This is a genomic window from Vibrio sp. T3Y01 (genome assembly GCF_013114525.1).
Taxonomy (GTDB): domain Bacteria; phylum Pseudomonadota; class Gammaproteobacteria; order Enterobacterales; family Vibrionaceae; genus Vibrio; species Vibrio chagasii_B.
Genome location: NZ_VTXJ01000001.1, coordinates 461,372 through 519,042, shown reverse-complemented (window position 1 = coordinate 519,042; position 57,671 = coordinate 461,372). Strand labels below are relative to the sequence as shown.

Annotated in this window: 43 protein-coding genes, 2 tRNA genes and 3 pseudogenes (2 of these 48 running past the window's edge); 14 read left to right on the top strand and 34 right to left on the bottom strand. The window is 44.6% G+C overall.

Features of this window, described 5'->3' with window-relative positions; all coding sequences use genetic code 11:
• Window positions 1-332 carry the 5' portion of a sensor domain-containing diguanylate cyclase gene (locus F0232_RS02195; protein ID WP_171750660.1) on the bottom strand. The gene continues 1,132 nt to the left of window position 1, outside the view, so the window shows 332 of its 1,464 coding nt (coding positions 1-332); the start codon lies at window positions 330-332; its stop codon lies beyond the left edge, outside the window.
• Between the two features lie 304 nt (window positions 333-636).
• Window positions 637-3,804: a glycosyl hydrolase family 18 protein gene (locus tag F0232_RS02190; RefSeq protein WP_171750659.1), complete on the bottom strand. Its 3,168-nt coding sequence runs from the start codon at window positions 3,802-3,804 to the stop codon at window positions 637-639.
• A gap of 476 nt (window positions 3,805-4,280) precedes the next feature.
• On the opposite strand from F0232_RS02190, the gene F0232_RS02185 reads away from it, so the two are divergent.
• On the top strand, window positions 4,281-5,867 hold the full coding sequence (locus tag F0232_RS02185; RefSeq protein ID WP_137408318.1) for a BCCT family transporter: 1,587 nt from the start codon (window positions 4,281-4,283) through the stop codon (window positions 5,865-5,867).
• Between the two features lie 128 nt (window positions 5,868-5,995).
• On the opposite strand, the gene F0232_RS02180 is transcribed toward F0232_RS02185, so the two are convergent.
• Together F0232_RS02180 and F0232_RS02175 are read right to left on the bottom strand one after the other, a co-directional pair.
• Window positions 5,996-6,358, bottom strand: coding sequence for a RidA family protein (locus tag F0232_RS02180; RefSeq protein WP_004737330.1), 363 nt, complete (start codon window positions 6,356-6,358; stop codon window positions 5,996-5,998).
• Window positions 6,359-6,468: 110 nt separating this feature from the next.
• On the bottom strand, window positions 6,469-7,221 hold the full coding sequence (locus F0232_RS02175) for a PhzF family phenazine biosynthesis protein (protein WP_367613618.1): 753 nt from the start codon (window positions 7,219-7,221) through the stop codon (window positions 6,469-6,471).
• Between the two features lie 204 nt (window positions 7,222-7,425).
• Here F0232_RS02175 and F0232_RS02170 point away from each other — a divergent pair, with 204 nt between their 5' ends.
• Entirely contained in the window at window positions 7,426-7,872 is a 447-nt protein-coding gene (locus F0232_RS02170; protein ID WP_061030823.1) for a DUF417 family protein, read from the top strand.
• A gap of 168 nt (window positions 7,873-8,040) precedes the next feature.
• Here F0232_RS02170 and F0232_RS02165 read toward each other — a convergent pair whose 3' ends face one another.
• The 11 genes and pseudogenes from F0232_RS02165 to F0232_RS02120 all read right to left on the bottom strand — a co-directional run bounded on the left by F0232_RS02165 (window position 8,041) and on the right by F0232_RS02120 (window position 15,280).
• The gene (locus F0232_RS02165) at window positions 8,041-8,793 is read right to left on the bottom strand and encodes an alpha/beta hydrolase (RefSeq protein WP_105058280.1); all 753 of its coding nucleotides are present in this window, start codon (window positions 8,791-8,793) and stop codon (window positions 8,041-8,043) included.
• Between the two features lie 79 nt (window positions 8,794-8,872).
• Window positions 8,873-9,349, bottom strand: coding sequence for a GNAT family N-acetyltransferase (locus F0232_RS02160; protein WP_105058845.1), 477 nt, complete (start codon window positions 9,347-9,349; stop codon window positions 8,873-8,875).
• Between the two features lie 103 nt (window positions 9,350-9,452).
• Entirely contained in the window at window positions 9,453-9,971 is a 519-nt protein-coding gene (locus F0232_RS02155; RefSeq protein WP_105058281.1) for a GNAT family N-acetyltransferase, read from the bottom strand.
• A 90-nt stretch (window positions 9,972-10,061) separates the two neighbouring features.
• Window positions 10,062-10,229, bottom strand: coding sequence for a hypothetical protein (locus F0232_RS02150; RefSeq protein WP_171750658.1), 168 nt, complete (start codon window positions 10,227-10,229; stop codon window positions 10,062-10,064).
• Window positions 10,230-10,323: 94 nt separating this feature from the next.
• Window positions 10,324-10,680, bottom strand: a complete 357-nt coding sequence (locus F0232_RS02145) for a hypothetical protein (RefSeq protein ID WP_105058282.1) — start codon at window positions 10,678-10,680, stop codon at window positions 10,324-10,326.
• 58 nt (window positions 10,681-10,738) lie between these two features.
• Window positions 10,739-11,392, bottom strand: coding sequence for a DJ-1/PfpI family protein (locus tag F0232_RS02140; RefSeq protein ID WP_105058283.1), 654 nt, complete (start codon window positions 11,390-11,392; stop codon window positions 10,739-10,741).
• A 124-nt stretch (window positions 11,393-11,516) separates the two neighbouring features.
• Entirely contained in the window at window positions 11,517-11,972 is a 456-nt protein-coding gene (locus F0232_RS02135; protein ID WP_105058284.1) for a GNAT family N-acetyltransferase, read from the bottom strand.
• A gap of 19 nt (window positions 11,973-11,991) precedes the next feature.
• A complete protein-coding gene (locus F0232_RS02130; protein WP_105058285.1) occupies window positions 11,992-12,342 on the bottom strand; it encodes a hypothetical protein in 351 nt (116 codons plus the stop codon).
• A 139-nt stretch (window positions 12,343-12,481) separates the two neighbouring features.
• A pseudogene (locus F0232_RS25235) lies at window positions 12,482-12,604 on the bottom strand (AraC family transcriptional regulator); the annotation flags it as partial.
• A gap of 62 nt (window positions 12,605-12,666) precedes the next feature.
• Window positions 12,667-13,914, bottom strand: a complete 1,248-nt coding sequence (locus F0232_RS02125) for a RidA family protein (RefSeq protein WP_105058286.1) — start codon at window positions 13,912-13,914, stop codon at window positions 12,667-12,669.
• A 481-nt stretch (window positions 13,915-14,395) separates the two neighbouring features.
• The gene (locus tag F0232_RS02120; RefSeq protein WP_105058287.1) at window positions 14,396-15,280 is read right to left on the bottom strand and encodes an AraC family transcriptional regulator; all 885 of its coding nucleotides are present in this window, start codon (window positions 15,278-15,280) and stop codon (window positions 14,396-14,398) included.
• 193 nt (window positions 15,281-15,473) lie between these two features.
• Between F0232_RS02120 and F0232_RS02115 the strand changes: the two genes are divergently transcribed.
• The 6 genes from F0232_RS02115 (at window position 15,474) to F0232_RS02090 (ending at window position 21,444) form a co-directional block, all read left to right on the top strand.
• Window positions 15,474-16,622, top strand: coding sequence for an iron-containing alcohol dehydrogenase (locus tag F0232_RS02115; protein ID WP_105058288.1), 1,149 nt, complete (start codon window positions 15,474-15,476; stop codon window positions 16,620-16,622).
• Between the two features lie 234 nt (window positions 16,623-16,856).
• Window positions 16,857-17,603, top strand: coding sequence for an amino acid ABC transporter ATP-binding protein (locus F0232_RS02110; protein ID WP_032553986.1), 747 nt, complete (start codon window positions 16,857-16,859; stop codon window positions 17,601-17,603).
• Window positions 17,603-18,400: an amino acid ABC transporter permease gene (locus F0232_RS02105; protein ID WP_105058289.1), complete on the top strand. Its 798-nt coding sequence runs from the start codon at window positions 17,603-17,605 to the stop codon at window positions 18,398-18,400. The genes F0232_RS02110 and F0232_RS02105 overlap by 1 nt, the downstream gene beginning before the upstream one ends.
• Before the next feature lie 12 nt (window positions 18,401-18,412).
• A complete protein-coding gene (locus F0232_RS02100; protein ID WP_061030815.1) occupies window positions 18,413-19,222 on the top strand; it encodes a transporter substrate-binding domain-containing protein in 810 nt (269 codons plus the stop codon).
• A gap of 138 nt (window positions 19,223-19,360) precedes the next feature.
• Window positions 19,361-20,284 (top strand): amino acid ABC transporter permease, encoded by a 924-nt coding sequence (locus tag F0232_RS02095; protein WP_061030814.1) that lies wholly within the window; start codon window positions 19,361-19,363, stop codon window positions 20,282-20,284.
• A gap of 215 nt (window positions 20,285-20,499) precedes the next feature.
• Window positions 20,500-21,444 (top strand): ADP-ribosylglycohydrolase family protein, encoded by a 945-nt coding sequence (locus F0232_RS02090; protein ID WP_105058290.1) that lies wholly within the window; start codon window positions 20,500-20,502, stop codon window positions 21,442-21,444.
• 199 nt (window positions 21,445-21,643) lie between these two features.
• Here F0232_RS02090 and F0232_RS02085 read toward each other — a convergent pair whose 3' ends face one another.
• A complete protein-coding gene (locus tag F0232_RS02085; RefSeq protein ID WP_105058291.1) occupies window positions 21,644-23,650 on the bottom strand; it encodes a TonB-dependent siderophore receptor in 2,007 nt (668 codons plus the stop codon).
• Window positions 23,651-23,670: 20 nt separating this feature from the next.
• Here F0232_RS02085 and F0232_RS02080 point away from each other — a divergent pair, with 20 nt between their 5' ends.
• Complete coding sequence (locus F0232_RS02080; protein WP_105058292.1) at window positions 23,671-24,879, top strand: AraC family transcriptional regulator; 1,209 nt, start codon at window positions 23,671-23,673, stop codon at window positions 24,877-24,879.
• A gap of 17 nt (window positions 24,880-24,896) precedes the next feature.
• On the opposite strand, the gene F0232_RS02075 is transcribed toward F0232_RS02080, so the two are convergent.
• Window positions 24,897-25,787, bottom strand: a complete 891-nt coding sequence (locus tag F0232_RS02075) for a LysR family transcriptional regulator (RefSeq protein WP_105058293.1) — start codon at window positions 25,785-25,787, stop codon at window positions 24,897-24,899.
• Between the two features lie 101 nt (window positions 25,788-25,888).
• On the opposite strand from F0232_RS02075, the gene F0232_RS02070 reads away from it, so the two are divergent.
• Entirely contained in the window at window positions 25,889-26,500 is a 612-nt protein-coding gene (locus F0232_RS02070) for a LysE family translocator (protein ID WP_105058294.1), read from the top strand.
• A 52-nt stretch (window positions 26,501-26,552) separates the two neighbouring features.
• On the opposite strand, the pseudogene F0232_RS25230 reads toward F0232_RS02070, so the two are convergent.
• The 7 genes and pseudogenes from F0232_RS25230 to F0232_RS02040 form a co-directional block, all read right to left on the bottom strand.
• Window positions 26,553-26,681, bottom strand: a pseudogene (locus tag F0232_RS25230) (Tat pathway signal protein); the annotation flags it as partial.
• Window positions 26,677-27,707 (bottom strand): annotated as a pseudogene (locus tag F0232_RS02065) (DUF1800 domain-containing protein). The pseudogenes F0232_RS25230 and F0232_RS02065, both read right to left, overlap by 5 nt.
• 140 nt (window positions 27,708-27,847) lie before the next feature.
• Entirely contained in the window at window positions 27,848-28,279 is a 432-nt protein-coding gene (locus F0232_RS02060) for a GNAT family N-acetyltransferase (protein WP_105058295.1), read from the bottom strand.
• A 42-nt stretch (window positions 28,280-28,321) separates the two neighbouring features.
• Window positions 28,322-28,816 (bottom strand): GNAT family N-acetyltransferase, encoded by a 495-nt coding sequence (locus tag F0232_RS02055; protein WP_105058296.1) that lies wholly within the window; start codon window positions 28,814-28,816, stop codon window positions 28,322-28,324.
• Window positions 28,817-28,861: 45 nt separating this feature from the next.
• On the bottom strand, window positions 28,862-29,284 hold the full coding sequence (locus F0232_RS02050; protein WP_105058297.1) for an N-acetyltransferase: 423 nt from the start codon (window positions 29,282-29,284) through the stop codon (window positions 28,862-28,864).
• A gap of 93 nt (window positions 29,285-29,377) precedes the next feature.
• On the bottom strand, window positions 29,378-29,716 hold the full coding sequence (locus F0232_RS02045) for a zinc ribbon domain-containing protein YjdM (protein WP_008216181.1): 339 nt from the start codon (window positions 29,714-29,716) through the stop codon (window positions 29,378-29,380).
• A 178-nt stretch (window positions 29,717-29,894) separates the two neighbouring features.
• Window positions 29,895-31,058 carry a threonine/serine exporter family protein gene (locus F0232_RS02040; RefSeq protein WP_105058298.1) on the bottom strand — a complete coding sequence of 388 codons (1,164 nt, stop codon included), beginning with the start codon at window positions 31,056-31,058 and terminating at the stop codon, window positions 29,895-29,897.
• 523 nt (window positions 31,059-31,581) lie between these two features.
• Between F0232_RS02040 and F0232_RS02035 the strand changes: the two genes are divergently transcribed.
• The 3 genes from F0232_RS02035 to F0232_RS02025 all read left to right on the top strand — a co-directional run bounded on the left by F0232_RS02035 (window position 31,582) and on the right by F0232_RS02025 (window position 32,246).
• Window positions 31,582-31,656: transfer RNA gene (locus F0232_RS02035), tRNA-Gly, on the top strand.
• A 39-nt stretch (window positions 31,657-31,695) separates the two neighbouring features.
• A tRNA-Gly gene (locus F0232_RS02030) sits at window positions 31,696-31,770 on the top strand.
• 218 nt (window positions 31,771-31,988) lie between these two features.
• Window positions 31,989-32,246: a hypothetical protein gene (locus F0232_RS02025; protein ID WP_102422966.1), complete on the top strand. Its 258-nt coding sequence runs from the start codon at window positions 31,989-31,991 to the stop codon at window positions 32,244-32,246.
• A 110-nt stretch (window positions 32,247-32,356) separates the two neighbouring features.
• Here the strand turns inward: F0232_RS02025 and F0232_RS02020 are convergent, their stop codons facing one another.
• From F0232_RS02020 to F0232_RS02000, 5 genes are all read right to left on the bottom strand, one after another.
• On the bottom strand, window positions 32,357-32,944 hold the full coding sequence (locus F0232_RS02020; RefSeq protein ID WP_105058299.1) for a cupredoxin family protein: 588 nt from the start codon (window positions 32,942-32,944) through the stop codon (window positions 32,357-32,359).
• 108 nt (window positions 32,945-33,052) lie between these two features.
• The gene (locus F0232_RS02015; protein WP_171750657.1) at window positions 33,053-36,193 is read right to left on the bottom strand and encodes an efflux RND transporter permease subunit; all 3,141 of its coding nucleotides are present in this window, start codon (window positions 36,191-36,193) and stop codon (window positions 33,053-33,055) included.
• Entirely contained in the window at window positions 36,190-37,929 is a 1,740-nt protein-coding gene (locus tag F0232_RS02010) for an efflux RND transporter periplasmic adaptor subunit (protein ID WP_105058301.1), read from the bottom strand. Before F0232_RS02010 ends, F0232_RS02015 begins: the two co-directional genes overlap by 4 nt.
• A 10-nt stretch (window positions 37,930-37,939) precedes the next feature.
• Window positions 37,940-39,367, bottom strand: a complete 1,428-nt coding sequence (locus F0232_RS02005) for a TolC family protein (RefSeq protein ID WP_105058846.1) — start codon at window positions 39,365-39,367, stop codon at window positions 37,940-37,942.
• Between the two features lie 99 nt (window positions 39,368-39,466).
• Window positions 39,467-39,931: a hypothetical protein gene (locus F0232_RS02000; protein WP_105058302.1), complete on the bottom strand. Its 465-nt coding sequence runs from the start codon at window positions 39,929-39,931 to the stop codon at window positions 39,467-39,469.
• Between the two features lie 253 nt (window positions 39,932-40,184).
• On the opposite strand from F0232_RS02000, the gene F0232_RS01995 reads away from it, so the two are divergent.
• A complete protein-coding gene (locus tag F0232_RS01995; RefSeq protein ID WP_105058303.1) occupies window positions 40,185-50,732 on the top strand; it encodes a VCBS domain-containing protein in 10,548 nt (3,515 codons plus the stop codon).
• Window positions 50,733-50,847: 115 nt separating this feature from the next.
• Here the strand turns inward: F0232_RS01995 and F0232_RS01990 are convergent, their stop codons facing one another.
• The 5 genes from F0232_RS01990 to F0232_RS01970 form a co-directional block, all read right to left on the bottom strand.
• Window positions 50,848-52,161 carry an HlyD family type I secretion periplasmic adaptor subunit gene (locus F0232_RS01990; RefSeq protein WP_105058304.1) on the bottom strand — a complete coding sequence of 438 codons (1,314 nt, stop codon included), beginning with the start codon at window positions 52,159-52,161 and terminating at the stop codon, window positions 50,848-50,850.
• Window positions 52,154-54,304 (bottom strand): ABC transporter transmembrane domain-containing protein, encoded by a 2,151-nt coding sequence (locus F0232_RS01985; protein ID WP_105058305.1) that lies wholly within the window; start codon window positions 54,302-54,304, stop codon window positions 52,154-52,156. The genes F0232_RS01990 and F0232_RS01985 overlap by 8 nt, the downstream gene beginning before the upstream one ends.
• Window positions 54,301-55,938 carry an ABC transporter transmembrane domain-containing protein gene (locus tag F0232_RS01980; RefSeq protein WP_105058306.1) on the bottom strand — a complete coding sequence of 546 codons (1,638 nt, stop codon included), beginning with the start codon at window positions 55,936-55,938 and terminating at the stop codon, window positions 54,301-54,303. Before F0232_RS01980 ends, F0232_RS01985 begins: the two co-directional genes overlap by 4 nt.
• A 139-nt stretch (window positions 55,939-56,077) precedes the next feature.
• Entirely contained in the window at window positions 56,078-56,713 is a 636-nt protein-coding gene (locus tag F0232_RS01975; protein ID WP_105058307.1) for a CatB-related O-acetyltransferase, read from the bottom strand.
• 420 nt (window positions 56,714-57,133) lie between these two features.
• On the bottom strand, window positions 57,134-57,671 hold the 3' portion of the coding sequence (locus F0232_RS01970) for an NADH:flavin oxidoreductase (protein WP_105058308.1). The gene runs 575 nt beyond the window's last position; only the last 538 of its 1,113 coding nucleotides appear in the window; the start codon falls outside the window, past its right edge; it ends in the stop codon at window positions 57,134-57,136.

Genomic DNA, 57,671 nt, shown 5'->3' with positions numbered 1-57,671 from the left:
ACACCTTGCGGAGACGTCAAATAGATATAGCCTGACTGACCAATGTGCAACTCACTGGCTATCTCGCTTATCTGTTCAATTTCTTGATCTTCGGCCGCATGCCACACGTGAGACGCAACAGTGTCCGTAATACCTTTTAAATAGGTTTTTATCGCTTCGTTTACTGTGGTGTCGACGATGTCATAGCTCGCATTCACAATAGTACGAAAGAAGAACTGATTGGAATCCAATAGTGATTTTTGGGTTCGATTAAATTGAACTGCAGAAAGGAGCAGAGAAACAACGGCTAGCACAATTGAGAAGCTAAGAATGTATTTACGTCTGACTTTCAAGATTACCCCATCATCTCTAATTTTAGGTAACACTCATATTTTTCTAATAAGCAGACTGTTTTATATCATGATTGATGTTTTTACTGAACGAATGTCTATATTTTAGAGCCTTTCAATGTGCAATCTGTGACTTATAACAAAAACGCCGAACTGTTTTCAGTTCGGCGTTTGCATTGTCATCTAAAGTCACACTAAACGACTGATAAATATAATCAAAATCATTTACATCTACCATTCATCATCATTATGAAAATGTACTTTTAATGACTCCTATTATTGATATCAGCTATTAACTAATACGAGGTTACGAACACACTTTGGTCCAGCTACCATCACTTCCTGGTTCAGAACTTGTCCACCAGTTAGCTTGGTAAATGCTACCGTTGTGAACCACTTGGTCACCCGTGTTTGCATGGCTTGGGTTACCTGCCCAGTCTTTCTGAGGCAGATCTGGGTACACAGTTAAGCCTGCAGTATCACAAGTACCAGGGTTTGTACCACCGTCGCCAGGGTTACCGCCACCAGAACTGATATCACCTAAAGGTAAATCTGGTTGCTCAAAGCTGAATGCATAATCGACACCACCTACGTTAACGGCATAGTTTGCAGGGCCTGAAATTGGCAAGTAATACACCATATCCAGCTCATATACACCACCAGCAGGGAGTTCTTTCCATGCAGGTAATGTGAAGGCCACACGGTGCATAGTACCGTCTAATCCGCCGATGTTATCCGCACGAGTATGACCCGAAGCAATCACAGTCAAACCACCACCAGATTGATCTTTCGCGTTGTCTGGTGCAGATACTGGAATGTCGAACTGGAACTCAGTACCGCCAGGCAGTGCTTGCCCCGTATTATTGGTAAACGTGATCTTAGGATTAATTGGGTAGTTTTGGTCACCGACTTTGAAGCCACCAACCGATACTGCAATGTCTAGTGCTTCGGTAGGAATTGCACCAGTCGCGACTTTGTTTCCATATGGCGTTGCCGACTTAAACTTATCGTAGATAGCTTTAGTCATTGTGTTACCCATGTGGAACTCACCGTTACCGCTGTTACACGCTTGCTCTGTGGTATCAACCGTTGTTCGGTTGCCACTTGCATCAAGTACATAACAGTTGTAGTCGCCAGCCAGTTCCCAGAACATGATGCCGCCGATTTCTTTGTCGATAACGTAGTCCGCTTTCACGTTGATAGACTCTTTATCTTCCGTAGAAAGGAACACGCCTTTTTCAGCATTCCATAGCCAAGGTGCAACCGCCACGCTGTCGTAGTTACGCGTGTAAGTGCCTCTTAGAACATCCGTTGGATCGTTTACAGGATCTAGCTTGTAGGCGTCCGCATAAGAACCCCAAATACCTTTCTCTAGGTTCTTCGCATGCCACATTGGGTTCGAACCTGCGCCCATTTCGTTTCCTTTAGGGTCGGTATCATGCCACATGTTATCGATACCAATCGCACCGTGACCACAGTTGTTCTTCTCACCTTCACCAGTACCAGCGGCACATTCAGATTGGTTAGGCAATGCAGCTCGGCCCCAAAGACCATTTTCACCACCTGTTACGCCCTGCCAACCACGCGTGTAATATGGAACACCGATGTTAATACGACCTGCTGGCATTGAACCGCGGAAGTAATGGTAAGCCCAATCCGTGTTCAGGTAACCGATACCACCATAAGCCGCTGTGTCGTATACATTCCACTGCGCTAGTTCTGAATCTTTACCTGTATCAAACAAGGCTGCGTTATGGCCAACGTGGTCGTTCCAAGCGCCGTGAAGGTCGTAAGACATGATGTTCACGTAATCAAGATATTGAGTGACATCGAATGTTTCCATACCGCGTAACAGGTAACCAGAAGAAGGTGCCGCGATAGTTAACATGTAGTGATTGCCATCTTCAGCAGACGCCACATCAAGCTTCTCACGCAATACTTTCATCAGCACTTGGTAGGAAGCCCATAGGTACTCACGACGCGGTTCCATGAAGTCTTTGTCGTATGGGTTACCCGCACCAGCCATAGACGTTGGGTACTCATAATCAATATCTAGGCCATCGAATTGATATTTACGTAACATTTCAACCGCTGAAGTCGCGAATGTTTCAATGCCTTGGTGGTTGATAGATCCATCAGCATTGGTCGTCATAGTATAGAAGCCACCATCAGCAACTCGGCTTCCGTCGGTCGCGAAGTGACCGCCCGTTTCAGCCCAACCACCAATTGAGATTAGCGTTTTAACACCATGTTTTTTCTTGGCTGTTGCGAGCGCACCGAAGTGACCTTTAAAGCCTAATGCAGGATCAACCTCTACTCCCGGCCACTCTTTACCGACAGCAGCATTATTCGGATCGTTTACGTCACCAACATTCACTTTACCATCTGAACCGATGCTCACGAACGCATAGTTAATGTGTGTGAGTTGCTCCCAAGGAATATCATTTACTAAGTAAGCCGCTTGAGGGTCGTCCCCTGCACGCCAGCTCGTGAAGTAACCAATCACACGACGAGGGTGATCCGCGCCCATTTTCTCACGGCCTTCATCATCGTAAATCGTACAGTAAGGAACATCGACACCTTGCGTTTGATACAAGCCATCAGGACGACATGTACTCACCGTTGGAGCACCATTCACCGTCAAAGAAGCGAAGGCTGAATCCGTTGTTGCGCCTTGATCGTCGGTCGCTTTGGCGTAGACAGACAAAGTACCTGCTTGAGTGGTTGTGTAGTCTAGCGTGTATGGGCTTGTAGCCGCTGTACCAACTAAAGAACCTGCTACATAAAAATCAACTTTATCAACCGTACCATCACTGTCTGCAGCCGTTGCTGTGAGTGTTACCACGCCACCTACATCAACAGAAGCCGCTGAAAGTGAAACTGATACAGTTGGCGCTTCATTACCGGGTTGTAGTGAATCAACAGAAATGGATACTGCACTTGCGACACTTGCCGCGCCTTCATTATCTGTTGCAACAACAGAAACCTGATGGTTACCCGATGTTGCAACCCAAGCCGCTTCAAATGGTGCCGCAGTAGCTACAGCAACTGAAGTTCCATCGACAAAGAACTCTACTGAAGCAACACTGCCATCAGTATCGAGTACTGTTGCACTTAAGACGACATTATCGCCCTCAACGATTACATCTGACGCGTTAGGTGCTGTTAACGAAGCGGTTGGGGCTTCATTTGGCGTGCCACCGCCTCCACCACCACTACACACATCAATCTTTTTCCATTGTGCATAGTCACCCTCGAATTGGCTTGGGTTGTTATTTTGATTCCAGTAATTCGCTGAGTACGCGCTGCCGTCATGTGAAACCTGATCACCACCGGTGTACACCGTGGCGGAATCCCACGCTTCTAACGTTGAACAATCAACAGCCGCGTAGCTGTTGAACGCCATTAAGCATGACGCGGTGAGAGTACTGAGTGTAAAAACCTTCTTGGCCACTCTTCCTTGGTTTAGGTGCATGTTAGCTGTCCCTTAAGTTATTGTTTCAAGATGCTTAATTTAAGTGTCATATATCTCATCACTTAAATTTCTTCGCAAAACAACTGTAGGTAACAGTGCCAATTTAACACCTAAAATATTCGATATTTATAAAATGACTCGCAATAATTTGTTTATAGCATGCAATGAGTCGACACTTATTTTGCACGAACAACTAATATTAAATTTATTTCGGTACGCTAAAAAATATCGCCTAATTCGCATCCTTAATTACAAAACTCTATTCATATCTACTTTATTTATTCGTTCTGAAATTTCGTTTTAAAACTAACCAAAAGGGAGTGATTTCGCCGTAGAACTGATTTCTTTTCTAAATTTGCCCACTTTTTCTTAACAATTGTGATAGTATCGCGGCTTTTTTTGACGAACCTCACATTTCCAATGCAAGTGTGGGAGAAATACATAGGCTCGAAAGAGCCAAATATAGCGAAGAAATAATGTCCAACTTGACGCAAGTCGCCAACGAAAACATCAACGCAGAATCTACTTCTATTAACTTCACTAAAGCCCAATCTTTGGGTGAAAAACTGGAGCTTGGAAATCCAGTATTTTGGCTAAGTGGGAGCTTTTTAACTCTCTTTGTCATTCTTGCCTTCACCAACACCTCGGTGTTGTCAGAACTTGTAAACATCGGCTTTAGTTACTCAACTAAATGGTTCGGTGCTTTTTGGCAGGTTCTCTTACTACTCAACTTCATCATCGGCTTAGTGCTTGCACTAGGACGCACAGGTCACGTTCGTTTGGGTAAACTTGCCCTTCCAGAAATGACTACCTTCAAATGGATGTCGATTGTCCTATGTACGCTGCTCGCAGGCGGTGGTGTATTTTGGGCAGCAGCAGAACCTATTGCTCACTTCGTTTCTGCTCCGCCTCTATACGGCAACGCTGATCCTCAAGCAATGGCATTCAACGCCCTATCTCAGTCTTTCATGCACTGGGGCTTTCTTGCTTGGGCAATCTTAGGTGGCTTATCCTCTATCGTACTGATGCACCTACACTACGACAAAGGGCTCCCTCTTAAACCTCGTACTCTGCTTTACCCGCTACTGGGCGACAAAGCGATCAATAGCTGGATTGGTAACGTAGTCGACGCTTGTAGTATTGTTGCTGTTGCAGCAGGCACTATCGGCCCAATTGGTTTCTTAGGTCTTCAAATCAGTTATGCGTTGAGTGAACTGTTTGGCATCTCAGATAGCTTTGCCACGCAGAGCATCGTTATTCTATTCGCCATCGCCATGTACACCCTATCTGCATTGAGCGGCGTGAACAAAGGCATTCAACTGGTTAGCCGTTACAACATCATCTTGTCTGTATGCCTGATCGGCTACATCCTTCTTGTGGGTCCAACAAGCTTCATCGTTGATGGCTACTTGCAAGGCATGGGTGAAATGATCGATAACTTCATCCCAATGGCGCTTTACCGACAAGATACAGCGTGGCTAGGTGGTTGGACGGTATTCTTCTGGGGTTGGTTCTTAGGTTATGGCCCAATGATGGCAATCTTTATTGCTCGCATCTCACGTGGCCGAACAATTCGCCAAATGATCGTGTCTATCAGTATCGTTGCTCCGCTAGTAACCTGTTTCTGGTTCAGCATCGTTGGTGGTAGCGGTTTAGCGTTTGAGTTAGAAAACCCTGGCGTAATTTCTAGTGCGTTCGAAGGCTTCAACCTTCCTGCGGTATTACTTGCTATTACTGCGCAACTGCCGTTCCCAACTCTGATTGCAATTCTGTTCCTCATCCTGACCACCACGTTCATCGTAACAACGGGTGACTCAATGACCTACACCATCAGTGTAGTTATGACAGGCACCACAGAGCCAAACGCAGCAGTTCGCACCTTCTGGGGCATCATCATGGGTGCTGTAGCCATTGCGCTTATCTCAATGGGCTCTGGCGGTATTTCTGCGTTGCAGTCGTTCATAGTGATTACTGCCGTTCCTGTGTCATTCATCTTACTACCATGTTTATGGCATGCTCCTAAGATCGCGACACAGATGGCAAAAGAGCAAGGCATCGCTTAATACCAAAGCCAACTAACCTCGGTTTAGTGTTTCGAACAAAAAAGCCACTCAAGTGAATCACCTGAGTGGCTTTGTTTTATCTGCTCGGTACTTGTATCGGCGAAGCTTATTTCTACCGATAGTTCGGCTTATTGAAACTTTTCCCCAGCGGCAACCATGAATGACATTTCAACCAACAGTTCAGGATTTGCCAGTTCAGCTTTCACACATGCGCGGCTAGGCGCACACCCTTCAGGAAACCATGCTTCCCACACTTCATTGAGTGCATCAAAGTTAGCAAAATCCGTTAGGTAAATAGTGACCGACAATACGCGAGATTTATCGCTATCTACCAGGCTCATCATCTCTTCAGCTTGCTCAAAGATTTGTTGAACCTGACTCTTAATGCCCGCAGATGTGTCTGACTCAGCAACTTCAACAAAGCTTGCAATACCATTAAAAACAGTCACATCAGACCAACGCTTGGTCGGGTTAATTCTATGAATCTTCACTTGCTATTCTCTTCTTATTGTTAGGATCTACATCAGGGTAATCTAATCCAAATCCCTAATATTGAAAACAAAAACTAGATCGTGCTATCGGTCTTAGGTTCAACACACTTTCACTGACGGCATTCAACTCTCGCGGAGACGACAATCGAAGAGTTGACTCCCTTCTCGACTTCAAAATAACCACCAGCACTCGAAAGCTGACGAACTGAGAGTTTGTCTTTTCCTAACTTATCGAACCAATATGGAGCCAGTGAACATTGCGCAGATCCGGTTGCTAAATCCTCTGAAATGCCGATCTTCGGTGCAAAATAACGAAGTACATAACCGTCATCCGAGCTTTGGGCGGTCACCATCACAGCATGCAGCTCATTGATTTTTTTATACTGTTCAAAGTCAGGAGTAAAATTCCTTACTGCTTCCTCTGAATCCAACACTAACACTAAATCTCTTGTCGAGAATACATCGACAACGGGCTGATTCAAATCCGACAGATCAATTGGAGCATCGCTCCACTCAACATAAGATTTACCATTCCAGCTTGGCAGTTCCAATCGAGATAAGCCGTCTTTTCTAGAAATCACGACCTGTCCATAATCACTGTTTAAAGTAACCTCTTCAAACTTATACCGCTCGATCAAATCAGTACCAGCACCCAAACTACCATGACCACACAGGTTTATCTCACCATCTAATCCAAACCAACGGATGTCGAACTGACTTCCCGATTTCTTCACAAAAGCAGTAATAGGCTGGGCTAGTTGATGTGTTATTTCTAGTAGCTCTGAATCTGCTAACCATTGCTCTAATTCAACAACCCCACAAGGGTTCCCTTTCGCCGACTCTCCACTAAATACATCATATATAAGTGCTTTGATAACTTATCTCCTTGTACCGTCGTATTAAGCTCTTAATAAAAACTATCATTTCATTTTCTTCAAATAAACCATTGATACATATAACATTAAAGTGCCAAGTGTAATGATTCATAAACAGAAGTAATACTCTCACAGTGAAATTAATTTTGCACTAGTGCGGTCATGTGTAGAACTTATTAATGGAGTACTTTTATGCATGTTCAAACCTATGATTTAAAACAAAGCAACTTCGGATACAACCTTGGCGTGATAGGTGTCGCGTTGGTGTTAGCTTGGATTGGAATTTATAAGTTTACGCCTACCGAGGCGATGTTGATTGAGCCTTTAATTGCAAACCACCCAGCAATGAACTGGCTTTACAATTTATTCTCAGTCCAAGCCGTGTCTAATATGGTTGGTGGTGCTGAAATCATTGTCGCGATCGGACTGATGATTGGATTTAAGAAACCGCAAGTCGCATTTTATTCTGGCATTGCTGCGACGGCTATCTTTGTTGTGACACTTAGCTTCCTGATTACAACGCCAAATGCTTGGAAAGTATCGGATGGCATCTTAGTCACTAACTTCTTCCTAGTGAAAGATGTCCTGTTTTTGGCTATCGCGATTAGCGTAATCGAACGTAACAAACCTCAGAAGTAACCGTAAATCTATAAGTGGCCGTAACTAGAAGTAACCTTAAACCTTGAAATAAAAAGACTCGAAGCTGGCTAGAAGGACGCTGCCAGCTTCTTATATATAAGTCGATAATCGATTAAGTCGGTCGTCTATTCCGAATACAGATATCAAGCCCTAATGAATTAGATGTTTCTACTCAATTTTTACTCTCAACTCTTCGCACTCTAATCCATCCAAAAAGCCAACAATAATGTCATTCGTACTTTGCTTCGCGAGATTAGAGCCATAATCACTTAAATCCATATGCTTAGAGTCTGGAATCTCAACAACACAACTACCATATTGCTTTTGCTCTGATTCAGTCGGTAGTACACCCTCTTTGGTAGGATATTCAGTTGCTCGAATGGAAAGCACTCGGATATTTTCACTTTTGGGTAAAGTGACTCGTTTGTGGTCGAGCGTAATTAACTGAGAAACATAACTTTTATTTTCGTTACTCAACCATGTAGAAATGTCGCCTCCGTTCGAATGCCCGACTAAGGTTAACTTGTCAAAATCATAAGCAGGGAAACGACTCGCTAGCTCATGTTGGAGGACATTGAGAGTCTTTGCCCCTCGCGTCCAATTCTCAATTCTTGTCTCATACAAGTCACCAGTCTTCGATAAAGGAGGATCACTTGGTAGTTCGTGATCGACATAAATGGTCATGTAATCCCTATCGTTGAGCATTTCTCCAACAAAACTATATTTGGTGAATGGAACTCGATTACCAGCACTAATAAAAGCCACGTCACACTGCTCTGTCGTTGTGCAACTTTCAGAGTCCTGAGGTAAAACAATCTCTACAGGTATATGGCGATCTCTTTCCGAGTCAACAATAACCATCGATTCCGCCGACGTAGGCAAAGACAGAACACCTAAGATAGCGCCCATTAAATATTTCACATAACACCTTGTAATACTTATAAAGTTAATAGGTTAGAATCAAGATATATGTCCCAAACCTCTACCTCATCATTAGGTTTTACTCTTCAATACCATCATGATTGAAACATTGTCTTGTTACCAAGCCCCACTTTTCGTCTTGGTACTGGTCTTCCACATATTTACCTGAGGTGTAGTCATTAACGACTTCTCTCCAGAACTTAACAGCATGATCTGCGCCCAATACTTGCTTAATCTCCCAACTGCCTTTTAGGTGTTCAAACAGTTCAGAGATAAACTGCTTCCCGACTTTATTTTTTCGAAAATAAGGCACCACATAGAAATCACAAATCTCAAACTCGTTTGGCGCTTTGGTTTCAATGGCGGTTAATGCAGCAGGAACTCCATCAATGTAGAGTAAATAACCCGTTACGGCATCACCAAGCGTCGGGTAAATCTCAAACAAGCCATACTCGTCTGGTTTGTCTCCGATAATCTTTGAAAACTCAGCCGCGTAGCCCTGATATAAATTCGCGTATACCTGCTGATTACCACTATAGACTGTCACAATGTTCATAAACTGACCTCTGTATTGTTTCGCACCACAATGGTGTGAGCTCATCTTTCCGAGCCTATTATCTCATTGATTATAGGAAAAATAATAGATATCAAATACCCACTTACACGGATATTGCCTGGCGGTAATAGTTGGCATTCTGTTGTTGTCCTTTGAATACTGCGTAATTTTGGACACGCTCAACTAGCTCGAAACCCGTATTTGTTAGTACTTTATTTGAACCGACATTACCTACTAATGCATAAGCATCAATATATTTTAGGGTTGAGTGCTTAGACAAGTAGGTTAGCAGCTTTCTGACCGCATTAGAGGCGACACCTTTAGAACCAAAAGCTCGACCAACCCGATAGCCGAGCTCCCCGCTTTCACCATTTTTGCTGATATCGCGAACGTTGATTCTTCCACAAATAACGCCGTTAGCGTCCTTAATTAGCATCGGGATCAACTCACCATTTTGGTATTCCTTGAGGAGGCGCGTAACTTGGTCGGCAACCCCTGAATCAGAATAGAAACTGTCATCCCTAGCAGGAACAAATTGATTAAACCACTCTCTATTTTCGAGTTCAAATTCGAAAAGAGGACCAACATCACTTGGTTGAAGTAAGTGTATAGATATATCCATAAATAACTCTACAAGGCTCCCTTAAAGTACTGTTTTTCAGATTTCGAACTCTCTGTGTTTCTATCTAGGTTGATGGGAGTTAACCATCGCTCAGAGTATTGGCGTGACCAAAAGCAATCCCATTACCGCCATAGATAACAAAGCACCACTGAAAAAACTCGGTGCATGAAATGGTCGAACTTTTGATTTAACGACCTCTCTCTCAATCGCTTCTTGGTAAGTTTTAACGGAGAGTTCCTTAACGTAATTACTTTGCATAATAAGCTCCTTCTGAATAAGTAAGAGAAGCTTAAGACTTGAAGTTAGGTTGAGGTAACGCGAAAAATCATGTTAATTCACACCGTTAAACGAGTTACTCCAAAATCACCCTAAAAATGTCGTTGTTCACGCCACCCACATCTACTAACTCTCCAGTTTTCATATGAATTGACGTGTTTAATTGTCGAGTCGAACGTGGCTCTTTCGTTTCTCGAATCACAAGCATATCGACCAAGTAGCCAGAGTCTTGCTTTCGTACTAAGCCCGAAAAAGTCACACTTTCAGCCCTATCGGCGAGTACTGAATTAAATGTTTTATCTTCTAATACGCCTGCGGAGATGGACGTCTCGCCATAAAACAACGTGATACTTGTTGGGTCAGGTTGTATAGCTTCATTGGACGCGCAGCCCATTAGAGCTAGGCACAACATTAAAATAATTCGAAATTGCATAAACTTGTTTTTCGTTCTCTCGTTAAACGCTTTTTTGTAAAAATACCATGACGATGATTCAAACCACTGCGCCTTTCAGCTCAGCTTCTAGTGATTTATTGTGTAAGTTGTCAGCCTCTGCGGACTGGATGGTTCCAGAGATAAGGTCTTCGAAGAGATCTAACTGCCCTGCGGGGATGAGTTGATTTTGTATCGCCCTACGTTTGTTTGAATCAAATAACCGCTCTGCCACCCAGCCGATTAAGTAGACCAGAGAAAGACACCCACCAGCTGTAGCAATATTGCCTTCGATGACTAAAGGCAGATCTTGAACGTTGCCACCCATTGCTTCTAATGTTGGTTTTGCATGCGGGTTTGTTGTAAGCCTCTTACCTTTAAGTAAACCGAGTTCGTGCAACACAAAAGATCCCGCACAAATCGACCCGATTAACTGCTCGCTCGGATCCAGCTGTAATGAGTTCATGAACTCCGGCTCTTTCAATGCAGCCGGAATACCGCGATAACCACTTGTGATCAGCACTACATCTTGCTGCGCAACCTCACTCAAATGGCCATCGGTTTTCACCGTCATCCCCAAATGTGAGCGATGCTCAGGCTTGGTTCCAAGAACCTTAACCTCCCAAGAGTCTGTCGTTCTTCCTAATAAGTCATACATCAAGAAGAAGTCTACATCGGTGAAGTCATCAAATAATACGATTCCGACTTTGTACATAATACATGCCCTTGTTGATTACTCTCGATAGATGAGAAGCGTTAATAGTGAAGCGATTCATAGAAAGGTGATATTAACCACCACATACTTGAGGTCAAACTCGAACCACAATTATTTATGGCCCCTAGGTAACAGCGACGAAATTAGACCATTTTCTTTTGACTTCGGGAGTCAACGCTAGAGTAAACTCATAACCTAAGTGATTCTCACGTGTTATTTCAAACCCTAATCGCTTATGAAACTGCACCGACAGTTCATTTAAGCGTAAAACATTGCTTACTAATACCCTTGAATCACGATCTTTCAGTATGTTTACAATGCCACGAAATAGAGCAAGAAAAGCGGCTTTACTTCTGTAGTCTGGGTGCACCACAAACATAGGGACAAACCACTTGCCATCGCCTAAATCACTTAACGTGGTGTAGCCAATTAGCTTATTATGTCGCCGATATTCGACAAGCAGTCCTTGTTCCATCGATTGGGTGCGCGATGCTAAATACACATCTCTATCGATTGGAAAGCCCGCTTCTTTTGAAATTGACTCCAATGTCATCACGTCCAGTTCTAAATATTCTTGCATTACTGCCTCTTACCTGTACTTAAAAGAATTGCAGAACAAAACACGCAATAAACGCCGGTAAGCCAGCAATGAATAACACTAAGCCCGTATGATAATTCATTCGGTAGTGTTCTTGTTGGTCTTTAGCAAAATCGTGCCCGTCGACCATTTTGTAGACTTTGTCTGTAATAGGATCATCTAAGCGCGTTGTTTTACTATGAACGCCTCCCTCCCACAGAAGTTTTGCCAAAATCCAAATGACAATAACGACAAAAAATAAAAAGTCGACCAGTTGAGTAGAAGCAAAGAAAGGAAAAAACTGCGACAGCACATAAACGACCATTGCAGCCATCAAATTGATAAGCACCACTTTCTTTAACAAATCGAGCAAATGAACCTCCTCCAGAATCTTAGTACCCAGTAACAGGTATTTATAAAATTTAGATTTCTCGGTCAATCAAAAATTATGCGCAAGATTGCACTATATGAAGTGCCGCATGTTTAACAACCTTTATTGCTGATAGGAAGCATTACACCGCTCGTGGTGATGTATTGAGGTGACGCTTACATTCGCGCCCAACTTGTGATGAATTAGAGTCATTGATTCGGTATACACTGTCGCTTAATCGCAGGCCTTCAAACTGAATCAGCTCTAATTCCAAGTTAGGAACTAGAGCCGAAATTTCAACACTGTTATCGATGTATGTAACGATGTTTAAGCAACAATGTCTTGTGGAGGTGTACCTTCGCAGTTAGAAACGACGGCATCAATTTGAATTAAAGCATTCATAGGAATCTTAGAAACCCCAACCACCGTTCTTGCCGGTAAGTCAGCCTTAAAGAATGTCGTATAGACCTCGTTCACCGCGTCAATATCTGAAATATCTTTAAGTTGAATATTGATTTTCACCGTATCGTCTATGCAATGTTCAACACTTTCAATGATCGCCTTAATATTCTTAAGACACTGTTCAGCTTGCTCTTTAATACCACCAGCAACCACTTCATTGGTTTTCGGATCTACAGGAAGTTGACCTGAAATATGATTGTAGTGAGAGAAAGCAACGGTGTGTGAATAAGGCATAAATGGTGCGTCAGCAGTGTTATTTGCTTCAATAACCAGTAAGCAAGTATCCTCTGGTAGTTGTGGCGGTGTGCCATCGCCATGTGAAACCGAGGTATCAATTTGTACTAAAGCGCCCATTGGTAATTCAGATGCCTGTACAACCGTTCGCGCCGGAACATAACTTGGGAAGAACTTGGCACAAGCTTCGTTTACCTTTTCTGCATCTTCGATATCATTTAGGTAAATCGTGGTTTTCACCACATCATTCATAACATGGCCAATGCTTTCTAGAATCATTTTAATGTTTGCTAAACATTGAGTTGTTTGCTCTGTGATTCCACCTGAAACCAACTCACCAGTATTCACATCAATCGGTAATTGAGCCGAAAGATTATTGTAGTGAGAAAAAGCCGCAGTCTGAGTCGATAAAACACTCTGAGGGGCTTTATCCGTGTTTCTTGATACCTTAACTAACGCACATGGTGCCTGTGGTGTTGTACCTTCACCATTTGAGATAAGAGCGTCCATTTGAACTAGCGCATCGCTCATTGGTAGAGCGGCAACACCAACCACAGTGCGTGTCGGAAGGCTATTACTAAAGAAGCCCTTATAAACTTCATCGATAGCTTCCATATCGGAAATGTTCTTAACGAAGATATTAATTTTCACCACATCATCCATTACATGGTCGATGCTTTCAACAATCGCTTTAATATTATTCAAACATTGCGTTGCTTGATCTTTAATATCACCGATGACTATTTCACCTGTTTTAGGGTCAATAGGTAATTGAGCAGAAAAGTTATTATAATGAGAAAAAGCAACTGTTTGTGTAGATACATTGTTTAGCGGAGCATTTTCAGTATTTCTTGAAATTTTAATGATATCGCTACTCATCGGTGTGATCCTTTTAATAGAATAAGAATACGTATTTATATTGACAATCGTATTGGAATGAATAATTAAAGTAGCGCCATGTTAGGTGAATAACTTTGGGTTGAACGTGACATGCATCAGACTATCACTCAACTAATATTCAGTGACTTATGGGATAATTAGTCATCGAAAGACTAATTATCCACGTAACTTAGGTTGGAGGACTACTCATCTCTCTCTATTTTTAAGTATATCCAACAATATTGAATACTTTCCCACATAATATAATGGGTAAGTTATTAAATTTAGTTCGTGTTTGTTAGCTTGTTCACACTAAAATACCCTCACCGATGAGTTTTATAAGTTAACGCCTTATTTCCATGCATAAACTTTTAGGCTATCTAACTAATTATTTTAAATAGCTTGTTTTATATAGTTACGTTAATAATATGTTTAATAAAAATATCACCTGTTTCAGAACATAGATTGCGAGGAAGAAAGACTACACCGCTCGTGGAGTAGTATTGAAATGACGCTTAAATTCTCTGCTGAATTGAGATGGACTGGAATAGCCAACTCGGCGCGCGGCATCGTTGATTCGTAGGCCTTCTAACTGGATCAGCTCTTTGGCTTTGTTGAGCCTTACCTTCTTCAAATATTGGAGTGGTGATTCGAAGGTGACGTTACGGAAAGCATTATGGAAAGCAGACACACTCATATTCGCTTCATCGGCTAACGATTGAACAGTAATGGTTTGGTCATACTCTTCATGCACTTTAGACAATGCTTTGGCGACGCGTGCGTAATGGCCATCATGATGGGCTAAATCAAAGAGTACGCGGCCCTCAGAGCCAGTTAAAGCGCGATAAACAATCTCCGTCACCATTGCATCGCCCAGAATGTTGGCTTCAATATCGCAATGCAGTGTCTTTGCCAACCTTGTAAAACTCTCTAGCATCGCCGTTTCCATTCGAGTGGACTCTAAGCCACTCGAATTCTGTTTGTGCTTGTTACAGTAACTCTCCAGAAAACCTTGCTCTTCGAGCTTTTTCACTAAGCTATGTAAACGCTGAGAATCTATGTTGATCGACAAACCCAATAACGGCTCACCATCAACCGGTAACGCTTCACATTCCAGTGGCATTGGCACCCCCACCACAAGGTAATCACCAGCCGCGTAAGTCACGGGCCTGTCGCCTATGTAGATATTCTTTTTACCCTGTCCAAGCATGATGATACCTGACTGATAAGTGAATGGTTGGCGCTGATTCCCACCACTACTGCGATACAACCACACACCCTCAATCTCTGTTTGTCTGATCCCTTCAAGGTCATCCCAACCTTTGAGTTCAACGTAAGATTGCAGTAACTGAGCGAGTGTATTCATAACAGGCGATGTTCCATTCAAAGAGTGATGTTGGTTTGCACAAAAGCCCAAAGAGAATATCAATTATGTAGAAATAGGCAATTAGTTTGGAGAAATTGACCTTCACCACCCTAATTCCGTGTACTAATATGCAAATATAGAAATTGAGCACTACAACAAAATAAAAATTTTAGCTTTACACAAGGAACTGACGATGCAATTTACCTATGTTAACCCTACTGTTATCCACTTCGGCCAAGGTCAAATCAACGCTATCAGCCAAGCCGTTGATACTTCAAAGAAAGCGCTTGTCATCTACGGTGGCGGTTCAATCAAAAGCAACGGTGTTTACGACCAAGTAGTCGCAGCTCTTAAAGATCACGCTTGGATTGAGTTTTCTGGTGTTGAAGCAAACCCAACCAAAGAAACATTAGACAAAGCAGTCGCTATCGTTAAAGAAGAAAACGTAGAATTCATTATCGCTGTTGGCGGTGGTTCAGTAATCGATGGTTCGAAATACGTTGCAGCAGCAGCGAAATACGACGGTGACGGTTGGGACATCCTAACAGGCAAGCACCAAGTCACCGAAGCAACGCCAATCGGTGCGGTACTGACGCTTCCTGCCACAGGTTCTGAATCAAACATGGGCGCAGTAATCACTCGTAAAGCGACTCAAGAGAAGCTGGCTTTCCTTAACCCTGCGGTCCAACCTAAGTTTGCCGTTATGGACCCAGATGTAATGAAGTCTCTACCAGAGCGCCAGTTGGTGAATGGTCTGGTTGATGCTTGGGTTCACGTTTGTGAGCAATACATCACTATGCCTGCTAACGCGATGGTTCAAGACGGCTACGCAGAAACATTGCTGAAAAACCTTCTTGTACTGGGTAAACAATACGACGAGCGTGATAACGACGCATGGCGTGCAAACCTAATGTGGACAGCCAACCAAGCGCTAAACGGCCTTATCGGTACTGGAGTTCCTCAAGACTGGGCAACGCACATGATTGGACATGAGTTCACGGCATTGTGGCATGTCGACCACGCACGTTCTCTAGCCATTGTTCAACCTTCACTACTTCGTAACCAGATTGAAGCGAAACGCACTAAGCTAGAGCAGATGGGGCGTAACGTATTTGGCCTAGAAGCGGGCGCAGATTTAGCAGAGCGCACTATCGACGCTATCGAAGCCTTCTATCACAGCCTTGACGTAGCAACCATGTTTGATGGCTACGAGGCGAATAAAGAAACGGCTATCGACAATGTGGTTGCACAGCTAGAATCACACGGCTACCTACAACTTGGTGAGAACCAAGCGATCACGCTAGAGAAAACTCGCGAGATTCTAGAGTCTGCAATCCATTAATGGTTAAAATTAAAGCAAAGAAATCAAATTTTTAAATAAAATCGCGATAATTTAAAAATTTATTCAGCGAAACTGAACCAAATTCTTTGACCTTGCGTATACCCTCAAGCAGCGTCCTAATCCGGCGCTGCTTTTTATTTGCCCTACAAGATGCTATTAAATTCTCATAAGTTCCTAATTTTATGTGCAATCACATTTCTATATTGTTAAGGTAAACCTGTCTCTTTACTAGGTATGAACAACGATTTGAACAATCTTAAGGAAATGGTTAAGTTTAAGTCACTTAACAAGTGGTATGGTGATTTTCATGCCCTAAAGGATATCGATCTTAATATTGAACAGGGAGAGATTGTGGTGATTTGCGGACCATCTGGTTCGGGTAAATCCACTCTTATCCGCTGTATCAATCAGCTAGAACCGTTCGAAAGTGGCGAACTTTCCGTGTTAGAACAGTCACTTCCCTGCAAGTTCAACACACCAGGCCAAGTTGGAATGGTGTTTCAGCACTTCCATTTATTCCCCCATCTTACTGTGCTCGAAAACCTGACTCTGTCTCCTATTCGTACGCTCAAAAAAAGCAAAGAAGAAGCAGAGAAAACCGCCATGCATTATCTCGAGTGTGTACACATCGCAGAGCAAGCGAATAAGTACCCGGCTCAGCTTTCAGGCGGCCAACAACAACGTGTAGCAATTGCGCGCTCTCTTTGTATGAAGCCAGAACTACTACTATTTGATGAACCGACATCTGCCCTTGATCCGGAAATGATCAATGAAGTACTGGATGTAATGGTCGAACTGGCAAGTGAAGGCATTACCATGGTGTGCGTGACACACGAAATGGGCTTTGCAAAACGCGTTGCCGACCGAGTCATCTTTATGGACGAAGGACAGATCGTGGAATCAAATACACCACAGAGTCTGTTCGAAAATCCTCAACACGAACGTACTCAAGCGTTCCTAAATCAGATTCTGACTTACTGATGCTGCTCAAAATAGTTAAACCCGCCCTCTCTGCCTTGGTACAAATTGTGGTACTTGCGGCAGCCATTGTTTGGATCCTCGACTCAGGTGCTCAGGCGATGGGATACAGCTGGCAATGGGATCGAGTACCTGACTACATCGCTTTCTATGAAGATGGTGAATGGTGGCCTGCAGAATTGATGGAAGGACTACTCGTTACCATCAATATCTCTCTGATTTCTTTAGTTGCAACACTGGTGATTGGCTTAACCACAGCCCTATTGCGAAACTCCAATTCAGTCGTTGGTCGCACGCTAGCCACCAGCTATGTGGAATTGATTCGTAATACACCATTGTTGGTACAAATTTACCTGCTCTATTTTGTATTCGGCCCTGTAATCGGTCTGGATCGCTTTAGCACAGCTGTTTTAGCTTTGGCACTTTTTCAAGGGGCATACACCGCTGAGATATTTCGTGCTGGGTTAAATAGTATTTCTAAAGGACAATTTGAAGCTGCTCAATCTTTGGGCTTATCAAAGGCCTATACTTATTGGGATGTGATTCTTCCTCAAGTGGTGCAACGTACGCTACCACCTCTTACCAACGAAGTGATCTCCCTTATCAAAAACTCTTCGATTGTGAGTGTCATGGCTATTTTCGACCTGACAACCGAGGCCAGAAACATTGTTTCTGAAACTGCGATGCCATTTGAGATCTGGTTCTCTGTGGCGATCATTTATCTTGCACTTACACTTTCACTTTCTGCCGTTGCAGCTTGGCTTGAGCATAAGCTCGGAGCCAACTGGCGAACACAATAAGGATTTATCAGCATGAAGCTATTTAAAACCGCTATCACTGCTTTACTTGCGCTTGCCGTAAGTTTGCCTGCACTTGCGTCTGAAACGCCTAACTTAGACAAAATCAACGATCGTGGTTCCCTACGTGTTGGCATGTCGACTTTTGTTCCTTGGGCAATGCGTAACAAACAAGGCGACCTTGTCGGCTTTGAAATCGATGTGGCAAAACGCCTTGCTGAAGATTCAGGCTGGAAAGTTGAATTTGTACCGACAGCATGGGATGGCATTATCCCTTCACTGTTATCGAATAAGTTTGACGTAATCATTGGCGGTATGTCGATTACTGAAGCGCGCGCTAAGAGTGTTCTTTTTACTGAACCATACTCTCACTCTGGTGTTCAACTGGCGGCTAACAAAGAGCTAGCAGAAGGCTTCAGCAAGATTTCTGATTTCGACTCTCGCCGAGTGAAAATTGCAGCTCGTCGTGGTGCCTTCACAGTTCAAGTGGCTCGTGAAACCTTCCCGAAAGCGAAAGTACTTCAGTTCGATGACGACGCTCAAGCTTTCCAAGAAGTACTAAACGGCAATGCACACGCGGTTATCGCTTCAAGCCCTAAGCCAGAGCACGAAGCGATCAAGAACGCTGACACGCTATTCATTCCATTTGATGAACGTCTATCAAAAGGTAACGAGGCATTTGCTGTTCGCCTAGGTGAAACGGACAAAGCTGAGTTCTTCAACGAGTGGATCAAAGCTCGTACTGAAGACGGTTGGTTGAAAGAGCGTTACGAGTACTGGTTCTCTACTCTAGATTGGCAAGACCAGATTGCTCAAGGTCAGTAATCGATAGCTAATTAGACGCTAAATAACCAATCAAGGCAGTACCTTGCTGGTACTGCCTTTTAAGAAACACCCGAGATAGCTATAAACTCATAGCCACTCTCACAGCATATTAATTATCATTGTTTAAACAGGAATGACGTGAGTAGTACTAGCGCATTATCAACGCCCAAGCCCAACCTTCACACCAAGCCTTGGTATCAACGCCTCAATCTATTAGATGGAGTGTTGTTTGCCATCATTTGTGCGTTCGCAGGTTGGCTTTATTATCGCTCTGCTGTCGGCATTAACTATCAGTGGCGATGGGAAGACGCGTTCACGTTAATCTTTATTCCACCTTCTCAAGGCAGTATTCCATATTTCTTCCAAGGCTTGGTCGCAACATTGCGTTTGAGCTTATGGAGCATGGTGTTAGCGCTCTCTTTCGGCACACTGTTAGGAGTAGCAAGACACTCTAAGATCGCTTTATTCAAAACACCGGCGCTGCTTTTCATCCAATTGGTTCGAAATATTCCACCACTGGTTTTTGTGTTTATCTTTTACTTTTTTGTCTCTAACCAACTGATTCCTTTACTTGGTTTAGAAACCCTTTTGCGTGAACACAATGGCGACATCAACCAACTGCAAGCTTTTCTATTTGGCCCTGCCAACCTTTGGGAAAACTTAGCTTCTGGCGTTATCTGTATTGGTTTGCTCTCTTCGGCGTATATCGCTGAAGTGATTCGCGCTGGCTTGGAAAGCATTCCGAAAGGGCAATGGGAAGCTGCGGACTCACTTGGTTTGTCCGTCTTCTCAAAATATCGATATGTGGTTGGTCCGCAGGTATTAACCGCGATTACCCCACCTTTGGCTGGCCAAGCAATTTCGTTGGTAAAAGATACATCGATTGTCTCTCTGATTTCGATTCAAGAAATGACCTTCGTTGGCACCGAGATGGCCAACTCATCCGGTTTGATCTTTGAGATCTGGCTGATTGTCGGCGCGGTTTACTTCGCGTTATGCTTCACTCTCTCGCGCATTTTCAGAACCATAGAGCACCGTTCAAGTGCTTATCTCAACCGCTAATTTGCACTAGTCATTCGGTTGCTTCTGTGGCACTTCAGTAACCTCTGCTTGCCCTTAGCCTATAATATTCATCAGCTTTTCCTGATTGGTTTAACTCATTGACCAATCAGGATTAATCGTTTCAAAACTCTCTTCTAAAGCACAGCAAACCCTTCATTTAAACACTATACTTTGAATACTAAATCCCATCGGATTCTCTCAAAGGTCAAACCAACATGGATAATCATAAAGAAAGAGCATTTTATGCCGTTGTCGGCGCATTAGTTGGGGACGCTGCCTCTATGGGGCTGCATTGGTTATATGATCAAGAGAGGATCATACAGGTAGCGGGTTTCGAGCCTGAGTTTCGTTCGCCAAACGAATCCGATTATCAAGATAAAGGTTATTTTGCTCACCAAGGAAAATCCGCAGGCGACCAATCGCAATACGGTGCTCAACTATTAGCAATGGTCGATAGCCTAGTCGACAATCAACACTACGATGAAGCAAGTTACATCAAACATTTCCGCTTCTGGTTTGATTTCGGCGGCAGTTGGCAAGGTTACATAGATAAAGCGACGCGCATGAGCTTGCTGAACATCCATCAATTAGAATTAGCAAACGCCCCTATTACTTCGTGTGGCGCTGACGACACGCAATTGCCTGCAATTTCAAAAATCATCCCTTTAGTGGCTTGTACCTATACGTCTCACACCTTACCAGCAATGGTTGAAAGCGCGGTTCGAGTCACTAATAACAACGATAAAGCAGTAGAATGGGCACAAGCCATCACCCTACTGATTCAAGCTGCGATACAAGGTAATTCGCCATTACAATCCGTAGAAATGGTAAGACAGACCTGCAGCAGGTTTATACACGATCAAATCGATGAAGCCCTCGCAGAGCCTGAGCTTTCAATAACTGACGCGGCAAAGATATTTGGATTGCATTGTGAATTGAGTGCCGCATTCCCCTTGCTGATTCGCATCATTGCTGGCGCTCAGAGCTTTAAGCAAGGTATTCGCGACAACATCTTATGTGGCGGTGACAGCTGTGGGCGGGCAATAGTGATTGGCGCAGTATTAGCGGCTTGTTTCTACGAAGAAGACGGTGCGATTCCAAAAGAATGGCTTAAGCAAGTCGAGCTAAATGGTGGTGTGTTATCCCTGCCCATTGAGTAGTGTTTTGGAGCCTGAGTAACCGTTCTGGCAATCAAAAACTAAAGCGCCTCTCGATTCCTTGCTCGAGAGGCGCTTTAGTTTTCACTATTCACTTCAACGAATGGCTTAAACGGATAGCTTCAGCTTCAGATTATAAACTTCGCGGCTCCCTACGACCGCTGGTTTGTCACTCTGACTGAACCTATTTCGTTCCTCATTCCTAGAACTGATACGCGGCAGAAAGCTTGTAGTTACGACCAGGTTCATAGTCATCGAGGGTAAAGCCCCTCGCCGTACCTGAACGAGATGCGTGTGAGGTATATTGCTCGTCAAACACGTTGTCGATACCAAAGGTGACAGACAATCCGTCCACGGTAGATGGCACCCATTGTGCGTAAAGGTTATGCACGTCGTAACCTTCTTTGATTGGCTGACCATCAAATACGTTGTCTTCATCCTTAACAAACATCGAATTCCAACCAAAAATCGTTTCCAACGCTTCAGATTGATAGTCCAGTGTTAAAGTGATGCTATCGCCCATATCAATACTACGACCATTTCCACCTGCGACAGCGCCGCCTGTGTCTTTGTTTTTAGTATCTGAACGTGCATAAGAAAGTTTACTGTTAAACATCTCGTAGCCGTAAGACAAGCTTGCTTCAAAGCCTTTGATCTCCACGTCGCCTAAGTTGTAAATCAAGTAACTTTGGCTAGCACGCTGGTACTCTTCGGCAATGTAATCATCAATATTGGTTTGGAATACAGTTAGGTTCGCGCCAACAAAGTGATCATCAATACGCTTGTCGAAACGCACGCCACCTTGTGTGTTCTGCCCTGTTTCAGCTTTGATATCATCCGCTAAGTACGCAGCATCTTGATACGCAATAAAGGTCTCCATCAACTCTGGGCCTTTAAATAACGAACGTGTGCTCGCAAACAGCGTCCAATCTTGTGTAACGTCCCATTGCGTCGCTAGAGACCAAGTTACGTCATCGAAATCGTCATTTCCTGTCTCTGCTTTACGCTGATAATCATCAAAGCGAATACCCGCTGTGATCGAGAAGGCTTGAGTAAAGTAGAACTGGTCTTCAACAAAAAGCGCGGTAGAAATGGCCGACTCATCCATAAACTTACTGCTGCCGTAATAACTGCTTGATGACTTGTCCATGTAATCAAAACCGTAGGTCGCAACATTATCAAACGACATCAAGCGATAGTCCGATTGGAACTTAGCATTCAAGCCAAAGTTTTGGTTCTTCGCCGTGTTGTTAGACAAGCGATTCGACGGCCAGCGTGGTGCCATGACACTTTCATCGCGCTTAATTTCAGTTTGAGTGTTGTAAAGCGTCACGTCCCCTTGGTGAGTATCGCCACGAAGCTCATAGCTTGCAGTGACGGTGTCACGGTCGTAATCGGTTGGGATCAGAATATCGTTAGACAGGCCTTCATTCGCGCCACCCGACATATCCGGGCGCGGACTGTAATCGCCGCTATCGCGGTAGAGATCATAAGCGAGTTCAAAACGGTGCAAGTCGCTCGGTTCAAAACCAATCTTACCTAGAATATTGTATACATCCCCTTCTGAACCAAAGGTTTCATTGCCATCGCCATCCTTAAAATCGTCACGGCTCATGTAGTGGCTGTAGAGCATGGCATCAACGTTATCCGATAGTAAGCCATACACAGTTAAAGAGCCTTGCTGACTTGCGTTAGTGGCATAGCCTCCATAAACACGAGCTCCGAATCTCTCGTCGTAACGAAGCAGGTCTTTTGCATCTTTAGTTTCAAACAACACAGAACCACCGAGTCCATTTTGCGTGACTGAGTTGTTACCTACTTGAATATCGGCCGATTTCAAAATATCTGGGTTAAGCGTGAGGTTGCCAATGTGGTGAAACATGTTGGCGTGCTGAGATGCTCCATCAAGTCGAATATCGAGATCCGTTTCGCTCAAGCCACGAATCGTGATTCTTTGGTTCACCGAGTGCGTTCCCCCAACATCAACTCCCGGAATCTCACGCAGTAGATCCGACATATGGTCAGCTTGTTTGAGTGACATATCATCGTCAATGATCGATTCTGTGTTACTAGATACCTTCGTTCCCCACACCACCACTTCGTCAAAGTGCGATGTGTTCTCTTCTGCTATCACAGGGCTACTATACGCACTGGCTATTGCAATACAGAGGGCTGAAAGCTTGATTGTTGAGCTGACTGGGCTTTCCATAAATTCAATCCTAGATGTAAATGATAATAATTCGCAAACATGATAGAGTTGTAATTTATAAATGCACAGATGATTTGCTTATGCGAAAACGCACAGCTGTTATGAGGAAAGGTCAAATGGGTGAAGTAACGTCAGAGCAAACTAAACTTGCCGAAACGACTGTGGCGAAAGCGAATGTGATAGCCAAAAAGTCTACATTAACCAAGAAGGTCGCTCTCACTAAAAAGTTAGAACAGACTGAAAAGCAGATCATCGTGACACAAGGTCAAACTAAGCAGACTTCACTCGCTGAGGGGAAATTTCTTTCTTACCAATACAATGATCAGATTTTTGTGCATGGTGGCCGCTGTATTGAATTGGTCGACAGTAATATCGTATCTACAGCCCACTCCGCTATTTTGATTACGATTCTTCTCGAAGGAAAGCTGATCTTTGGCTACGACGATTTAGAGTTCGACCTCGATGCCAGCAATGGACCACAAGGCGTGGTAGTGAACTTGGTCAAACCAGCCAACTTTAGACGCTCGTTAATTCAAGAGAACAAGATGAATAAGATCAACATCTTGGTTAAGCCACAATGGGTAGCACCACGTTTAAGTGACCACTGTTCAAGTAAATCATTCTTAGATTCGCATAAGGCCTTTTACGATGTGCAGTTCAACGCTGACATCATTCAACTCGCCAATACACTCACTAGCCAAGCGACACCTGCCAACTTCCAAGACAAGCTTGTCGTAGAGACGTTAACCCAGCAGTTACTTGCTCAAACCCTGTCGCAAATGCCGATTCAATGTTGCCAAAAGTGTACCTCTGAGGACAATAACACTCGTCCTAACGGTACGGATCAGCACGTTGATTTTGCCCAAAACGATAACCAAGTTTCGGCTGAAAAAGGGTTCGATGCCAAGATTGAAGACATCATCAGCTACATTGAGATAAACCTAGATCAACCGCTCAGCCTAGAAAGTATTGCGAGCAAATTCTCGATGAGTATCTCCAACCTTCAGCGTCGATTTAAGCAGTCTTACAATCTAACCATCAACGGCTATATCCGACACAGACGCCTAGATATCGCGCGACAACACTTAGAACGAGGCTTGGTATCAATCACTGAAGCAGCCTATGAAGCGGGTTATCAGCACCCTTCTAACTTCACCAATGCATTTAAGAAAACGTTTGGTGTTCCACCTCATGCGCTTGCGAAACACTCTGCATCAAGGGGGAATTAGCTTCTGACGTAAAGAATCTATTTGTTTTTAATAACTGGAACACACTGCGATAACTCGCTCTTCAACCAAGCTACGAATGAATTGCCTGACTCATCCTGATTGCTATCTTGCGTGAGCAATATGTACTGGTGACCAGAAGGTACGAAGCCAAACGGCGCGATCAAGTTACCTCTTTCAAGATCGTCGGCGACAAGTGGATAAGACCCAAGCGCTATGCCTAACCCATCGACAGCCGCCTGAAAGCAAAAGTAGAAGTGTGCAAATGTTTGGTTCGCTCGAGCATTAGACCACTCTCCACCATTAACTTTATCTTTAGTGATAGCACCCCAACGACTCCAAGCATCTGGCCGTGTACTGCTATGCAGTAATTTCACATCATCTAAGTTATCTTTTACCTGATGCCAATAATCCGGGGAACACACAGGGCCTACCCACTCTTCAACTAGCGGTATCTGTTCGTAACGCTCGGTTAATTTAAAGTCATCTCGGCGAATCGCCATATCGAGTCCTGTCGCATTCAAGTTCACAGGCCCACCAGCAGTCGACAAACGAACATCAATACCTGACTCAGCGTAAAAGTCGCCTAAACGAGGCATCAACCAACGCATGGTTAATGTTGGTTCACACGACACCTCGAGCGCATGGTTTTTCAGTTGGTTAAGCTTTGTTACGCCTGTATCCAAAGCCTGAAACGCTTGCTCTGTGTAGCCCTTGAGTAACTCACCCTCTTTGGTCAAACATACATTACGCCCCTGCTTATAAAACAGAGTATGAGCCAGGTGATTTTCCAGAACCTTGATCTGTTTGCTCACCGCACCATGGGTAATATTGAGCTTTTCTGCCGCTTCGCTGTAACTCATCGAATGCGCGGCGACATGAAAAACATGAAATGCTTTAAGATGCCTCATGTGTGATTATTTCTCACAGGTTAATGGAATTCATTTCGATTATAGGTAGCAAATAAAAACCATACAATGGCCGCTCATCAAATAAGAGAATTGGAGTATTTATGGAATGGTTGAGCTTAGCGGTGTTAGGGCTATTAATTGTTATAAGTCCTGGTGCTGATTTCGTTTTGGTTTTGAAGAACAGCGTCAACCAAGGAAGACAAGCCGGTATTTGGACAGCATTAGGGGTTAGCCTAGCAATTTGCGTTCACATTAGCTATTCGATGCTAGGTATTAGTTACTTAATCTCACAGAATGAACAGATTTTCGACATCATTCGATACGCAGGTGCCGCTTACCTTGTTTACTTAGGGATTAAAGGAATTATAAGCGCAGACAACAAACTTGCCCCTATGGAAGGAACGACGCAGAGCATCAGTGTTTGGCGTTATTTAGCCCAAGGCTTTTTGTGTAACGTACTCAACCCTAAAACCATGTTGTTCTTCTTGAGCATCTTCAGTCAGGTCATTTCACCTGACGCTGAAAACCAACATATCGCACTCGGTTACGGGCTTTACATGATTGTCCTTCACGGCTTGTGGTTTGGAATTGTTGCAGTGTTATTTACTTCAAATACGCTCCAAAAACACTTGTTGAAAGCCAAGAAAAGGCTCAATCAAGCGTGTGGATTTGGCCTTTTAACATTCGGGGCATTATTGGCGGCTAAGTCTTAAACCACATGCAAAACTGTGCCCCTAAGACCACAATCTAAAATTCAAAGCCACTTCATATCATTTGAAGTGGCTTTACCATTTCACTATCAGGGAAGATGGTGTTTAACTGCTTCGTATTTATAGATAGGTGCTCGCCAAGCACACCTTTAATTACGCCTCGCATGTCAGTCGTTGGTTTAAGAAATATCGGCACTACGAAGGACGGCAAATAGCCACTCTTTCGGAGGTCTAAATCGATTAGGATTAGGCTCACTCGCCTGCTCGCTGCTCAGTAACAAGCGGTAAACAGGCAGCAAGTCACCATTACCTTTTAAGTATGCAGCAACCATCTGTTTTGAGAGAGCTTTAGGTGTGTCACCAATAAAATGCAGGCAAAGCTTATCAACCAAATGTTTGGCTGTGTCTTGGTGGGTAGCTAGGGCTTGTAAACACGACTCCCCTTGCAAGACACCTGACTGGGAGTAGGATTTTCCAAGTAAGGTATGCGGCCTGGCTCATGCAGGTTATTGGCGAATCGAAAACCAGCATTTGGGGATTGGAATTTAATACCCCACCCCGAAATCGCTTTTGCCAAGGCAATCACATCCTGTTGGGTATAGGAGCCATCAACACCAAGAGTATGAAGCTCTAGAATTTCACGAGCGAGGTTTTCATTGAGCCCCTTATCAAGGCGCTTACCAACTTTTGAGTTAGGTCCAATGGAGAGTTGATTATCAAGATACAAAAGCATGGCTGGATGCTTTGAAGATGCCATCAACATGTCGCCAAAGTTGCCATTCCAATGCTTGCGAACCATATCGTTTTCAATGCTTGCGGCTAAGGGCATCAATTTTCGATTATCGACCGAAATGGCAAAGTGATTGCTCCAAAACTGAATGATGCGTTCTTGGAAACCATATGGCGTTTCAACGCTTTGCAGGTGGCGAGCTTGAGATTGTTGTCGATAATGAGTTCGAAGAAACGACTGTGCCTCTCTCTTCATTGCTTGCATCTTTTGCTCATCATCCTTGGCTTTCTTTCGCTGTTCACGATTTTCACCAATAGTTATGAGAATAGATTCGGTTGTGGGTAAAGCTTGAATGGACTGATGAACTAATGGCTTTTTATCCAACTGTTCTAAAGGGGAATAATAGGTTTTCTGTCCCAATCTAGGCCCAAAACCAAACCTCTGTTCATCCAAGATTTTTGAAGTTGGGTAATAGTTCATTGCACACTCCCTTACGCTCAATCTGTTCTAAGTGTAATCGCTTAGTCATCAAGCATAGGGAGCTTTACAAGCTTTTACGTTAGATGGGTGTCAGGAGCCTATCAAGTTAAAGACACGGTGTGATCATTTTGAATGGGTGTCTATTTGCGCCACATATACACAAACTGATCGTTTTGCGAGGTGATTTCAAAACCAAATCGGAGATATAACTCCCCAACACGGTTACCTTGGAGATAACACAGCTCTACTGGCTTATTAAGCTTTGAAGCGTGAGTTAAGCAATCAGTCAAAACTTGGCTTCCAATCCCCTTGCCATGATATTCAGGCAGCAAGAAAAATCGACAAAAGTAGAAGTGCTCACCTTTGTCTTGCAGCAACACACTGCCAATGGCTTTGCCTTGAAGTTCAATAATCTCAGGCCTTTCTTCTTCCCACTCTTCGGCGTGTATATCTCGCTGGACTTGTTCATCCCAACCAAATACGGCTTTGATCGGTTCGAACTCCGCGGCCTTTTTAAGCTCGAACAGAAATTCATAATCTGATGACTGAGCGGGCCTTGTTGAATACTTCAAAATATCTCCAAAAGTCACTAGGGCGTCTTGCTTAAATCAGGTTTATTTAGGGTCTAGTTGATATCGCAATACTTCGTGTTTGTCTTGCTCTGAATAAAACGTACTCAAGAACCGACCACCACACTTCTCAATCACTTTTTTCGAAGCAATATTGCCACTTTCACAAGTAATGATAGCGCTTTCTGTTAGCGCATGATGTTGTATCCAAGACAACATATAGCTAGCAACACCTCGCCCTCTAGCTTGGGGCAAAGTTTCATAACCTATGTGTCCGATGACGTCATAGATGTAATCAGTCGTTCCATGACGAACTCGAATCACACCAAGGATCTCGGCACAGTCGATACAAAAATAGGTAGAGGCTGGAGTCCAACCTTCTGGCAAGCCTTCACCTTTAGAATAAGCAATACGCCTTTTTAAATAAGCGTCACTGCTATCAGAAATACCAGTGTAGATATCAAGCCCATCTTCAGCACAAGCATTCACATAATGATGAAAGGCTGTTGAATGCGATAAATCGGCTTTAACTATATCCATGTCGTTTTCACTCCTACTTAATGCTTGTCTGACTGTACGCTGAGGCTAAGCTAAACGCATGAAGTATTCTTGATGTCCTGTATGTTCATCAGTTCGTTCGCGAACAATTTCAAAGCCTTGGGAAAGGTAAAATCCAATACTTGCTTGATTCTCTTTGTACACACTCAAAGACAGATTCGGGCACTGCAGCTTGGCATGGGTCATGAGTTGTTTTCCGATACCACACCCCTGCTCTGTTGGGCTCACAAAGATCGCAGCTAATACCTCCTCATGGAGCGAATAAAAACCACGAACTTGGCCACCGTTCAGATAAACATAGGTTTGTGATGCGGGAAGGTAGATATTACGCATATTGCACACTTGTGACTTCCAAAACTCAGGCGCTATAAAATCATGCGCCTTAATGGAAGCCTCAAGCCAAATATCTAAAACGGTATCAGTGTCGGCTGCTCTGTATTCTCTAATCATTACTCTGTACCTAGTGTTATTCATCTTCTAGAGAGTATGCCGAGAAAGCTAAGTGAAGCATTGAACATTTACGACAATCGCACAAAACATAGATTACTGTTTTTTCACGTACTTCGCGGTTACTAACATTTCACCGCCACCATCCAGTTTGCAATCTAACTGATGGTCTTTACCTTCGTTGATGCGGCGAATCACAGCTTTGGTACCAATTTTTAGTACGCTAGAGCTGCCTTTGACTTTTAGGTCTTTGATGAAGGTAACTTTATCGCCAGTCTCTAGCACAACGCCATTAACGTCTTTCACTCGCGCAGCTTCTCTTTCCAAACGTTCTTCTTCTGGATTCCACTCATAAGCGCACTCAGGGCAGATTAAGTTGTTTTGGTCTGGGTAAACATATTCAGACTGACATTGCGGGCAAGGAGGTAAAGACATACGTTACTACTTCATTTAAATGGAATTTGTGTCATCTTAATGACTCTTGCCATGGTTAGCGAGCACAAATCGAATCAATTGCATCAAGATGAGTTGGTGATAAGAAAGAGCGGCTTCAAAACGAACAAACACAGCAGTGAGCTGTGTTTGTTTAGAAGGTTCCGATAAGTAAAACGGCTTAACGTTCAACTTTAGGCGAGTAAATGGAATACGCCGTAATTTGACCAGCGACGATCGCCGAAAACATAAACAGTGCCGATAAACCGATACTTGGGATCGGTAAGATAGACTGCTCAAATACCGATTGACTGGCACTTACTAGAACACGGCTACCCGGAACTAAGATAATGATTCCTTGAACAATATAGATAGAACCCGTTAGATCCATCTTCTTCGCAATCCAAGTTCCATAGAGCGTGATCAATACAGTCGTTACCCAAGTGCCAACTACCCAGCCACTATCAAAACCTAGATAGAATGGGCCCCACATACCTAGAACCGCAACTGGCAAGCCTAACAGGATATCGGTTGGGCGCGCATTAAACATCACACCGATAGAAACAGAAATCAGCACCAAGCCGGAAATATGCATCCAAGTCGGCACGGCATTGGTGTAATCAATGGATACCGCTTGCCCCCATACTGCTTCACCAATGTTCAGCCCCATGATGATGCCAACGAACAGCTTTATCAGTGTTAAGGCACTCTGCCCTAGCAAGCTGGTACCAGAGACTAAATCGTTAAAGGCCAAACACTCTAGTGCGTTGGCTATGGATAACCCGGGGACAAACAAAACGATCGAGGCAATACACAGCGCCCAGACCGGGATCGGTAGCCCTGTGCTTGCCAAAAATGCCACAGCAATACCGGTTAATAGTGCAGAGATGAATTCAACTGCAATCGCGCGGCGTGAATGGAGAACTTGCTGACATACCCAAACCATCAAGCCAAGTAACGCAGAAAAGCCTACCGCTTCCAAAGTACTGCCGACCAACATCAGATAGGCAGGTGGAATCCCCATATTCGCCAGTGCAGTAATCCATTTAGAATAACCAACCGGCTCTGGGACCGGTTCACTGCTTGGTTGATTGATACGAATAATGGTATTTGCCAACAAACTCAGGTTGATTGAAGCTGGCTTTAGACGTTTGAGAATAACGGCATTGTTATCGTCTGGAAATTGATAATTAATCGCGGTCGGTGTTGCCTGAATCATGACGTCTACACCATGCTTTTTCGCATAATATTGTGTGTATTTTTCAAGCTTATAAGGAGCACAACCACTGCGGTGAAGTGTATCGCCAATTTCAACAATTTTGTTAATTCGGTACTGAGAAGGCATGGGTATTTTAGGGGAAACAAAATGTGCGGCAAATGTACCAGACGATAGACGGAATGACGAGGTTTTTGCGTGATTTATCAACTAGATTCGTCACTTTTTTCTCCGAACACTCAAAAGTACGAATGACTCTACTCATTTAGGATTAAACCTATGAATAATAAGAATTGTTCACAAGTTAAATCTATGCATCCATATTGTTATAAACAGACCGTTAAGTCTGCTCAAAAAAACCGCGTGTGTTAACGAGATTATTCATAAAATTCAGGTCAAATACAGAACAAAGACCAAACAATGCGGCGGTTTATAAAGCAAGGTTAAAATTCATCCAAAGCTAGCGGTAGTCATAACATTTAAGCACAGAGCGCTTAACGAGAGTTTAGTCACACTTTATGCAACCACAAAACACCAGACGTGATTGAAAAACTAGCGGAGTGGTGGTTATGCGAGCACTTAGAATAAAAATGGAAGAAAAAGGTTTCGTTTTCAGTTAGATGTGGCATTATCAAACTCGTTAAGACGATGTGCGTGCATCGTATAATGGCTATTACCTCAGCCTTCCAAGCTGATGATGCGGGTTCGATTCCCGCTGCACGCTCCAAATCTTCTTAATGCTTCAGTCTTACTCTTAAGACAGTGTGCGTGCATCGTATAATGGCTATTACCTCAGCCTTCCAAGCTGATGATGCGGGTTCGATTCCCGCTGCACGCTCCAACTCAAGTTCATCGTTTATCCCCTTAGATCAAACTCAATCTTCAAAGATAATTTTCATACTTTGAAGTAGTACGCTAACTACTTAAATTATCTTTAGTTTCCCCTTTACTACTCTTACTGTCTCTCAGAATTGTTCTAGTTTTATAATCTCGGTCAATGTTCAAATCCTTCGTTGTGTTAATGTGCGCTCAACTGGAAACAACCATAAAATAATAAAAATGTTTAAAAGCAATGAGTTAACTATCAATATTGAGACAATCAATATCGCCCTGTCCAAAGTCGAAAACGCGAACAAAATTCAACTTAATACGTTGAAAGGTTATGTGAGCAGTGAGCCTGAGCAAGCTATTCTTGCGTTTCGTTCTTTGAGTGAAGTGGAGTCTATCGACGACAAGCTGAAAAGAATCATGTCAGAGCTCCCTCATCTAAGTGGCGAGGCGCAACACCTACTGGAAACATCGATTCTTTTACAGTGATGAGCAAGAAAGATAAGTCTTAGCTAACGAATGAGTATGAGTTAAGACTTATCTTTGATTTCTTAGCCCTGATTGAATTTCTAATTAAACAAAGAGCTAATGATTAACGTCTAAAGCGTTACACTTTTCACCATACCCGCTTCTGCATGCCCTGGAATATTACAGGCAAATTCTACGTGATTGTCTCCATGGAAATGCCAAAGCATCTGCTTCGCTTTGCCCGGTTTTACTGTCACTGTACTGCCAGAATCATGAGCATGATTACCCATATTTTTCATCATTTCACGATGCTCTAACTGCTCCTCGGAAGAACCAATCGAAAATTCGTGATCGACCTTTCCTGTGTTCATCACAACGAACTGCACCACGTCGTTCGGCTCAATGTTCACTTTGTTCTTAAAGGTGATTTTCATATCGTCACTCAGTAGCACATGAACCACTTTATCCGGCTTTGCGCCCGTCGCAGGCATGCCTACTTCAGACATACCGTCCATGTTCATCATGATTGAATGATCCATCTTTCCACCTTTCATCATGCTGTGATTCATCTTCGAGTGGTCCATGTCTCCGCTGTTCATCATTGAGTGATCCATACCTGAATGGTCCATATTTGAATGGTCACCAGCTGAATGATCCATTGCAGCAAACGCTGTTGAAGCGGTGATTGTTAGGGCGATAGTAATTAGTGTCTTTTTCATGGTCTTTCCTTAAATTGATTCTATTTTTTGTTGGTTTCACATGTTTATGTGGTGCGCCCTTACCTACTCCTATCTCGCAAGCAAGGGCTTTTATAATCAGTACGTTATTTACTTGTCTCGGCTTTGGATCTGAGTGATCTCACGCTGCTTCCACAGCTTGAAGATCGCAGGAAGCACCAATAGAGTGAGCAGTAGCGCAGACGCCATTCCCCCAATCATTGGCGCGGCGATTCGTTGCATCACTTCTGAGCCTGTACCTTCTCCGTACATAATTGGGATTAATCCAATGATTACGGTAAGCACTGTCATCATGACTGGACGCACACGAAGCCCTGCCCCTTCACGAATGGCATCAGTGAGATCGGTTTGTTGGAGTATTTGCTGGTTCTGTTCGGCATCAAGCTTTTTGAAGTGCCACGCTTGGTTGAGATACACCAACATGATTACCCCAATCTCTACCGCAACGCCCGCTAGCGCGATGAAGCCAACACCAACCGCAATGGAAAAGTTGTAATTGAGGTAATACATCAACCACAAACCACCAACCATGGCTAACGGCAATGTCAGCATGATCATCATCACTTCACCGACACGGCGGAAGCTCAGATACAGCAGCAACATAATGATGGCGATGGTGATAGGCACTACCACACTTAGTCGATCTTTGGCGCGTTCCATGTATTCGTATTGACCTGACCATGCGAGTGAATAACCCGCAGGTAATACGATTTGCTCAGCAACCACTTGTTGTGCTTCTGCCACATAAGAACCAAGGTCACGACCATCAATATCTACGAATACCCAACCGTTAGGACGTGCATTCTCTGTTTTGATCATCGGAGGACCATCTTCGTAACGAATATCCGCAACATCAGACAAAGCGATACGAGCACCGTTTGGTGTTACTAACGGTAGGTTCTGCAGCTTGACGACAGAATCACGGTAATCTTGCGGGTAGCGGACGTTGATTGGGTAACGTTCAAGCCCTTCAACAGTTTCACCAACATTCATTCCACCTACGGCCGTAGAGATCACCTGCTGCACTTCTTTGATACTTAACCCATAACGAGCAGCAGAGCGACGTTTGATGTCTATCGTGACATAACGACCACCAGCCACACGTTCGGCATACACAGAAGCGGTACCACTCACACCATTCAAGATAGGTTCCAGTTGAGATCCGATATCCTCAATAACACTCAAGTCCGGTCCTGCTATCTTGATTCCGATTGGCGTTTTAATGCCGGTCGCTAACATGTCGATACGTGTCTTGATTGGCATAACCCAAGCGTTTGTTAAACCGGGGAACTGAATCAGATCATCGAACTCTTTGCGTAACGACTCTGTAGTGACACCGTCACGCCATTCATCGCGAGGTTTCAACTGAATAACTGTTTCAATCATGGTGAGTGGTGCAGGATCGGTTGCCGTCTCTGCTCGCCCGATTTTGCCCCATGTAGTTTCAACTTCCGGGATGGTTTTGATTAACTTGTTGGTTTGCTGAAGCAGTTCACGCGCCTTACCTATCGAAATGCCTGGATAAGTGGTCGGCATGTACATCAAGTCACCTTCATCCAGAGGAGGAATGAACTCACTGCCAAGCTTACTGGTTGGGTAATACGCAGAAGCCATCAAACCCAGTGCAATCACAATCATCACTTTTGGATACTTTAGGCTTAAGTTGAGCAATGGTTTATACATCGCGACTAAGCTGCGGTTCACGGGGTTCTTGTGTTCAGGTAACACGTTGCCACGAATGAAGTAACCCATTAGCACTGGCACAAGCGTGATAGCCAAACCTGCAGCCGCCGCCATTGCATAGGTTTTAGTGAAAGCAAGTGGCGAGAACATCTTGCCTTCTTGGCCTTCTAATGCAAATACAGGAACAAAGCTCAAAGTAATTATGATCAGTGAGAAGAACAACGGTGCGCCAACTTCTTCTGCAGCCTTACCAATCACCTGCCAACGGTTTTTATCGGTCAGAGGCGTTCGTTCGATGTGTTTGTGGACGTTCTCTATCATTACGATAGCCCCATCCACCATAGCACCTATCGCAATAGCTATACCGCCAAGAGACATGATATTGGCGTTAATACCCTGCCAATGCATCACAATGAATGCGCCTAAGATACCAACAGGCAGACTTAGTGCGATAACCAATGACGAGCGGATATGGAACAAGAACAGCGCACACACCACGGCGACCACGATGAACTCTTCAGCCAGCTTCTTCCAAAGGTTTTCAACGGCTGAATCTATCAAAGTCGAGCGGTCATAAGTCGCGACAATCTCGACACCATCAGGTAAGCCTGCTTGCAGTTCAGCGAGTTTGGATTTCACCGAGTCGATCACTTCACTGGCATTTTCACCAAAGCGCATCACGATAACGCCGCCAACCGCTTCACCCTCACCGTTGAGCTCCGAGATACCACGACGCATTTGCGGGCCAAGGTTAATGTCAGCAATGTCACCTAATAGCAGCGGAGTACCTTTGTCGGTCACTTTTAGCGGCAGAGATTGAATGTCTTCGATGCTTGTCAGGTAACCGGTCGTACGAACCATGTGCTCGGCTTCCGCAATCTCAACAACAGACGCACCGGTTTCTTGGTTACCATCTTGGATTGCCTTATTGACTTGCTGAAGCGTCAGGTCGTAAGCACGTAACTTGGCAGGATCAATCTGTACTTGGTACTGCTTCACCATGCCGCCAACGGTCGCCACTTCAGACACGCCTTCTACGGTTTGCAACTCATACTTCAAGAACCAATCTTGCAAACTGCGAAGTTCTGCTAAGTCGTGCTGACCGGATTTATCTTGCAACACGTAGCTGTAAACCCAGCCCACACCGGTTGCATCTGGTCCTAGTGTTGGCTTGGCACTCGATGGCAAGTTAGGTGCAACTTGGCTTAAGTACTCCAACACTCGTGAACGCGCCCAGTACATATCGGTATCGTCATTGAAGATGATATAGACATAGGAATCACCAAAGAACGAGTAGCCACGAACTGTTTCAGCACCCGGTACAGCTAACATGGCGGTGGTCAATGGATAGGTCACCTGATCCTCAACGACCTGTGGGGCTTGACCCGGATAACTGGTTTTGATGATTACCTGAACATCTGACAAATCAGGAATGGCATCGACAGGTGTATTTTTAACGCTGTATAAACCGCCAAATACGATGGCGACAGTGGCAACCAGCACTAAGAAACGGTTGCTAATAGACCAGCGAATAATTGCATTGATCATAGTTCGCCCTCACCCGTGCTATTCGTCGGTTCGAGAGATTTGAGCACATAATCAGAACCTTGTTTCGCCACTAGAAACCGAATGGTTTGACCCTCGGCAAACTCAGATAAATCAAGGTCATCACTGGCTTGGAAATTCATTTCACCCGCTTTCCAATTCCACTCAGGGACTGGCTGATGTTTTACGGTGATCATGCCAAAATCTGCCATCAACATAGTGATGTCGCCTGTTACCCAAACTTCGCCAGCGATCTTGTGTTTGTTGACCTTGTAATCAACAACCTCGTACTGCCCTGACTCTGTCTTTCTCATCTCAAAATCAATCGCCTTACCACGTTGGACGTCACTCATGTCCAAGCCTTCCGCAAAGGTGAAATTCATCACCATGCCCGGCCAATCCCATTCTGGAACAGGCTGATGGTTAATCGTCACCATGCGACTACCTTGCATAACATCGGAAATTTCACCGTTCGCCCATACGGTTTCAGCTTCTTCTTCAACACCATTGATGCGTGACAGATCAGCGGATTGGCTCGATTCAGAATCCAACATGAAGTGCGCAGAAGTGACAATGTTCTCACCTTGCTCTAGCCCTTGAAGCACCTCTATTTTTTCGCCAGCTTCACGACCAACCTCAATACGAGCAGAGCGATACTTGCCAGAACCTTCTGACATCACCACTCGAGTCATACCACCGGAGTGAATCACCGAAGATCTTGGGATAGTAAGAACAGCTTCATCACTGATGGGTTTCAGCGCAATATTGGCAAACATATTTGGCTTAAGCTCACCATTAGGATTAGAGAACTTCAAACGAACGCGTAAGGTTCGTGTTTTAGGATCAAGAATCGGGTACACGTAGTCGACAGTTCCCTGCCATTCTTTACCGGGAATCGCATCAAGTGTCATTTCGGCATTACTACCTGTAGATATCCAATGCGCTTGTCGTTCAAACACTTCCGCATCAACCCACACCTCGTCTAGTGGCCCAGCACTGATTACCGCTTGTGCAGGAGAAAGATAGCCACCTTCACGAATGTTGAGACTAGCAATAACACCATCAGCAGGCGCTTTGATTTCAATGGTTTGCGAAGCCTTGCCTTGGCGAGTGATAGACCGAATCTGGGCTTTATCAACGCCCAAGGTAATCAAGCGCTCAGTCGATCCTTTTATCAGCCCTTTGCGACCGGTTTTGTAGGCACTCAGCAGCTCTTCTTGCGCCTTAACAAGTTCAGGGGAATAAAGCGTGAAGAGTACATCGCCTTTGTTGACCTTCTCACCAACCGCATTGATGTACAGCTTTTCTACCCAACCCGCAGCGCGAACGTTGGTTTGCCACAATGCACTCTCGTCGAATGCCACATAGCCAACGGTTTCAATACGTGGAGACAAAGACTCCAACTCAACCTTTGCTGTTTTAACGCCGAGATTATTCTCTACTGACGGATCAATAGATACAGTGCCAGCTTTGTCTGAACCACCACTTAAGTCATCGGCATAAACAGGAATCAAATCCATACCCATCGGAGATTTACCCGGCTTGTCACGCTGATAATTTGGGTCCATCGGCGCAACCCAATACAAGGGTTCATCGCTCGCCTGTGAGGAGGAGTTTCCTTCAATCGCCCCCGCCATTGCTGACATAACGTGTGCCTGGTTAATTAGAAAATGATTCGCACTAAAACCTAATGCGCCACCAACCAACAAAGCGATTGTTGCTACTTTTACTGATTTCATTATTCGTTCCTTATTGATGGTTTGTCGCAGTTAGTTGCGGTTGCTCAACCTGATAATCAAAGCCGCTCAGGAGTGACGCGAGCTTGCTATTCACGATGTTGAGGTCAGTAATCAAGCGCTGTTGCTCTAGCTTCAAAGCCAGCTCATCTGTCGTTGCTGAAATCACATCGTTAAACTGTGCCGTGTTGTTTTGATAACCTCTTTCAACCGCACGGATTCGCGCCGATGTCTGAGGTAATAAGGAACTTTGGTAACGCTCTAGGCGCTGGGTGAGATTCGCCTTATCCACCAATAATGCATTCACTTGAGCATTCATTTGGGCAAGTAAGGTGTCTTTTTGAGATTTAGCAGCGCCAACTTGGTGCTGAGCAGCAGACAAGTTTTTGTCTTGTCGATTACCCGTAAATAAAGGGATATCGACTGTTAGATATGCACTGACAAGATCAGAAGCAGGTTCACCTGCCATGTTATTCGCTTGTCGGTGGGCATACATGACTTCTACACCAAACTGAGGTGTGTAAGCTTGTTCTGCTAATTCAACTTGTGTCTGATTGGACGAGATAGTCGCGTCTGTTATCTTAACGAGCGGATGCTCCATCAACAGTTGATAGTGCTTAGTTGAATCAATATTGGTTGCTAATTTATTTTCCAATAACGACCAATCAATTTGGTTAGTCGCATTGAGTACACTTTGAGCATCAGGAGCCTGAGAACCAACAGCTTGAGTCCCTAGCCAATCCGAACCCAACCATTCAGAAAGCTGAGAGATTAAGCGACGCTGGACTTGTTGGTTAGCTTGCAGTTTCTCATTAAGTTTGCTGACTTGAAGCTGGGCATTGAGCAGATCTTGCGCTTCGCTTTTGCCAATCGAGTAATTGGTTTGCACATAGTTCTCTAATTCAACCAAAAGGCGTCTGTTTTCACGCATCACACCTTCTGCGACTTGCTGGTACCCCAACTCAAGCCATAGCTGCGTCATGCTGTTAGCAACCGTCAACTCACGAGCCTCAACTTGAAGAGCGAGTCCATCGGCTTGCTGACTTGCCTTTTTCTGCTGAAGATCAAGCGTATTGCCACGCTCGAATTGCTGCATCAAACCAACCGAAATATTGGTCATCGGGTCTTCGTCGAATTGAAAACTATCGACTGGCAGGCCACCGAATCCGACTTTGAGTTTCGGATCCATCAGCGTGGCGCTCGCAATACCAGTTTCCCTCATCGCTTGCGACTGAGCAAAGTACTGCTTGCGATTACTGTCTTGGCTCAATGCTATTTCAATCAATGTATTGAGTTGCTGAGACGAGCTTTGTTTATCAACTTGTGTAGAAACAGGAGCCGCAGCTAAAACACTACCTGAAATAAAAGCAGAGCTTGAAATAAAGGCAGCAGCAACCACGACACTCGCGTTTATTTCAAACACGGAGTTTGTTGGTTTTATATTCACAATGAATGTCCATATCTAGCGTTAAATAACGCATATAAAAGATTGGCGTATCAGGTTTATGAGTCTGATATCGCTATGTTTTTAGATATAGATTTATGCGGTAGGTGGGCGTAACAAAGATTGAGCGCGTGCGACTTTCTGCCCAATAATGACAGATTGAAAACGAGCTAGTGAAGAGACAAATGGATTGGCGACTTGAACAGCCTGAATCGGATAAGAAGTCGCAGAGCACACTGAGGCGCAGCAGTCGGCACTCGAACAATGGTTACCCATCGTCTGACTGCCGTCTTCGCTCATTGAAGACATATCGCATTGATCCATCAAATCATGGGCACTCATATTAGAGTGTTCGGCGTGTACTTCTTGACTCATCACATGGCATCCCGCCATTGAGTCATTAGTTGACTTGTCGTTATGGTAACAAGCCGATTTACCCGAACTCATTTCCATCATCATAATGTCAGTCATCATTGCTGATGAGCTTGAAGCATAGCTAGACATCAACATCGCGATGATGCTGAAAACAGTAATCCAAGTTGTTCGGAGTGTGTTTGTCATAGCTAACCTTTAAATTTATAAGACGACTATAAAGGTTACCCTTAGGGTAAGGTCAAGCTAGTTGAGCATTATCTTTAACTAATCGACGAAATTTTTAACTAATTGACCAAGGATTATTCAACACGCCTTACACTAAAGTGAGAGAGTCGTTTGATTTAAGGAAATTTTCTTTAAAAATTATCTGATTACCTCGCGAAACCTCGATCTGTGTATTTTACTTAAGAGAATGCAACCAAGATTCACGGATGAGAAAATGGCTAAAAACAACAACGTCGAAACACATAAGAAAAATACAAAAATAGAGAATAAAAAAAGCAGCGAGCTAAAGCCAAAAGAAACAACAAAAAAGAAAAAGCTCAGACTGCATTCACACCTTAGGGTTAACATCCCACTCTTCCAATCTCTCATGATGATCTTACCCTCATTGGCTAAGCACGCTGAAGCTAACGAGGGGTCAGGTGATTCTACCCATGACATGGATTTAGCGGCGACAACTCCTGTTGCAGATGAAACCATCGTCGATAAACACGCAGGTGCAAGTTCCTTCGAAGCTACTCATCCAAACACTCAAACAAATGAGAGCCAAGAAAGCCCTAATACCAATGAAAGTCAGGTCCCTCACGGGGCAAACACGCATTTAGTTCCTTCTCATCACCTATCGACGCTTTCACACCCGCAAGTTCATTACATCCCTTCGGTCTCCATGCCAACCATTTCAGCAGGAGGTAACGGTCAGCCTAGTCATTCAAACACGCCTCCTACACCAACTACACCCGTCACTTTTATTCCAGAAGTGATCAAGGGGACGTACGGAGAGCTTCATGTCGATGTAAACGGCCAATACACGTTCGTTCTAAACCCCAACTCACCTCAATACATCTTGCTGAATCAACACCAACAAGGTACTGATCACTTTGCGTTACACCTATCTAATGGTGCGAGCATCGTTGTTCAGATACCGGTAACGGGTAAGCAAGACTTGCCAAGTATTTCTGGTGATTTAACAGGGGTCGTTACCGAAGATCACAATATCGATTCACAAGGTTTACTCCATGCAAACGGTAAGATTGACGTCATTGACCCTGACCAAGATGAAAGTTCGGTAACGCCAGAAGTTATCTCAGGTAAATATGGCTCATTAACCATAGACGCTGATGGACACTGGCAGTACCAAGTAGACAACTCGCTTTCCAACGTTCAAGCGTTAACCGGAGCAACGTCACTACATGAAAGTTTTACAATCCACACAAAAGATGGCACCCCACAAACCATTGATATGACCATTGGTGGCAACGATGACAATGCGGTTATCACCGGTGTGGATGCAGGCTCGGTTATAGAAGATCTAACCACACAAGTACAAGGCCAGCTTTCGGTAACTGACCCAGATCTTGGAGAAGATCATTTTCAAGCGTCTCAAGTTAATGGTCATTTTGGGACATTAACTATCACTAAGGATGGAGCTTGGACCTACGATCTAGATAACTATAACCCCTACGTGCAAAGGCTTGCCCAAGGCTCGACTGCAACAGACATTATCACGGTTCATTCCGCTGACGGAACTGCACATCAAGTCACTATTACTATCAATGGTACCAATGACTCAGCTGTGATCACCAACAACACAGGAGGTTCACCAAATTCATTCTTCGTTGTTGGAAAAAGCCCCCACTTAGATCAAGTTATTGAAGATCATAAGCTCACAGTTTCAGGAAAATTAAGCATCAGTGATATCGATGCAAAAGAAGGGCATTTCTCCAATACCGATGTTGCAGGTACCCTAGGCACACTCCACCTCAAAGACAATGGTGCATGGACTTACGATCTGGATAACACCAATCCAGCAGTACAGGCCTTGGGCAAAGGCTCAGCAACAACAGACATCATGACCATCCACTCTGCCGACGGTACGCCACATCAAATTACTATCATTATCAATGGCACCAACGACAAAGCCGTCATTGGTGGCACAAGTTCCGGCGCAGTAACGGAAGAAACTCAACTTCAAACGTCCGGTGCATTGACGATTACTGACGTCGATACCGGTGAAGCACACTTCTCCAATACTGATGTAGTTGGCACACTCGGTACTCTACACCTCAAAGATAATGGAGCATGGACTTACGATCTCGATAACACCAATCCTAAAGTGCAAGCCTTGGGTAAAGGCGCCACTGCCACCGATACGATTACCGTTCATTCGGCAGACGGCACGCAACATCAAGTTGCCGTCACAATTAACGGCACCAATGACCGCCCTACTATCTCAGGAACCTCAAGTGGCGCAGTGATCGAACAAGGTTTGAGTACGGCAGGAAACCCCGATGCGACAGGGAGTTTAATCGCAACTGATATAGATAAGTCAGACACAATTACCTGGGCAATCAATCAACCTCAAGGCCAATGGGGAACGCTGTCGATTGATCAGCATGGTCATTGGCACTATCAGCTAGACAATTCAACCGGCGGCGCGGCAGATAAACTCGCGGCTGGTGAACATCAGTCTGAATCATTCTGGATCACCGCTACCGATTCAACAGGAGCGACAGTCCCTCATAAAATCGTTATCGATGTGCAAGGCAGCAACGACAAACCAATTGTCAGTGCGTGGACTCAGCTTCCTGCGGGTAAAGAGGATCAACCCGTAACCATCAAGGCTTCTGACTTGCTAACACATGCAAGCGATGTGGATAGTAGCGATGTATTGCACGTGACAAATCTGCAAGCGACACACGGTAGCCTGATTGATAATAAAGATGGCACTTATACCTTCACACCAGATAAAGACTTCAATGGTGAAATTCGACTCACCTATGATGTGGTTGACGGTCATGGTGGAAGCGTCAGCACTCAAGCTAGGTTCGACCTTACCGCTGCTCCGGATAACGCGATTATTACCGACGCACAAACCAATGCAGACTTAAGGGGAGTGACTGAAGATCGTGGCTATATAGATACCCACTACCAATTGCATTATGACGGCAAATTAAACATCCAAGACCCTGATAAGGGAGAGGCACAGTTTGATCCGAATATAGGCTCACAAACCTATCAAGGTATTGGCTACGACACCAAATTAGGTGGTCACATACTGCTCATGCGCGATGGTCATTACACCTATACGCTCGACAACCGCAATATACAGAACTTAGCGCAAGGGGAAGTTAAACACGATTCAGCCGTTATACGCTCAGCAGATGGTACAACACACACGATAGAACTAACGGTTCATGGTACCAACGATGCCCCAACCATCAATGCTCAGTCCCACTCAGTGACTGAAGGTGGAAGCGTTCTAAATGGACAAATGGTTGGCCAAGATATTGATACCGGTGCGGCCTTGACTTACAGCGCACCGCAGATTGATGGCTTGGTGGTTAATCCGGATGGCAGTTATAGCTTCAACCCTGCTCACTCTAGCTATCAATCGTTAGCATCAGGTGTCACGAAGACATTGACTGTTCCAGTAACAGTCACAGACGAACATAATGCGAGCAGCACTCAAAACCTCTCAATTACGATTACAGGAGTTAATAATTCTGCCGTTATCGGCGGTGTCGACACGGGTGATGTAACCGAAGGTAATGCTGGACAGGACATGTCCCCAGATTATGCTCAACCGGGTATGGCTCACTTAGTACGAAGTACCATTAGAGCCAGTGGCAAGCTTTCTATTTCAGACACAGATACAGGAGAGGCTGAGTTTGATACACACGGACTTGGCTTTAATTACTCAGGTCAATATGGAGACCTACTTCTTCGCAAAGATGGAACTTGGTTTTATCACGCAGATACGGGGCAGATTCGTAGCACTGGTGGTCTCACAAGCACCCGAGGAACAGCCATCGACCAGCTTGGTGAAAATCAAACTCTGACTGACACGATTACCGTGTATTCAAAAGATGGTACATCGCACGATATTGTGATTACGATTCACGGTAGCAACGACCGACCTTACTGCGCTTCTGAAGTACAGCTCAATTCGGGTAAAGAAGACCTAGCTCAAACCATCACAGCAACCGAGTTATTGGCAAATACAGTTGACGTAGACGCCAACGATGCAGGCAAGCTCACTATCGCTAATTTGCATGCTGATCACGGTTCTATCCAAGATAATCACGACGGAACCTTCACCTTTCACCCGAGCCAAGATTACAATGGGCAAGTACACTTCACCTACGATGTGAAAGACGCTCATTCGGGTGTGACGCATACGGGAGCAACTATGCACTTGGCGCCCGTGAGTGACGCAGCAACAATCTCCGGAACTGATTCTGGTTCAATTACGGAAGATAGGCACGTTTCCCCCGATTCGATGCATCATATTCAAGTGACCGGAAGCCTTTCTGTATCCGATCCAGATGCAGGAGAAGATCACTTTAGGGCGACGGGTGTATTTGGACATGAAAAAGCTATCAGTGACCCCTTCCAGGGGGACATGCACATAAGCCGATATGGCAACTGGGATTACGTTTTGGCAAATGGTAACCCTGCGGTACAAGCCCTAAAGCAAGGTGAAACCAAAGATGTTATCTACGAGGTCTACTCTGCTGATGGCACACCTCACCGTATTACTATTACCGTTACGGGTACCAACGACGCACCGACAGTCACCAAAGTGGCTCTCAACAACGGCACGGAAGACACACACTATCAAATGCAGGCGAGTCAGTTCGGATTCACCGATATCGATACTGGCGATACGCTGCACTCAATCGCGATCACTGACCTACCACCAGCGACTCAAGGTAAGTTTGTACTCGATGGACACGACATCACCGCAGGTCAGAGCATCATAGCCTCCGATATAGCTAAGCTTCAGTTTGTCCCTGCACCAAACTTTAACGGTGATGTTCAATTTAAATTTACTGTAAATGATGGACATGAAGATTCACAAGAAGCAACGAATACACTGCATATTGATGCGGTTAAAGATGCGGCTCAAATCAGTGGTGTTGATACTGGCGATGTTGATGAAGGCCACAGTAGCTTCGGGGACATGTCACCAGACTACGCCCATAAAGGTATGGCAAAACTAGGGCAAGCAGCCCTCAGTGTGTCAGGCAAGTTAGACATCATTGACCCAGACAGTGGTGAAGCTCAATTTGACTCTAAAGGTGGGGCTTGGAATAATTCATATCACGGTCAATACGGGCACTTAATACTCAACACAGATGGTACATGGCACTATGATGTCACCGTCGGCAATGTGGATTGGGTTGGCAATACAAAAACGACTGTTGGTACAACCATAGATCAACTCGGCGAAGGGCAGTCGTTAACCGATACTATAACCATCCAATCTAAAGATGGAACAACTCACGATATTGTTATCACCATCTATGGCGATAACGATAGACCCTACATCAGTTCAGAAGTAACACTTAGGTCTGGTACTGAAGATACAACACTGACCTTCACCAAAGCCGATTTACTTGCTAATACCGTTGATGTTGATACCAATGATGCAGGCAAGCTTTCCATTGCTAATCTGTTAGTTGACCATGGTTCTGTGGTTGACAACAAAGATGGCACATACACCCTAACGCCACCCAGGGACTATAACGGACAAGTTCATTTTAGCTATGACGTGACAGACGCGCATGGTGGTGTCACGCACACTGGGGCAACAACAACCTTAGCAGCGATTAACGATGCCGCAATACTTACTTCTCCTAGCACTGGTTCAGTGACCGAAGATCACAACCGAGCGGCCAATAGTTCGGAATTGTGGACTGGTTGGCTTAACCTAGATGTACAAGATAGTGACTCAGCAGCAGAAGCAAAAGTTGTTCAAATTGAAGTGAATGGTGTCACTCATACGGTGCCTTCAGACTTTGCTATGGACCTAAGTAGCAGTCACGGCACGTTCCACTTCACACAAAGTAGCGATGGCCATATTAAATGGGCTTATACCGCTGACAATACACATTCAGAAGTTCAAGGTTTAAGTGATGGTGAGTCATTAACGGATTCCATTACATTGGTGACTGCCGATGGTACTAAGCTTCCTTTAACCGCCAACATTCAAGGCATTGATGATCAGGTGATTATCGATACTCCGAATGCCCAAACTGCGCCTCTTGGCACCGTAACCGAAGATGTCAAAAACTCGGTTTCAGGTATTTTGTTAGCTCATGATGCCGATAGTAAAGACTCTGTTTCCTTTACTGCTGGTGACAGCGCTGGCAAATACGGATCTTTACATATTGATGCCGATGGTCACTGGCATTATGACCTTGATCCTGCCAAAGCGAATTCTCTTGCTCAGGGCCAACGTTTTGTAGAAGGGTTTAATATCACAGCGACCTCTACCGACGGTTCAACGTCTACACAACGCGTCGAAGTCTGGGTTGACGGTACGGATGATCACACCGTCATTTCCGGTGTTGACCATGGGGTTGCGACGGAAGATGTAGCGACCCATATGTCTACAGGCGTCAATTTAGTTGACGTGGTAGATTGGCAAACGTTGCATATTACGGATTCAGATAGCACTCCACAGCAGATGACCGTTGAGTTCGCAGGACAGCAATATACTTGGAATTTAGGTCATGAACTAGATATTCACACACCTTACGGCCTTTTCCAATTCCGTACAATCACCAGCGGTCCTCGTGCAGGGGAGCATGAATGGAACTACATTGGTGACAATAGAAATACCGATGTACAAGGGCTAAAAGCCGGCGAGTCGTTGCAAGAATCCGTTAAATTGATTGCAAAAGATGGTACTGAATTCCCGATTCATGTGGAGGTTCGTGGTACTGAGGATGGCGTTGTCATCGATAGTAAAACTCAAATAGGACAAGTCACGGAAAAGGCACAATTGAGAGCATCGGTTAGTGGTAACTTGGTTGCACACGACACTGATATTCACGACCAAGTCAGTTGGACTGCTACTGCTACCGGTGGCGAAGCGGGTAAGTACGGTTCGTTTTATGTAGATTCAACGGGGCATTGGCATTATGACGTTGATCAGAGCAAAGCGACAAAATTAGGAGACGGCGAAGAATATTGGGAGCACTTTACGGTTGAGGCAGTATCTACTGATGGTAGCCATGTTTCGAAAAGTGTATCGGTTGTTGTACATGGCAATAATGATGACCCAACAGTTAGTGGTGAAGTCACTTTGCCTTCAGGTAAAGAAGATACTTCAATTCATATTACACAAGCTGAATTAATCGCCAATGCTACCAACGTTGATACTAACGATAGAGGTTGGTTACACGTTCAAAACTTAACTGCAGACCACGGTAGTTTGGTATCAAATTCAGATGGCAGTTTCACCTTTACCCCCGCCCCTAATTACAACGGAACGGTACACTTTAGTTATGATGTTGCTGATAGACACGGTGGTATTGCTCATACCGGTGCGAGCACAACACTTACTGCAGTCAATGATGATGCTGTTTTTGGTGGTGTCGATACGGGAAGTGTCACCGAAGATCACAACGTCCACGCTTCTGTACAAGGAAACTATTCTTATAAGCTTGAGACAAGTGGAACATTAACAGCAACAGATACGGATGCCGGTGAATCAGGCTTCGATTTTAAAACATTGATGACGGCTTCGGCTCATCCTGAATGGGCACCTTACCAATCGAAACTGGGGGGGCAACTGGAAATAGATCAGCATGGCAACTGGAACTATTACATTGATAACCGTAAGCCTGAAGTTCAGGGCTTAGGCACAGGTGAAACTTTAACTGACACCGTTACTATTCATTCTAAAGACGGGACTCCTCATGTCATTACCATCACTATAAATGGCACCAACGACGCTCCGGTTTTATCGGTAACTCAGACGACCCCAACAACGGGCACGCTGATTGAAACCGATGTTGACGTGAAAGACACTCATATTTTCTCTGTCGTCAGTTCCACAGGGCAATTCGGTTCGCTATCGGTCGACCCAGATTCGGGCGCATATGTATACACATCTAATGGTTCGGTTGCTGGAATGAGTTATAACACGGCGACACACACATATCACGGCACCGATGTGTTTGAAGTAAAAGTGGCTGACAACCACGGTGGTGAGTCATCAAAGTTCATCACCTTTGATGCCAACGGTCATGTTTCAGTTGTGCCAGGGCAATCACCGACGATTTCAACCTCTGTGCCTTCCAATCCATTGGTAACAACCACGCAACCAAGTTTACCAACCGGGACAAACACTCCACCAAACAATGCAGTCACTGTCGATTTAGCAGCATCGAGTGATACTGGCACCTCTGATACCGATAACCTCACTAAAGACAGTACGCCGACAATCACCGGACACACGGATATTCCTTACTCACAAGTCACCATCTATGATGGATCCACACCTATTGGACATGCGGTGTCTGATGGCTCGGGGCAATATAGTGTGGCGGTGAGTAGCTTATCAAATGGCGATCATAACCTATCTGCCAAAGCGTTAGCTCCTTCTTCAGTTTTACCAGCAACATCATCCATTCTTTCTCTGCATGTTGATACTGTAGTCGCGCCGCTCCAAATATCATTAACTCACGATACAGGAAGCAATTCGTCTGATTTGATTACTAGCGATGGTTCATTAACTATCAATGGGCAAGAGGCAGGCGCAACCGTTGAATACTCGACCGACAACGGACATACATGGACATCGAGTTTCACCCCGCAACAAGGTTCAAATACGGTCAGCGTGAGACAAACTGATACTGCAGGAAATGTGTCGACCGAAACTTCCGTGAGTTTCACCTTAGATAATACGGTCAACGCACCTACCGTATCACTAAGTAACGACACTGGCCGACACTCCATCAATACACCAGACTTGATTACTAAGGATTCTAGGCTTTCCATTCAAACTGAAGCAGGAGCAAAAGTAGAATACTCGAATGACGGCGGACACACTTGGACAGCTGTGTTCAATCCAGTTGAGGGGGTTAATGACCTACAGGTAAGACAGACTGATATCGCTGGCAACGTATCCCCAGTGACGCACTTTAGCTTCACCTTGGACACCACTCCCGGCACAATCACAGTGAACCCGATATCGCAGGACAACGCGTTAAATGCCGCAGAGAACAACCAACCATTAGTGATCACCGGCACGACATCCAACATAGCACCAGGGGATGTCGTCTATGTCGTCATCGGCAATAAACACTTTTATGATGCAACGGTAAAACCAGATGGCACGTGGTCATTAACTCTAGGTACTTCTATACATCAAAACATAATGGCGACCGACCGCGACTACTCAATACAAGTTGGTACCGTTGATACGGCAGGTAATTCGACGCCTCGCATTTCGACCCATCTGCTAGTTGATACGCAGAGTCCGATTCCACATATTGCAGTTGACTCAGTGACACAAGATAACGTGCTCAATGCTCTTGAATCTGGTCAAACTATCGCGATAACCGGAACAGTAACTGGCGATTACCAAACAGGTGATATTGTCAGCTTAAAGATAAACGGTGCAACCATTTCATCACTCACAGGCTCGGTTGATTCGAGTGGACATTTTTCTATTCCAGTGGCTGGTAATATATTGGAACATGCCAATATTCATACTAGCTATGCAAATGGCCAGTCTGGCTCGATACACTCAATAGAAGCCACCATAATAACCACCGATTCCGCAGGAAATGTTGGCAGTGCGACGACAGGTTCACAGGTATTCAGCGTTGATAATCATGTTAGCCTGCCGACAATTACCTTTGAAAACCCCGGACCTGATGGGCTTTACAGCAAAGCAGAAATAGCCCACGGGCACCCCAATACAGTCACTGCGACAATTACCCCACCAGGTGATGCTAAGGTTGGCGAACATCTCGTTGTTAACGGACAGGATCATGTATTAGATGCTCATACTCTACAGCATGGAATACAAATTGAAGTTCATCCTGGTTCTAATGTACAAGCAACAATGACTGACGAACACGGTAATACCGCAGGCAGCCAAGGTTTTGCTGCCAGTGCTATACCTGAACCTATCATTGTCAGGCCACCATCGGGAAGTCACCAAGTGTCCGGTACACTTGGTGTTCCACCTCTTGCCCCATCTCAAACGCCTGTCCCATCGGCGCAAAACGGTTGGCGTATCCACCTACCTAATGGTCAGTATGTAACAAGCCATCATGGGCAATATGGAACGTTAACCATTGACCCTCAAACTGGTCATTTACATTACCAAGAGCAAGCACAAGTCCACACTGGACCACATGGCAGTGCTTCAGGTATTGGTCAGCATGAAGATAAGTTCGAAATCGCGCTGCAAGGGACAAATCAGGATGAGGTGGTTGCCCACGTGAACGTTCAAATACTCAGTCATGGACCAGGGCATAGTGGCAAACTTACGGTTGGGACAGAGGTCGTTGATATGACGATAACACCAATTGTCCACGCATCTCCCCCTGCTCCACCTCCACCACCGCCAGTTCAGCATGACGAGCCCGAGATCGCCTCTCACGAGGACTTCACGTTTACTGTAAGTGAAGACACTTCTCTAGATTTATCTCAGCATGCTCACCAGGAGTCAGACCAGAAAACTGACCACCATGGTGCTGCGGCTTATTTGGATGCCCTAGGTATTCAGCCGGATGCATCGCCTAGCACCGGGCACGATCAACCTGCAGACATGGACATCGTGCTTGCACAAGTCGACCAGCAACATGCCGTAGATTACGATCAAACACATTTGGATATGTCGGATGCACTTGAACACCATGATGCAGCCAATAACCATAACCATAACCATAACCAAGATGATGAACACCATCATCACAACGACTTAGATGGACTACCAGACATAGATCCAAATAACTAATGATTGGTCGTTAGTAATTAGTGAAATAAAACAAAAGGGAGCACGCCATGTGCTCCCTTTTTAGTGATTGTTTCTTGTATCGTTATGAACAAAGAGACGGTTGTGACTCTTTGAGTTACCTTTCTCCAAATGCAACACTGATATTGGTATAGATCGGCTTCCAAAGGTATTGAAACACCGACTTCTCGCCCGTCGTGATATCTACCTCACCCGTCATTCCAGGAAGAATAGAAAAGCTTTCAGGGTTGTCACGGAAGTATGGCGTTTCAACAGACACCACAACCTCATAATAGATTTCACCTCGTTCACTTTGGCTTGTTGTTGGTGAAATACTCTCAACCTCCCCTTTTAAAGCACCAAAACGGCTGTAATCAAACGCATCAATCTTGATTCGAGTTGGCTGGCCTACGTTCACGAAACCAATATCCCTCGGTGATAAACGAGCTTTAAAATCGGCTTTACCGCCAACAGGAACAATCTCAACCACAGTCCCGCCCGGTTGAATAACGCCGCCGTTCTGCGTACTTGGCAGGCTTTGTACTAAGCCTTGTAGCGGTGACACTAACATGGTGTTTGTCAATTTCGCTTGGCTTGAACGCACTCGTGCATTAAGAGCTGACAAATCTGATACTGCTTTGGATCGATCGTCACTGACTTTTGCTTTAGCCTCAGCAAGAAGTTGTTCGATTTTTTGCTCATTGCTGTCTGCCTGCTTAATCAGAACCGACTTCTTACCTCGAGCTTCTTCAATTTTCTGCTCTATGCTCGCCAACTTTTGGCGCATTTCAAGTACACGTAAACGAGAGATGTTCCCGGCCTTATAGCCTTTTTCCAAGATGTTTAGCTCTTGCTTAGTGGCACTTAGCTCTTTGTCATAGCTAGGTAGAGATTTTTCTACGACACGAAGCTGCTCTGCTATCTGCTCACTGTCCTTTTCCAACACAATGCGTTTTTGATAGTAGAGCCCTTTTTGAGCATTTAACTGCGCCTTTTGTTGGCTAACGATCTCTGGGAAATCAATTTCAAATTCCCCAAAATTCGGCTCACGGTTATCCAGTAACGCGTTCATACGTTCGATACTCGCAAGCAAGGTTACTTGTTGAGATTTCAACTCTTCGAGAGCCGTGCGCTGGAAGGTAGCGTCAAATTCAACAAGTGGCTGACCTTTCTCTACCAATTGCCCTTCTTTAACAAGAATTTGCTTTAACTTACCGCCAATGGCACTTTGTAATACTTGCTTTTCCCCTTCAGGAATCACCGCACCCTTTGCCTTTGCGATTTCATCCACTTGAGTGACCACAGACCAAGTGACAAAAGCGATAACACACAAGGCAACTGACCATGTCGCCAGCGCCAATGTTCGAGCTGTATTTTGTGATTCAACAAGCTCGCCGTAACGCTTGCCAGTCTCGATAGTTTTTTTAGCCATTAGCGACTCCTTGCTTTGACTCTACTTTTTGCTTTGGTAACTCTTGTGTGTCAGATAACTGCTGCTCTTGAGACTCTGATGGCTGCTCGAGAGGACCTGCATAAACCACAGCACCCTCGTCTAACACCACGACTTTATCAGCGAGCTTAATCAAGTCAGGATCATGCGATGTATAGATCACCGTTGCTTTTCCTTTCTTCACCACCAAGAACTCACCGAATACACGTTTAGCATTGGGATGGCCATCAGGTACCGGGTTATCCATTAGGAACATCGGGTAGTCATAAACCAAAGCTTTCGCGTCAATAAGGATCTGAGCGACAGTGCCTGACAACATATCAAACAGGCTATCCGGTTGGATGCTGCTGATAGAGGTATCCAACCCATCTGGTAATGTGGAGAACCATCGCTTGCCGCCAACCATATCAATGGCTGATATCATTTTCTGCTCTTCAACTTTATGCCCATCGCTCAACCACTCACGAATACTCAATGTAAGTAAGTCGGGGTAAGCTGCGCGAATGAAACACCAGTGACGATAGAGCTGTGGGTCGTATTGAACGAGGTTAACATCTTCAAGCTCGACCATACCGTTTTGGATAGGCTGTAAACCAGACAACACTTCAATTAATGTCGACTTACCACTGCCTGAAGGGCCAGTGATCGCCACAATATCGCCCGCTTCAACATCAAAACTTACCCCATTCAATGCAGGGCGACTCTGCTTAGGATAACGCAGGGTCACTTGGTCTAATTTCAAGTTAGGCGCAACTGCCGGCAGCGGGTGATGCTGGTAACTGAATTCACGCTCAGACGGCTGAGACAGAATACGATTTACCTGCAGCTTAGATTGATTAAAGCTGTTAAAACGCATCGCGCTGTTGGCCAACACCTGCGCAGGCCCAGTCACTTTGGAAATCAACATCATTGATGCAATCAAGCCACCAGGCGTCATCACTTGTTCGAAAATAAGTCCAATTCCTAAGCCCATAACAGCCAATGTTGAGCCCACTCCGATAAAGTAATAAATCGAGGTGTATCGACTTTGGAGAACCGATTGATTGAACGTCACCGTAGAGGCAAGCAAATTGGCTTTTTGGAAACGTTGGATCCAGTGCTCTGAAAACCCAGCACTGCGAATAAAGGCAAGCTTGGACGACAACTCATTAGTCATATTTTGACGATTCGTGCCTGCTACCGTCGATTGCATTGAGCGCTTACTACTCGAACGTATCGAGCGCTTAGCTAACAGGTAATACAGAACCAAAGAGACAATTGGAACCAATACCAGCCAGCCACCTAGCACACCTATCGCAAGGACAAAAATGGCAATGAAAGGCAAATCAAACAACGCATTACCGAGCGGTCCTGATAACACACCTGAAATACGCTCAGATAACATCACTTGGTTCTGTTGACTAGACGAGGCCGTTTGCTGGTTTTGAGCATAACTATTTCTTAATAGTCGCTGCACAAGGGATTGAGATATCTCGCGGCTGACTCGGTTAGACACAGAAGCAAACACTCGACTACGCAATGTTCTTAACCAGCCCATCATCACAAACAACAAGGCGGCACCAATAGCGATACCTTGCAGTTCGTGCCCAGCATCGCCACCAATAACATGGTCATAGATCGACATCGTGATGAATGGCACTGCGAGAGCAAATAAATTGGTGATAAAGCTGACTAAGAGCAATTTAGGAATGATAGGACGAAAAGCATGTAACCGTTCACCAACCCAATCCGGAGAAACCTTCTCCAATGGAGCCCCTTCAATCACAATGCAAAATTGAGGAATGTCTGAAACGTCTTCATTGCCATCAACGGCAACAAACTGTTTTGACTCCAAGTGACCAGAAACCAATTCATTTTCACCGAGAACCAGTAGAACTAACTTGTGATCGCCTACTTCATCTAGGTTGGCAACCAAGCGATATGGCAATGCAAGCCTATCAAACAGGGCAAACATATCATCAATCGATTCAATGCCGTTCTCATCAACCCATTGGTGAGCGAACAGTTGGATATTCGCATTAACTTCCAACTCCTTGAGCACAGAAAGGCTTTCAGTTTCCAGTCGGTTCATCGGATCATGTTGACCGTCTGTTTCGCCATGGCGATTAGTATCTAAACGATTCATGCAATGACCTCCTGCTGATTAGTACTGTCTTCGGCAATCGAACCGTTTTCTACTGTAATTGTTCGACTCGCTAGTTCGCGAAGTTTTGCATGATAGCTCACCACCAATATGGTGCGCCCTGCCAAGACTTCTTCTTCCAACACCTTAAGCAGGTTACCGAGAGCATTGAGGTCTAGCGAGGAATCCGGTCTCTCTAGCATGATAACGGGCTTGCCACTCGCCAATTGAGTCGCAATATTGAGCATCTTAATGTTGCCCATACTCAACAAAGAAGCACTCGTATGACCAATTTGTGTTTCTAACCCATCAGGTAAACGAGTAATTTCTTTGGTTAATCCTAAGCGCACAGCGTAATCATTGGCGCTTTGTGTTCTCTCAGGATCAAATCCACACAAATTGTCCAGAATCGTACCTGAGACTAACTGCCCTTTAACCCCGCAGTAAGCTGTAGCTTGAGCGACAGATGCAATAGAAATGGCTTCACCATTAATGAAGCACTCACCCGCGGCTAAATCATCAATCCCTGCAATCGAAGACAGCAAGTGACTATTGGTGTGGCGATCTTCACTCTCTAACAGCACCAGTTCGCCTTTATTTAGCGTCACATCCGCACTAGCGAATTCACCATATCTTTCAACGGTAGCTTGCTTGATTTCTAAAGTCTCAAAGTCAGAGATACTAAGCTCAGAACTGGCAGACTCAGACAGTGATAAGTCTCCTAACTTTTCTATTGCCTGATTAGCACTATGGATTGAATTAAGCTTGATTCGAACCCCAACCAGAGCACTCAGAGGCGCCACAGCTCTACCCGATAAGATGGAGCATGCTGCTAACCCACCCGTGGTTAATTGACCATCCAATACCCACAAACTACCGGTAATCACCAACAAAACAGAAGTCGCGAGTGCAGCAAGCTGAATACACTCTTGAGCGAAGGCGTTCTGTTCTTCTTCTTTGGCTCTGGATTGAGAGCGGACATTATTAAGCGATTTAAACTGATTAAAAATTCGAGACTCAACAGCCTGACGTTTAATACCCTGAATGGTTTGGCTAAGAAGAATCAAGAAGGTTTTTCTCTCCTTCTCATCTTTAGAAGCTTCTTCACTTAAACTTTTCACGCGGATAGAAGACAGCCAAACAATACCAAGCGTAATGAGCCAAACTGCCACAGGTATCGCCACTAATTCACCGCCGATATAAGCCACCAGCCCTAGAAAGATCAATGCAAAAGGCAAGTCGATAAAGCCAGAGATTATTCCACCAGAATACCAATCCTTAACTTTGGATACCGATCCTAATCCCTCTTCAACACCGCCCACACCTAGCTTACGAAGGTGTCCTGATGATGCAGTAGTCACCCTTTCAACCAAAGTTTGGTAAGTGGCTTTTTCTGTATTGCTGGCCGCCGCAGACAAAAGCCAAGTGCGAACAAAACGTATGAGTGCTTCCATGGCTACGGCTAGTGTCGCCCCGGCTAAAAGCAGCGTGGCCGTACCATAACTTTGATTGGGGAGAATGCGATCGTAGATCTGGAGAACCGTTAATGGAACGGCTAATGACAAGAGGTTAATAAGTAAAGAAGGCAGTAAGACTTTCCTTACTACCCCTTTGTTTTTTACTGACGTTACTGGCATACACAATCCTTATCCATGCTTATGAAATAAGATTGGTACACCATGTTGGGTATTGCAAGGTAACGAACTGATTTAACGTATTTTTCAAGATAAATATGACAAAGATCTTTATACGTAAACCCGTGTTTTTAGTTGTCCCTTACAAACACTTGTCATAATCAGTGATTGCCTGCTTTAATTTAGATAAATCTGAATCACACAAATACTGTCTCAATGATTCAAATTTCTCTGGTGGCCAGTCGTATATCTTCATTGAGATTAGCTCTTCGATAACTGACTTATCAAAGCGATGTTTAACTAACTTCGCGGGAGAACCACCAACAATACTGTACGGTTCCACATCTTTGGTTACTACGCTGTTCGCAGCGACAACCGCCCCTTCTCCGATGGTCACGCCCGGCATGATCATGGCACGCATCCCTAGCCAAACCCCGTCTTTGATATGAGTATCACCTTTGCCGATGTAGGCTTCGTCGATCACATCCATAAATGGATACAAAGAGAACCAATCAATTCGGTGGGTGTGATTGCCGCCCATAAGGATCACAACCTCGGCTCCTATGCAGACGTAATCCCCGATGTAGAGCTCATCGATTTCCCAACGCGGCTCCCACTGGCGGCTGACCTCGTCACCGTGCAGATAACGGACGACTGAGCGCTCAAATCCGTTATCCCAACAATCACTGTAATAGCTGTGTTGACCCTTGATATGAATATTAGGATTGGTGACGACCTCATGCAGCAATTCGAATTTAGACCAATGCTTATTTTGCATTTCTACCTCTAATTAACTTATTAGTTTTATTCGTTTAAATATCAAAAGATTCGACGTTGAAGATCTAAACATGCACAAACAAGCCCCCCATAGGCACAAGAAAGGCTGGGGTGAACAGTGAGTGCCATACTTAAATCATAGCAATGCCGCTAAAACTAAGAAGCGTCAGTGGATTCGAGGTTGCTTTAGAAGAGGAAGTAATTTCACAGTATGCTCAGGCTAAGAGGAAAGTTCTGTTGAAAAATTAATAGAGCCATTGTACCCATTAACTCCAACTTATTTGACAGAGAAATGTGATTAATAAGGTTTCAAATATCAGTTCATGTAGAGTCAGAAAAACAAGAGCCTGCGGTATTACACAGGCTCATGTTTAGATTCATGCTTAGCGTTATGGTTCACGCTTAGCTATGGGTTAAGTAACTACATTTTAGCTAGCTGCACTTTTCTATCTTTGTTTACCACACAGAAGTTGCCGCGCTTAGTACGACACTTAGAGCACCTCTCACACTCTACTGGGCTTCGATCGCCCTCTTTCCAGCGTTTGATTAGATGAGGCTCAGATAACAGAGGTCGAGAAAGTGCAAAGTACTCGATACCCGTATTATTGGCGATTTCTTCAATGGCATCAAAATCCGTTAAGCCGCCCACCGTGATAACAGGAATATCGACGTCTTGGCTGATTGCGTGGCCATATTCATGGAAGTAACCTTCAGCTTGGATAGTAAACCCGTCGTGTGACTCGCCAATCATGGTGTCGGCTTTACCATGAATGTTGCCAGAAACGACAATGCCATCAATGCCTACTTCTTCTAGCTTTTTACACACCAAACGCGTTTCATCGAAGGTCACACCGCCCTCGAAAAACTCAGAAGCCGTAAGCTTAACCAAGATAGGGAAATCATCACCAACCAACTTGCGTGTCGTCGTATAGATCTCAAGTAAGAATCGCATGCGATTT

Bases quoted from the DNA above. Each gene is read 5' to 3' on its own strand.
- F0232_RS02025 (WP_102422966.1), top strand. From the start codon at position 31,989: ATGTTTAAAAGCAATGAGTTAACTATCAATATTGAGACAATCAATATC.
- F0232_RS02140 (WP_105058283.1), bottom strand. From the start codon at position 11,392: ATGTACAAAGTCGGAATCGTATTATTTGATGACTTCACCGATGTAGAC.
- F0232_RS01980 (WP_105058306.1), bottom strand. From the start codon at position 55,938: ATGCCAGTAACGTCAGTAAAAAACAAAGGGGTAGTAAGGAAAGTCTTA.
- F0232_RS02110 (WP_032553986.1), top strand. From the start codon at position 16,857: ATGAACAACGATTTGAACAATCTTAAGGAAATGGTTAAGTTTAAGTCA.
- F0232_RS02105 (WP_105058289.1), top strand. From the start codon at position 17,603: ATGCTGCTCAAAATAGTTAAACCCGCCCTCTCTGCCTTGGTACAAATT.
- F0232_RS02135 (WP_105058284.1), bottom strand. From the start codon at position 11,972: ATGCAAGAATATTTAGAACTGGACGTGATGACATTGGAGTCAATTTCA.
- F0232_RS02090 (WP_105058290.1), top strand. From the start codon at position 20,500: ATGGATAATCATAAAGAAAGAGCATTTTATGCCGTTGTCGGCGCATTA.
- F0232_RS01990 (WP_105058304.1), bottom strand. From the start codon at position 52,161: ATGGCTAAAAAAACTATCGAGACTGGCAAGCGTTACGGCGAGCTTGTT.
- F0232_RS02150 (WP_171750658.1), bottom strand. From the start codon at position 10,229: ATGCAAAGTAATTACGTTAAGGAACTCTCCGTTAAAACTTACCAAGAA.
- F0232_RS01995 (WP_105058303.1), top strand. From the start codon at position 40,185: ATGGCTAAAAACAACAACGTCGAAACACATAAGAAAAATACAAAAATA.
- F0232_RS02045 (WP_008216181.1), bottom strand. From the start codon at position 29,716: ATGTCTTTACCTCCTTGCCCGCAATGTCAGTCTGAATATGTTTACCCA.
- F0232_RS02040 (WP_105058298.1), bottom strand. From the start codon at position 31,058: ATGCCTTCTCAGTACCGAATTAACAAAATTGTTGAAATTGGCGATACA.
- F0232_RS02120 (WP_105058287.1), bottom strand. From the start codon at position 15,280: ATGAATACACTCGCTCAGTTACTGCAATCTTACGTTGAACTCAAAGGT.
- F0232_RS02170 (WP_061030823.1), top strand. From the start codon at position 7,426: ATGCATGTTCAAACCTATGATTTAAAACAAAGCAACTTCGGATACAAC.
- F0232_RS02085 (WP_105058291.1), bottom strand. From the start codon at position 23,650: ATGGAAAGCCCAGTCAGCTCAACAATCAAGCTTTCAGCCCTCTGTATT.
- F0232_RS02160 (WP_105058845.1), bottom strand. From the start codon at position 9,349: ATGAACATTGTGACAGTCTATAGTGGTAATCAGCAGGTATACGCGAAT.
- F0232_RS02075 (WP_105058293.1), bottom strand. From the start codon at position 25,787: ATGAGGCATCTTAAAGCATTTCATGTTTTTCATGTCGCCGCGCATTCG.
- F0232_RS02155 (WP_105058281.1), bottom strand. From the start codon at position 9,971: ATGGATATATCTATACACTTACTTCAACCAAGTGATGTTGGTCCTCTT.
- F0232_RS02080 (WP_105058292.1), top strand. From the start codon at position 23,671: ATGATAATAATTCGCAAACATGATAGAGTTGTAATTTATAAATGCACA.
- F0232_RS01975 (WP_105058307.1), bottom strand. From the start codon at position 56,713: ATGCAAAATAAGCATTGGTCTAAATTCGAATTGCTGCATGAGGTCGTC.
- F0232_RS02115 (WP_105058288.1), top strand. From the start codon at position 15,474: ATGCAATTTACCTATGTTAACCCTACTGTTATCCACTTCGGCCAAGGT.
- F0232_RS02100 (WP_061030815.1), top strand. From the start codon at position 18,413: ATGAAGCTATTTAAAACCGCTATCACTGCTTTACTTGCGCTTGCCGTA.
- F0232_RS02055 (WP_105058296.1), bottom strand. From the start codon at position 28,816: ATGGATATAGTTAAAGCCGATTTATCGCATTCAACAGCCTTTCATCAT.
- F0232_RS02050 (WP_105058297.1), bottom strand. From the start codon at position 29,284: ATGATTAGAGAATACAGAGCAGCCGACACTGATACCGTTTTAGATATT.
- F0232_RS02000 (WP_105058302.1), bottom strand. From the start codon at position 39,931: ATGACAAACACACTCCGAACAACTTGGATTACTGTTTTCAGCATCATC.
- F0232_RS02190 (WP_171750659.1), bottom strand. From the start codon at position 3,804: ATGCACCTAAACCAAGGAAGAGTGGCCAAGAAGGTTTTTACACTCAGT.
- F0232_RS02010 (WP_105058301.1), bottom strand. From the start codon at position 37,929: ATGAAATCAGTAAAAGTAGCAACAATCGCTTTGTTGGTTGGTGGCGCA.
- F0232_RS01985 (WP_105058305.1), bottom strand. From the start codon at position 54,304: ATGAATCGTTTAGATACTAATCGCCATGGCGAAACAGACGGTCAACAT.
- F0232_RS02185 (WP_137408318.1), top strand. From the start codon at position 4,281: ATGTCCAACTTGACGCAAGTCGCCAACGAAAACATCAACGCAGAATCT.
- F0232_RS02070 (WP_105058294.1), top strand. From the start codon at position 25,889: ATGGAATGGTTGAGCTTAGCGGTGTTAGGGCTATTAATTGTTATAAGT.
- F0232_RS02020 (WP_105058299.1), bottom strand. From the start codon at position 32,944: ATGAAAAAGACACTAATTACTATCGCCCTAACAATCACCGCTTCAACA.
- F0232_RS02015 (WP_171750657.1), bottom strand. From the start codon at position 36,193: ATGATCAATGCAATTATTCGCTGGTCTATTAGCAACCGTTTCTTAGTG.
- F0232_RS02145 (WP_105058282.1), bottom strand. From the start codon at position 10,680: ATGCAATTTCGAATTATTTTAATGTTGTGCCTAGCTCTAATGGGCTGC.
- F0232_RS02125 (WP_105058286.1), bottom strand. From the start codon at position 13,914: ATGAGTAGCGATATCATTAAAATTTCAAGAAATACTGAAAATGCTCCG.